General features: G+C 43.2%; 54 protein-coding genes (1 of these 54 running past the window's edge). 27 read left to right on the top strand and 27 right to left on the bottom strand.

Going from position 1 to position 57,671, the window contains the following annotated elements:
* Positions 1–201: the 5' portion of a sterol desaturase family protein gene (locus tag L3V23_RS17785; protein ID WP_042482291.1), read on the bottom strand. It extends 591 nt beyond the left edge of the window; the window shows 201 of its 792 coding nt (coding positions 1–201); its start codon is at positions 199–201; its stop codon lies beyond the left edge, outside the window.
* Positions 202–371: 170 nt separating this feature from the next.
* Between L3V23_RS17785 and L3V23_RS17780 the strand changes: the two genes are divergently transcribed.
* The gene (locus L3V23_RS17780; protein WP_102964188.1) at positions 372–1,103 is read left to right on the top strand and encodes a tRNA-uridine aminocarboxypropyltransferase; all 732 of its coding nucleotides are present in this window, start codon (positions 372–374) and stop codon (positions 1,101–1,103) included.
* 244 nt (positions 1,104–1,347) lie between these two features.
* Positions 1,348–2,259, top strand: coding sequence for an N-acetylglucosamine kinase (gene nagK / locus L3V23_RS17775; RefSeq protein ID WP_042482296.1), 912 nt, complete (start codon positions 1,348–1,350; stop codon positions 2,257–2,259).
* A gap of 66 nt (positions 2,260–2,325) precedes the next feature.
* On the opposite strand, the gene L3V23_RS17770 is transcribed toward nagK, so the two are convergent.
* The 6 genes from L3V23_RS17770 to L3V23_RS17745 are packed head-to-tail and all read right to left on the bottom strand — an operon-like array spanning position 2,326 to position 7,212.
* A complete protein-coding gene (locus tag L3V23_RS17770) occupies positions 2,326–2,604 on the bottom strand; it encodes a DUF2960 domain-containing protein (protein ID WP_042482298.1) in 279 nt (92 codons plus the stop codon).
* A 31-nt stretch (positions 2,605–2,635) separates the two neighbouring features.
* Positions 2,636–4,405, bottom strand: a complete 1,770-nt coding sequence (locus L3V23_RS17765) for a bifunctional molybdopterin-guanine dinucleotide biosynthesis adaptor protein MobB/molybdopterin molybdotransferase MoeA (RefSeq protein WP_102966552.1) — start codon at positions 4,403–4,405, stop codon at positions 2,636–2,638.
* A complete protein-coding gene (mobA, locus tag L3V23_RS17760) occupies positions 4,402–4,989 on the bottom strand; it encodes a molybdenum cofactor guanylyltransferase MobA (protein WP_102966553.1) in 588 nt (195 codons plus the stop codon). The genes L3V23_RS17765 and mobA overlap by 4 nt, the downstream gene beginning before the upstream one ends.
* Positions 4,967–5,677 (bottom strand): energy-coupling factor ABC transporter ATP-binding protein, encoded by a 711-nt coding sequence (locus L3V23_RS17755; protein ID WP_102966554.1) that lies wholly within the window; start codon positions 5,675–5,677, stop codon positions 4,967–4,969. The genes mobA and L3V23_RS17755 overlap by 23 nt, the downstream gene beginning before the upstream one ends.
* A gap of 8 nt (positions 5,678–5,685) precedes the next feature.
* Positions 5,686–6,384 (bottom strand): ABC transporter permease, encoded by a 699-nt coding sequence (locus L3V23_RS17750; RefSeq protein WP_102966555.1) that lies wholly within the window; start codon positions 6,382–6,384, stop codon positions 5,686–5,688.
* A gap of 9 nt (positions 6,385–6,393) precedes the next feature.
* Positions 6,394–7,212: a substrate-binding domain-containing protein gene (locus tag L3V23_RS17745; protein WP_258004318.1), complete on the bottom strand. Its 819-nt coding sequence runs from the start codon at positions 7,210–7,212 to the stop codon at positions 6,394–6,396.
* 282 nt (positions 7,213–7,494) lie between these two features.
* On the opposite strand from L3V23_RS17745, the gene L3V23_RS17740 reads away from it, so the two are divergent.
* Positions 7,495–8,949 carry a sigma-54 dependent transcriptional regulator gene (locus L3V23_RS17740; RefSeq protein ID WP_102964183.1) on the top strand — a complete coding sequence of 485 codons (1,455 nt, stop codon included), beginning with the start codon at positions 7,495–7,497 and terminating at the stop codon, positions 8,947–8,949.
* Positions 8,939–10,969 carry a HAMP domain-containing sensor histidine kinase gene (locus L3V23_RS17735; RefSeq protein ID WP_237292679.1) on the top strand — a complete coding sequence of 677 codons (2,031 nt, stop codon included), beginning with the start codon at positions 8,939–8,941 and terminating at the stop codon, positions 10,967–10,969. The genes L3V23_RS17740 and L3V23_RS17735 overlap by 11 nt, the downstream gene beginning before the upstream one ends.
* Positions 10,970–11,056: 87 nt before the next feature.
* On the opposite strand, the gene L3V23_RS17730 is transcribed toward L3V23_RS17735, so the two are convergent.
* From L3V23_RS17730 to fdhD, 3 genes are all read right to left on the bottom strand, one after another.
* Positions 11,057–11,956, bottom strand: a complete 900-nt coding sequence (locus L3V23_RS17730; RefSeq protein WP_042482313.1) for a mechanosensitive ion channel domain-containing protein — start codon at positions 11,954–11,956, stop codon at positions 11,057–11,059.
* 3 nt (positions 11,957–11,959) lie between these two features.
* Positions 11,960–14,308 carry an AAA family ATPase gene (locus tag L3V23_RS17725; protein WP_102966557.1) on the bottom strand — a complete coding sequence of 783 codons (2,349 nt, stop codon included), beginning with the start codon at positions 14,306–14,308 and terminating at the stop codon, positions 11,960–11,962.
* A gap of 194 nt (positions 14,309–14,502) precedes the next feature.
* The gene (fdhD, locus tag L3V23_RS17720; protein ID WP_237292677.1) at positions 14,503–15,342 is read right to left on the bottom strand and encodes a formate dehydrogenase accessory sulfurtransferase FdhD; all 840 of its coding nucleotides are present in this window, start codon (positions 15,340–15,342) and stop codon (positions 14,503–14,505) included.
* Positions 15,343–15,625: 283 nt separating this feature from the next.
* On the opposite strand from fdhD, the gene L3V23_RS17715 reads away from it, so the two are divergent.
* The 14 genes from L3V23_RS17715 to cobB all read left to right on the top strand — a co-directional run bounded on the left by L3V23_RS17715 (position 15,626) and on the right by cobB (position 33,939).
* Positions 15,626–16,060, top strand: coding sequence for a DUF3305 domain-containing protein (locus L3V23_RS17715; RefSeq protein WP_174435411.1), 435 nt, complete (start codon positions 15,626–15,628; stop codon positions 16,058–16,060).
* Positions 16,050–16,595: a DUF3306 domain-containing protein gene (locus tag L3V23_RS17710; RefSeq protein ID WP_180980328.1), complete on the top strand. Its 546-nt coding sequence runs from the start codon at positions 16,050–16,052 to the stop codon at positions 16,593–16,595. The genes L3V23_RS17715 and L3V23_RS17710 overlap by 11 nt, the downstream gene beginning before the upstream one ends.
* Positions 16,596–16,791: 196 nt before the next feature.
* Positions 16,792–18,453: a 4Fe-4S binding protein gene (locus L3V23_RS17705; protein WP_102966560.1), complete on the top strand. Its 1,662-nt coding sequence runs from the start codon at positions 16,792–16,794 to the stop codon at positions 18,451–18,453.
* Between the two features lie 9 nt (positions 18,454–18,462).
* Positions 18,463–19,077: a molecular chaperone gene (locus L3V23_RS17700; protein ID WP_102966561.1), complete on the top strand. Its 615-nt coding sequence runs from the start codon at positions 18,463–18,465 to the stop codon at positions 19,075–19,077.
* Positions 19,078–19,140: 63 nt separating this feature from the next.
* Positions 19,141–19,341, top strand: a complete 201-nt coding sequence (locus tag L3V23_RS17695; protein WP_042482330.1) for a twin-arginine translocation signal domain-containing protein — start codon at positions 19,141–19,143, stop codon at positions 19,339–19,341.
* A 10-nt stretch (positions 19,342–19,351) separates the two neighbouring features.
* Positions 19,352–22,207 (top strand): formate dehydrogenase subunit alpha, encoded by a 2,856-nt coding sequence (locus L3V23_RS17690; RefSeq protein WP_102966562.1) that lies wholly within the window; start codon positions 19,352–19,354, stop codon positions 22,205–22,207.
* 11 nt (positions 22,208–22,218) lie between these two features.
* The gene (gene fdh3B / locus L3V23_RS17685) at positions 22,219–22,827 is read left to right on the top strand and encodes a formate dehydrogenase FDH3 subunit beta (RefSeq protein ID WP_042482336.1); all 609 of its coding nucleotides are present in this window, start codon (positions 22,219–22,221) and stop codon (positions 22,825–22,827) included.
* A 6-nt stretch (positions 22,828–22,833) separates the two neighbouring features.
* Positions 22,834–23,913 (top strand): formate dehydrogenase subunit gamma, encoded by a 1,080-nt coding sequence (locus tag L3V23_RS17680; protein ID WP_102966563.1) that lies wholly within the window; start codon positions 22,834–22,836, stop codon positions 23,911–23,913.
* Between the two features lie 4 nt (positions 23,914–23,917).
* The gene (locus tag L3V23_RS17675) at positions 23,918–24,337 is read left to right on the top strand and encodes a hypothetical protein (RefSeq protein WP_102966631.1); all 420 of its coding nucleotides are present in this window, start codon (positions 23,918–23,920) and stop codon (positions 24,335–24,337) included.
* 793 nt (positions 24,338–25,130) lie between these two features.
* Complete coding sequence (locus tag L3V23_RS17670) at positions 25,131–25,547, top strand: GNAT family N-acetyltransferase (protein WP_237292676.1); 417 nt, start codon at positions 25,131–25,133, stop codon at positions 25,545–25,547.
* A 475-nt stretch (positions 25,548–26,022) separates the two neighbouring features.
* Positions 26,023–28,830 carry a hypothetical protein gene (locus L3V23_RS17665; protein WP_237292675.1) on the top strand — a complete coding sequence of 936 codons (2,808 nt, stop codon included), beginning with the start codon at positions 26,023–26,025 and terminating at the stop codon, positions 28,828–28,830.
* 23 nt (positions 28,831–28,853) lie between these two features.
* Positions 28,854–31,253: a hypothetical protein gene (locus L3V23_RS17660; RefSeq protein ID WP_237292674.1), complete on the top strand. Its 2,400-nt coding sequence runs from the start codon at positions 28,854–28,856 to the stop codon at positions 31,251–31,253.
* A 535-nt stretch (positions 31,254–31,788) separates the two neighbouring features.
* The gene (locus tag L3V23_RS17655; RefSeq protein ID WP_237292673.1) at positions 31,789–33,009 is read left to right on the top strand and encodes an ammonium transporter; all 1,221 of its coding nucleotides are present in this window, start codon (positions 31,789–31,791) and stop codon (positions 33,007–33,009) included.
* 186 nt (positions 33,010–33,195) lie between these two features.
* Complete coding sequence (gene cobB, locus L3V23_RS17650) at positions 33,196–33,939, top strand: Sir2 family NAD+-dependent deacetylase (RefSeq protein ID WP_237292672.1); 744 nt, start codon at positions 33,196–33,198, stop codon at positions 33,937–33,939.
* Between the two features lie 92 nt (positions 33,940–34,031).
* Here the strand turns inward: cobB and L3V23_RS17645 are convergent, their stop codons facing one another.
* The 5 genes from L3V23_RS17645 to potA form a co-directional block, all read right to left on the bottom strand.
* Positions 34,032–35,069, bottom strand: coding sequence for an extracellular solute-binding protein (locus tag L3V23_RS17645; protein ID WP_102966567.1), 1,038 nt, complete (start codon positions 35,067–35,069; stop codon positions 34,032–34,034).
* Positions 35,070–35,191: 122 nt separating this feature from the next.
* Positions 35,192–36,223 (bottom strand): extracellular solute-binding protein, encoded by a 1,032-nt coding sequence (locus L3V23_RS17640; protein WP_042482361.1) that lies wholly within the window; start codon positions 36,221–36,223, stop codon positions 35,192–35,194.
* Between the two features lie 104 nt (positions 36,224–36,327).
* Positions 36,328–37,098, bottom strand: a complete 771-nt coding sequence (potC, locus tag L3V23_RS17635; RefSeq protein WP_102954869.1) for a spermidine/putrescine ABC transporter permease PotC — start codon at positions 37,096–37,098, stop codon at positions 36,328–36,330.
* Entirely contained in the window at positions 37,098–37,955 is an 858-nt protein-coding gene (gene potB, locus L3V23_RS17630; protein WP_174435412.1) for a spermidine/putrescine ABC transporter permease PotB, read from the bottom strand. Before potB ends, potC begins: the two co-directional genes overlap by 1 nt.
* On the bottom strand, positions 37,939–39,054 hold the full coding sequence (gene potA, locus L3V23_RS17625; RefSeq protein ID WP_042482371.1) for a spermidine/putrescine ABC transporter ATP-binding protein PotA: 1,116 nt from the start codon (positions 39,052–39,054) through the stop codon (positions 37,939–37,941). Before potA ends, potB begins: the two co-directional genes overlap by 17 nt.
* 363 nt (positions 39,055–39,417) lie before the next feature.
* Here potA and L3V23_RS17620 point away from each other — a divergent pair, with 363 nt between their 5' ends.
* From L3V23_RS17620 to L3V23_RS17610, 3 genes are read left to right on the top strand one after another with little or no spacing between them, the layout of a single operon-like run.
* Positions 39,418–40,218, top strand: a complete 801-nt coding sequence (locus L3V23_RS17620; protein WP_042482374.1) for a hypothetical protein — start codon at positions 39,418–39,420, stop codon at positions 40,216–40,218.
* Positions 40,211–41,008 carry a glucosaminidase domain-containing protein gene (locus L3V23_RS17615; protein WP_102966568.1) on the top strand — a complete coding sequence of 266 codons (798 nt, stop codon included), beginning with the start codon at positions 40,211–40,213 and terminating at the stop codon, positions 41,006–41,008. Before L3V23_RS17620 ends, L3V23_RS17615 begins: the two co-directional genes overlap by 8 nt.
* Complete coding sequence (locus L3V23_RS17610; RefSeq protein WP_102964469.1) at positions 41,008–41,667, top strand: DUF2987 domain-containing protein; 660 nt, start codon at positions 41,008–41,010, stop codon at positions 41,665–41,667. The genes L3V23_RS17615 and L3V23_RS17610 overlap by 1 nt, the downstream gene beginning before the upstream one ends.
* 56 nt (positions 41,668–41,723) lie before the next feature.
* Here L3V23_RS17610 and ttcA read toward each other — a convergent pair whose 3' ends face one another.
* The 11 genes from ttcA to ccoN form a co-directional block, all read right to left on the bottom strand.
* Complete coding sequence (ttcA, locus tag L3V23_RS17605; protein ID WP_102954867.1) at positions 41,724–42,656, bottom strand: tRNA 2-thiocytidine(32) synthetase TtcA; 933 nt, start codon at positions 42,654–42,656, stop codon at positions 41,724–41,726.
* Positions 42,657–42,796: 140 nt separating this feature from the next.
* Positions 42,797–43,744 (bottom strand): universal stress protein UspE, encoded by a 948-nt coding sequence (gene uspE / locus L3V23_RS17600; RefSeq protein WP_042482385.1) that lies wholly within the window; start codon positions 43,742–43,744, stop codon positions 42,797–42,799.
* Between the two features lie 130 nt (positions 43,745–43,874).
* Positions 43,875–44,627 (bottom strand): FNR family transcription factor, encoded by a 753-nt coding sequence (locus tag L3V23_RS17595; RefSeq protein WP_042482392.1) that lies wholly within the window; start codon positions 44,625–44,627, stop codon positions 43,875–43,877.
* A gap of 90 nt (positions 44,628–44,717) precedes the next feature.
* Complete coding sequence (locus L3V23_RS17590; RefSeq protein ID WP_237292671.1) at positions 44,718–45,395, bottom strand: sulfite exporter TauE/SafE family protein; 678 nt, start codon at positions 45,393–45,395, stop codon at positions 44,718–44,720.
* On the bottom strand, positions 45,385–45,576 hold the full coding sequence (gene ccoS / locus L3V23_RS17585) for a cbb3-type cytochrome oxidase assembly protein CcoS (RefSeq protein ID WP_042482398.1): 192 nt from the start codon (positions 45,574–45,576) through the stop codon (positions 45,385–45,387). Before ccoS ends, L3V23_RS17590 begins: the two co-directional genes overlap by 11 nt.
* Positions 45,577–47,955, bottom strand: coding sequence for a heavy metal translocating P-type ATPase (locus L3V23_RS17580; RefSeq protein ID WP_102966569.1), 2,379 nt, complete (start codon positions 47,953–47,955; stop codon positions 45,577–45,579).
* A gap of 4 nt (positions 47,956–47,959) precedes the next feature.
* Positions 47,960–48,439 (bottom strand): FixH family protein, encoded by a 480-nt coding sequence (locus tag L3V23_RS17575; RefSeq protein WP_102966570.1) that lies wholly within the window; start codon positions 48,437–48,439, stop codon positions 47,960–47,962.
* Positions 48,440–48,538: 99 nt separating this feature from the next.
* On the bottom strand, positions 48,539–49,516 hold the full coding sequence (ccoP, locus tag L3V23_RS17570) for a cytochrome-c oxidase, cbb3-type subunit III (protein WP_042482406.1): 978 nt from the start codon (positions 49,514–49,516) through the stop codon (positions 48,539–48,541).
* 7 nt (positions 49,517–49,523) lie between these two features.
* Complete coding sequence (locus L3V23_RS17565) at positions 49,524–49,694, bottom strand: CcoQ/FixQ family Cbb3-type cytochrome c oxidase assembly chaperone (RefSeq protein ID WP_042482410.1); 171 nt, start codon at positions 49,692–49,694, stop codon at positions 49,524–49,526.
* Between the two features lie 12 nt (positions 49,695–49,706).
* Positions 49,707–50,327, bottom strand: coding sequence for a cytochrome-c oxidase, cbb3-type subunit II (gene ccoO, locus L3V23_RS17560; RefSeq protein ID WP_042482413.1), 621 nt, complete (start codon positions 50,325–50,327; stop codon positions 49,707–49,709).
* Positions 50,328–50,340: 13 nt separating this feature from the next.
* Positions 50,341–51,768, bottom strand: a complete 1,428-nt coding sequence (gene ccoN / locus L3V23_RS17555; protein WP_042482416.1) for a cytochrome-c oxidase, cbb3-type subunit I — start codon at positions 51,766–51,768, stop codon at positions 50,341–50,343.
* A gap of 260 nt (positions 51,769–52,028) precedes the next feature.
* Here ccoN and L3V23_RS17550 point away from each other — a divergent pair, with 260 nt between their 5' ends.
* The 3 genes from L3V23_RS17550 to L3V23_RS17540 all read left to right on the top strand — a co-directional run bounded on the left by L3V23_RS17550 (position 52,029) and on the right by L3V23_RS17540 (position 55,410).
* Positions 52,029–52,385, top strand: coding sequence for a hypothetical protein (locus tag L3V23_RS17550; RefSeq protein ID WP_102966571.1), 357 nt, complete (start codon positions 52,029–52,031; stop codon positions 52,383–52,385).
* A 113-nt stretch (positions 52,386–52,498) separates the two neighbouring features.
* On the top strand, positions 52,499–53,698 hold the full coding sequence (locus L3V23_RS17545; protein ID WP_102966572.1) for an FIST N-terminal domain-containing protein: 1,200 nt from the start codon (positions 52,499–52,501) through the stop codon (positions 53,696–53,698).
* Positions 53,695–55,410, top strand: coding sequence for a response regulator (locus tag L3V23_RS17540; protein ID WP_102966573.1), 1,716 nt, complete (start codon positions 53,695–53,697; stop codon positions 55,408–55,410). The genes L3V23_RS17545 and L3V23_RS17540 overlap by 4 nt, the downstream gene beginning before the upstream one ends.
* Positions 55,411–55,548: 138 nt before the next feature.
* On the opposite strand, the gene L3V23_RS17535 is transcribed toward L3V23_RS17540, so the two are convergent.
* Positions 55,549–55,917, bottom strand: coding sequence for a DUF3693 domain-containing protein (locus L3V23_RS17535; protein WP_237292670.1), 369 nt, complete (start codon positions 55,915–55,917; stop codon positions 55,549–55,551).
* Positions 55,918–56,050: 133 nt separating this feature from the next.
* Here L3V23_RS17535 and L3V23_RS17530 point away from each other — a divergent pair, with 133 nt between their 5' ends.
* The 3 genes from L3V23_RS17530 to L3V23_RS17520 form a co-directional block, all read left to right on the top strand.
* Positions 56,051–56,269, top strand: coding sequence for a hypothetical protein (locus L3V23_RS17530; RefSeq protein WP_102942168.1), 219 nt, complete (start codon positions 56,051–56,053; stop codon positions 56,267–56,269).
* Positions 56,253–57,395, top strand: a complete 1,143-nt coding sequence (locus tag L3V23_RS17525; RefSeq protein WP_237292669.1) for a replication initiation factor domain-containing protein — start codon at positions 56,253–56,255, stop codon at positions 57,393–57,395. Before L3V23_RS17530 ends, L3V23_RS17525 begins: the two co-directional genes overlap by 17 nt.
* On the top strand, positions 57,392–57,671 hold a 280-nt coding region (locus L3V23_RS17520), incomplete at its 3' end, for a DUF1293 family protein (RefSeq protein WP_237291962.1). The genes L3V23_RS17525 and L3V23_RS17520, both read left to right, overlap by 4 nt.

Here is a 57,671-nt window from a genome sequence, read left to right as displayed (position 1 = left end):
ACTAGCTGCTGAAATCGCGACGACCGGCATTAACAGGGCGATCAACACACTGTTTAAACCGACTAAACCTAAGTTATTTATCCAGCGGATCGACTTGCTCTGAGAAAGATGTTTACGAGGTGCATTTGACTCCCAAAATGCACAAATCAATAACACAAGAACAAAAAACGCTAGTCTGATGGTTTCTGGTTGGTAGGACATATCCACCTCCGTGTGATACCCATTTACGGTTTTACAATGCTTATGTAATCCAATCATCGTCTCCAGTTCAAATTGCGCTGGAGAACTCAAGTAACAGCAGTTAAACTCTGCGCCACTTTTAGTCATTCTAAGTATTCAGTACTTCAAACGTTTCAGTACTTCTACAAAATATGAGAATCCATGCTTTCCATCGTTTGTACCAATATCGGCTCGAACGATCAACAAAACCTTTTCTTGCTCGCGGCTGCAAAATTCAACGTTGCGCTTATTGTAATGTCGGTTTGACGCATTGTTTATGTCAACACCAGCCTGACATTGAGACGCAAGTAGCGGTTTTACTTATTGTTTCTCAGCAGGAAGTCTTTAAGCCAAGTAACACGGGCAGACTTATTGCCGATACAGTAAAAGAAACTTATGTCTATCAGTGGAGTCGCACAGATCCTGATTCTCAGATGTTAGATCTTTTACAGAATCCTGCTTATTTTCCTGTGCTCGTTTTTCCTGCTGAAACAGAAGAAGAACATTCAAGAGTCATGAATCAAGTTGAGAGTATTGCTTCTGGCAAAAAGCCATTGCTTATCTTTGTCGATGGCAGTTGGCGCGAAGCAAAACGAATCGTTCGAAAATCTCCTTATCTCGCTGACTTGCCATTGATCTCCATCGAGCCGCAGGTACTTTCACAATATGTGATGAGAAAGTCGGACAATGAACAGCATCTTGCCACCGCTGAAGTTGCCAGCCTCGTACTGGACAAGTTTGGTGAGCGTCTTGGCGCAGAAACTTTGCGTTTATGGTTTGAAACGTTCAAAGAAAGCTATCTGTTAGGTAAAACAAGAATTAAACCGAAAGAAGAAAAAACCGCACTGAGAGATTATTTGCTGTTTAAGCAAAATTTAGATTGAGACTCAGCACTCAATACTGCTTCACATTTGCGCAATCAGCACTTGTAGCCGGATAAATAAGTGTTTGGTCACGGATTGCATAGGGTCGGTTATGGATAATAAGCCAATATTTTTTAATCGCGAATTAATTGTGCAGATATCAGATAGATACCTTGAATTGAAATCGGATAACAGATGGTGCAATTGGTGAGTGAGTCGATTTTAATGATTTCCCTATTACCGGGATAGAGTAGGAGAGGTTTGCATGTATTACGGCTTTGATGTCGGTGGCACTAAGATTGAATTTGGTGCGTTCAACGAGAAACTTGAACGTGTTGCAACTGAACGTGTTCCGACACCAACGGAAGATTACCAACAGCTTGTTGAAACCATTGCTGGTCTTGTCGCTAAGTATGATGCTGAATTTGGTGTAGAAGGTACGATTGGTTTAGGTTTACCGGGTATGGAAGATGCTGACGATGCAACAGTGCTGACAGTAAACGTTCCATCTGCAAAAGGTAAACCACTACGTGCCGATCTAGAAGCTAAGATTGGTCGCAGTGTAAAAATTGAAAACGATGCGAACTGTTTCGCTCTTTCTGAAGCATGGGACGATGAGCTAAAAGACGAACCATCAGTGCTAGGTTTGATCCTAGGTACTGGATTCGGTGGTGGTCTTATCTATAACGGTAAGGTATTTTCTGGCCGTAACCACGTTGCGGGTGAAATCGGTCATATGCGTCTTCCTATTGATGCATGGTTCCATTTAGGCGGTGATAAAGCACCACTTCTAGAATGTGGCTGTGGCAATAAAGGCTGTATGGATAACTATCTTTCAGGACGCGGTTTTGAGCTGATTTATGCTCACAACAATGGCGAGAAAAAGAAAGCTATCGACATCATCAACGCTTATAACGAAGGTGAAGAGAAAGCAGTAAAACATGTTGATCTGTTCATGGAACTGTTAGCAATCTGCTTTGGCAACATATTCACTGCACATGATCCACATGTTGTGGTTCTTGGTGGCGGTTTATCAAACTTTGAGTTGATTTACCAAGAAGTTCCTAAACGCATTTCTAAGCATCTACTTTCTGTTGCTAAATGTCCGAAAATCATCAAAGCAAAACACGGTGATTCAGGCGGCGTACGCGGTGCCGCATTCTTGAATATCAAGTAATGCAGTAGAGAATAAAAACGAAGAAGGGCTTGATTATTCAAGCCCTTCTTTTTTACTTCTAATTGCTTACTTAACTTGAGGTTTTGGCTTTTTACCTACACCTAAGTTTTCTTTAGGTTTCATGGTGATGACACCAAAACCTAACTTTTTGAAATGGTTGTCGCGATAGTTGCGAACTGCCTTAGAGTCAGAAATAAGTTCTAGCTGCAGCTCCATTTTCAGATAGTCTGTAATGTCTATGCCTTCTGCTTCAGCAACAGCTTCGTGGATATTTCTGTGCTGTTGGTAAGAGAAAGTCAGCGTCTTCTCTTCATCTTTGTAGGTATAAATAATTGTGCGAGCCATAGCTTCTCTCGTTTGCAGCAAATTCTAAGCGCTAGATTCTGCCTTGAAGTGGGATAATTGTCACGCTTTCGCCGACTTTAACTGTGTCTACTGCCGGAGATATTTCAATTAAGCAGTTAGCTTCGCTCATCGAGCGTAAAATCCCTGAACCTTGTTTTCCTGTCGATTTCACTGTCAGCTGTCCAAGTTCATTAAAGCTGTAAATGCCACGAGTAAACTCAGTTCGCCCTTGGCGAGAACGGAGATCTTCTGTTGCGACCGCAGGAACTTTCAATGGATTCCAGTTTACTTCACCTTGCATTTTACGCAGTGCTGGCTCAACAAAATTAATGAACGAGACCATAACGGCAACCGGATTACCCGGCAAACCAAAGATAGGTGTGTTGTTAATTTTTCCAAACGCGAGAGGGCGGCCGGGACGCATGTTGATGCGCCAGAATTCTATTGTTCCCAAAGATTCTAGGGCAGACTTAATGAAATCAGCATCACCAACAGATACGCCTCCAGAGGTCAAAACAACGTCTGCCGATTGAGAAGCGTTGTTCAAAGCATTCACCATGGATTGCTCATCATCTTCGATGATTCCAAGGTCAATGGTCTCACAGCCTAGGTGGGTTAAGAGCCCCATGAGTGTGTATCGATTAGAATCAAAGATATGAGATTCACTGGCTGGTGTGCCTGGAGCCTGAACTTCGTTGCCTGTAGAAAAAATAGCCACTTTTAATTTCCGATAAACCGGAGCAAGGTTCATTCCCAAAGACGCCAACATGCCTATTTCAGGTGAAGATAAACGCTGACCGATGGAGAAAACATTTTGGCCAATGGCTAAATCTTCGCCCGCTTGGCGGACATTCTGACCTGCTTTGATTGTTGCACTGCCAAAAGTCACGGTTTCACCAGTTACGCTTGCTTGTTCACGCATGATGACAGTGTCAACGCCTTGCGGAACGGCAGCTCCAGTCATAATTTTTACTGCCTGACCATGTTCAACAACGTTAGCGTAACTGTCGCCAGCCATAATCTCTGCGACCACTTGATAGTGTTCTATGTTTAAGTCATCGCCACGTATAGCAAAACCATCCATAGCAGAGTTTCTGTAGCTCGGCACATTCACTGGCGATGTAATGTCTCTCGCCAATACTCGGTTATATGCGTTTGGCAACTCAGTAGTCTCAACATCTGTCAGCGTCTGAACGCGTTCGAGTATCGCTTGTCGTCCTTGTTCTACCGATAAAAAAGCAGGAGACAAGGTATCACAGCTACCCGAGGTCGGTTTTTCTGTGCCAAAACCTTTTGCGTAATCGACAACAAACTGCGCGATAGCATCTAAATTGTTGATGTTAAGCTGCGGGAGTTCGCTTTCAACTACTTCGTCTGCAGCAATCGCGATGATGTTTTTATCGTTTGGGTACAACCACGGTTTATTGAGTTCGTTTCTGTGTAACTCAACTTTAGGGAAGGCAATGTTTTTACAACCTTCGACCAAGATTATGTCTAGTTTTTCGCAGTCAAAACGACTAAGCAGATAATTGAATTCTGCTTCGGCATCCGGAGTTTCTGTCATCATTACATGACGATTACGTGAAGCGATGAGCATTTGGCTTGCACCAGCTTTGCGTAATCGATAGCTGTCTTTGCCTGGAATATCGACATCAAAGTCATGATGAGCATGTTTTAAAACACCTAAGCGAAGTCCAGCATTCGTTAATTTAGGAATGAGCGCTTCAAGCAATGTCGTTTTGCCTGTTCCTGAGTATGCGGCGAAGCCTAATAAAGGCAGAGAAGGGCGTTGAGGACTCATATTTGTAACGCTCCGAATTGCGCCAGTTCATCTGGCGTATTTAAATTGACAAAACACTGTGGCGAATCACTGAAGTCGATGTAGTCAGTGTGGCAGTCGTTATAAAGCAAGATTATCTTTCTGTCGCCACGCTCTAAGAATGCAGTGAGTTTTGGCAAAACACGTTTATGGTAGAGCGTAAATACAGGCTGAGAATGCTCTCCATCGTGGGCAACAATGATATCGCTTTCGTCGTTGACTGCGTGACAGAAGCGCTCAACAAGATCATCGGAAATTAACGGACTATCACAAGGGACAAAACCGACCCAATCCGTCTGCGCGTTAACTAAGCCACTGTGAATTCCCCCTAAAGGTCCGGGGAAACCAGTGAAACTGTCGCTGATGACGGTTCCATAGTGACTATATTTATCGAGATTACGATTGGCATTGATCAGAATTTGCGAAGCCTGTGGCTGCAATCGTTCAATGACATGTTCAATTAGCGGTTTGTTATTAAGCTTAATAAGCCCTTTATCATTTCCACCCATTCGAGTCGCTTGCCCACCGGCAAGAATGACCCAACTAGTTTGAGAGGGAAGTAACATTGGTTCTCTCTTTTTCTGGTTTTACTATGTGTAGCAATGGTGTTTCGATCAGTGTGCAATCATTAATCCACCACTGTTTTTTGCATATTGCGGTTAATGCGTTGGCTTGATGGCTCGTGATGACAAGACTTGAACCTCTGGCCAACAAATCTTTTGCCATTATAACCAGTCTGTCGATAGATTCCTGATCAAGTGATGCACTCGGTTCGTCCATGAGCAAAATAGAAGGGTTAAGAATCCAAGCGCGTGCCATTGCCACACGCTGCTTCTCACCGCCAGACAAAACCGAGATATGTTCATCTGCCAGTGTTTCTAAACCAACCATTCGCAAAGCACTTATTACGGTAGAACGTTTTTCTTTTGCACTCAGTGCCGAAAATTTAATTCCGTACAGTACGTTTTGATACACGGTAGCATCAAACAGGTACGGGGTTTGATGCAGATAGATAACTTGATGACGGGCGGACGAATGAACAACTCGCTGCCACCAAGGCAAAGAGTTTGAAACACTTCCAGTGGAAGGTTGCTGCAAACCCGCCAAAATTTTAAGTAAGGTTGTCTTTCCAACACCATTATCGCCTTTTAGATAAATAGCATCGTTTGGCCCGATAGACAGATGATCGATGTGGAACAGCACTCGATCTTTAAAGCGCATTGATAACTTTTGAGCGTTAAGTGTTATTGTCATTCTTATCCTTACGTTCTCAAAAAGCCTTTTCCACGCATTGCGGAAAGTGCAAAGTTCAAGGCCAGTGCTAAGCATAGTAGCACCATTCCTAATGCAACTCCTTGAGCAAAAGCGCCTTTATGGCTCTCCATAGCAATGGCGGTAGGGATGTTTCGCGTTAAGCCCATAATATTTCCGCCAACCATCATAGAACAGCCCACCTCGGTCACGATTCTTGAAAAGCTTGCGATCACGGCCGCTAATAACGGAAAACGTGTTTCCCAGATAATGGTCGCTGCAATCCGTGGTGTCGAAGCGCCAAGAGTCATAGCGGTTTCAACAGAACGTCGATCACTGGATTGCAAAGTGCCGTGCATCATAGACACCAGAATAGGGAAGCAAATCAGCATCTGACCTAAGATCATTGCCTTTTGGGTGAAAAGTAATGACCAGTTTCCCAATGGCCCAGAGCGTGAAAGTAACATATACAACAACAGGCCAATCACGACAGTTGGAACTGCTTGAAGTGTGTTTATCACTGACAGCAGAAGCCATTTGCCGCGAAAGTTGCTATAGGCAAGCAAAAACGAAAAAAGCATCGCTGGAATTAACACCACACAAATAGCTGATAATGAAACGCTAAAGGAGACCGCAACGATCTCCCAGAGTTCAGCGTCAAAATTAATCAGTAATCTCAGTGCGTCTTGGGTAGTTTGCCAAAGGCTCATACACGACCGTTATTTGTCTGCGTTTGCAACAAAAAGTTGTTGTCCGTTAAGGGTAAAGCTGTTGATTTTCTGTTGTCCTTCTTCAGAAACTAGCCAATCACTAAACGCTTTTGCTGCTTGATAATTGGTAGCAGGGTAACGCTCTGGATTGATAAGAATCACTTGGTATGGGTTAAACAGTTTGTCATCGCCTTCAAAAACAATTTTAAGGTCCAGTTTATTCTGATAGGCCAACCACGTACCACGGTCAGTCAGTGTATAGGCTTGCAGCTCAGAAGCCATGTTGAGCGTTGGCCCCATGCCTTGTCCTACAGACTTATAACCACCAAAATTTGGTTCAATTTTAGCTTGAGCCCAGATGCCCAATTCTTTCTTGTGTGTGCCGGAATCGTCACCACGAGAAATGAATGTCACACCGTCTTTGGCAATATGGCTAAAAGCATCAAGGACATTTTTCTGTTGCGCGATTTTAGCGGGATCGCTGTTTGGACCAACTAAAACAAAATCGTTGTACATCAGTTTGCGAGGCAGTACACCGAATCCTTTATCAACGAAGTCTGCTTCTGCTTTAGGTGCGTGTGTCATAACCAAATCAACATCACCGTTTTCACCCATTTTTAGTGCTTTACCTGTACCTGTCGCGATGACATCCACTTTATAGCCGGCTTCTTTTTCAAAAATTGGCAGTAAGTAGTCTAACAATCCTGAATGGTAGGTACTGGTCGTGGTGGCTAAACGAATGCGTTGTGTATCATCCGCACTGGATGCTGAATAGCTGACTAAAACCAATGACGTTGCTGCAAGAGCAAGAGAAATCTTATTATTCATTATGAAATCCATTTTAATTTTATTCATTGTGGGCTGAGCTAGATCGAGCGCCAATTTATGTCTAAACGATGAGTGAATCTGACTTATAGCAGAACAGACATAGCAAACTGGATGCCACATTTAAAACTAGGCTTTTTGTATGGGAATTAGACAATATCATGATTAATCTTACAAAATTAGGCGATAGCGCACATTTGTAGGGACAAAATGTCTCAACATGGGCACATCAGTAGTATGGTTATGTGAGTCGTTCTGTCCTAATGAATTATCGTTGAGAAACTCATGAGCAATACAATAGATTCAAAGCAAGCTCCTTTATATCAGGCGTTTTCGGTTCTTGTTGTCGATGACGAAATGGGTATGCAGGCCATTTTGAAGAAAGCCTTAAGCAAATGGTTTTCTAAAGTGGATTGTGCGAGCTCTATTGAAGAAGCGGAATTACTGCGTACCGCCAATCATTACGATTTAATCATTCTCGATATCAATTTACCTGGCCGATCTGGCATTGAATGGGAAGAAGCCTTCACCGACGAGTATCATAAAGCCGAAGTGATCTTTATGACGGGCTATGCCGACTTAGAGACAGCAATCAGAGCGCTAAAACTCGGTGCCTCAGACTTCATTCTTAAGCCATTTAACCTAGAACAGATGATGCAGGCTGTTAAACGCTGTATGGATAAATGCTTAAGTGCCCGCATGCAATATGCGTTGAAGCATGACTTTGAGCGCCATACCACAAGTCAGATTATCGGCCAGTCAGAGAAAACGAAACAACTCAAACAGCTAATCTTGCAGTTTGCCCCTTCAAGAGCTTCGGTATTGATTGAAGGTGAATCGGGAACTGGTAAGGAGTTGGTAGCGCGTGGTATTCACGAGGCCAGTGGCCGAAAAGGCCCATTTGTTCCGGTTAACTGCGGCGCAATTGCTCCTGAGTTGTTGGAAAGTGAATTGTTTGGACACACTTCAGGCGCATTTACTGGCGCGAAAAAAAGCCGTGAAGGTCTGTTCCGTGTGGCTAATGGCGGCACTCTATTTCTCGATGAAATTGGTGAGATGCCACTCACCATGCAATCTTCTTTGTTGCGAGTATTAGAGCAACGAGCCATTCGCCCAGTAGGTTCTGAGAAAGAGATAAACGTTGATGTTCGAATCGTTGCTGCGACAAACCGCAATCTGCAAAAAGAAGTCGAACATGGTCGTTTCCGAAGCGATCTCTATTACCGTCTAAACGTGCTCAAAATTGATGTCACACCTTTACGTGATCGAAAAAGTGACTTAAGAGAGTTGGTACCATTCTTTACGCAAAAACTGTGTAAAGAACTGGCAGTGCCTGTTCCGAAGTGGGCGCATGAAGATGTCAGTGCGATGAACGATTATGATTGGCCGGGCAATATCCGAGAACTAAAGAACCTTATAGAACGCTGCATCTTGCTGGGTAAGCCGCCCGCTCATTATTGGCGTGAGATGAATGGTATAGCACATCCAACGAATGTGTCAGTGACGGTGTCACATGTCGCAGGCGTACCTGAGTACATTGAAAACAAAAAGCGAGATAAGGCAACGGGTTATCCTAATGCTTGGACACTTAAAGATGTAGAGCGTGCGCATATTGAACAACTGGTTGATTTCCATGAAGGAAATAAATCAGCTGCTGCGAGAGATCTGGGTGTGGCAAGAAAAACGTTAGAGCGTAAGTACAAAGAGTGGGAAAGCGAAGGTACTGAAAATGTGGAATGATTTTCCGCTATGGCGTAAATGGAAACATCGCTTTCAGACCATGGTTCGCTACCGTCTTTTGATTCTGACGTCCGTTCCCATAGGCTTTACCTTACTTGCGTTGATTGCAATTTCAGTCTATTGGTCTCTTCATTACACATGGCAGAGTACACTTGTTGATGTTGCCGAAAGACTTGGCGTTGCCAATAAATCAATTTCAATCCAACAACAGAATCAGGTGAATCGGATTCAGGCGCTAGCGGATTCTTATGAGTTTCGAGTGCGTTTGAACGGTCAGTCCATCAGTTCTGTAGACGTTTGGGTGAAAAACCAAAAACAGCGCTATCAACTCGATTTCCTGACTTTCCACCCCATTAACTCAACAGAAAATGAGGCTCACTATACTGAGCTGAGCCAAAATAAAACGTCTTTTGATGTGCTTAGTGGCGAAGAACTACACGAGCTAGAACCGAGCTTAGCGCAACGCGCAAAAGTCAAAGAGTTGAGCGGCGAAGCGGTTGAGAGCAGAGGTTTGGTCAGCCGTACAGTAGTGACGGTATATGACAGCAACAATAAAGCGATTGGCTTTCTGGATGGTGGTGAGTTACTGAATAACAGTAGCGGATTAATCGACGAAAATCGCGATATTGTTTATCCGTATACACACGATAAGTTAAGGCCAGTCGGTACCGTCACTTTGTTCTTGGATGATTTACGCGTCAGTACCAACGTGCCGCTCAATAGCGATGAAAGAGAAGGGCGAGCCATCGGTACCCGAGTATCTAACGAAGTGAAACAAGCCGTTCTTGGTCGTGGTGAAGACTGGATTGATCGAGCGTATGTGTACGATGCTTGGTATATCACTGCTTATCAACCGATTCGAAATCAGAATAACCAAGTAATCGGTATGCTCTATACCGGCTATTTGATGTGGCCGTTTGTCAAAACTTACCTTACCAACATCTTTGAAATCGCGGTGACAACGTTAGTACTGTTGGCATTTTCAGGTCTGTTTGTCTATCGCGGGTCACGTGATCTTTTCCGACCGATTGAGCGTATACATCGTGTAGTGAAGCTTGTTCAATTGGGTAAGAACCAACGCATCGGTCCGCTTGGCTTAGATGAAAAACACGAGTTAGCACAATTGGCGAAGCAGTTTGACAACATGCTGGATCTGCTCCAACAACGAAATGATGAAATTCAGAACGCGGCTAACGAACTGGAAGAAAAGGTTCACTCTAGAACGACGAAGCTGAGAGAAAAAACCGAACAGCTTGAACACCATATCGAATTACTGCATACCACGCGGGATAAACTGATTGTGCACGAAAAGCTGGCGGCTCTCGGTGAACTGACAGCGGGGATAGCCCACGAGATCAATAACCCAACCGCGGTGATCTTGGGTAACACGGAGCTTATTCAATTTGAATTAGGCGAAGAAGGCGCTCGCATTGAAGAAGAGATTCAGGCGATTTTGGAACAGGTGGATAGAATCCGAAATATTACTCGCAGTTTGCTTCAATATAGCCGACAAGGCGGCGTGCAAGATGAAATTACCTGGCAGCATGTAAACCCAATCATTGAAGAAAGTATCACACTGGTGAAAACTGGCGCCAAAAAGCGAGATATTGAGTTTGTTGTCGATCTTAACGCTCATAAATCCGTCGAAGTTAATCGCCATCTGCTGTTGCAGATTCTAGTTAACTTACAGATGAATGCTATCCATGCCATGAATGGTAAAGGCAAACTGACAATACAGAGCAAAGACTGGTTTGAAGAAGATCGCTGTTGCGGAGCCATTATTACAATTGAAGACGAAGGGTGCGGTATTAAGCCAGAAAATCTCAAACGTATATTTGATCCTTTCTATACCACTAAACGTGATGGTACGGGGTTAGGATTATCGGTATCTCAAAGTATGCTCAGCCAAACTGGCGGCGAGATCAGAGTCCACTCTGAAGTCGGCAAGGGCAGTGTATTCAGTGTTTTCCTGCCAGTTAAGGCAGAAACAGACCTGATTATCGCTAAATCAGTCTCTTAATTTCGATAACGCAAAAAAGCAAAATGCCTCGATACCGAGGCATTTTGTTATCAGTCTAAAACTACCGTTTCAAACAGTAGCGAAGGTCTATTGTGCGTGAATCGCAATCTTCGGTGGTTTAATTCCGTGTTGTTTGAACTCATCCATGACCCGCAAAGTAATGTCTGTCTCAAACAGCTTCTCATACGCTGTATCCACCACATAAGCTTTACAGGTTAGCTGAACCGCCAAATAGTTATCCGTAATAGTCTGCTTAACCAATACAGTGACAGGTTTGGGTAAATGAATGTAACGACTGGAAGAGGCGGCTTCTTGGATAAGATTTCTCGCTAAAACGATGTCTTCATCCATACCGATATAAAATGGAATCACCACCTGCATATCTAGAGCTCCATAGTTACCACTGACAGCCACTTCGTTTAAGAACTTGTTATTTGGGATGGTAATAATGTCGTCTGAGAGAGTACGCATACGGACAGAACGTAAGCCAATGGTGATGATGTCGCCATAATGCCCCTCAAATGTGACGCGGTCACCAACTTGAAACGGGCGGTCAATCATAACCGTCATTCCAGCGATAAACGATGCTGCCAAGTCTTTTAAAGCAAAGCCCACAGACACCGCTAACGTACCGCCGATTAAAGCTAAAATATGGTCATTGATCCTGAAGCTGAGGACAAACACCACCACACCAGCCCCCATGTAAATAAAGAACTGGAGAAACGACTGGAGCTTTTGCAGCAACATGCGATATTGCGCAAACTGACTGCCAATCGTCTCAACTAATGAGCTCATGAACTTCAGTAACAGCCAAGTGGCAGCAATGATCAGAATAGAGAATAGCACGCCGCTCCATCGGACTAAGCTGGCGATCTGTTGAAAGCTCTCCGCGTTGACGGACTCTTCACTCGCATAACTTGGCAATGCGAGGCAGAGTAAAACTAAAACAATAAAACGTGAAAACATGTGAGTAGTACTTTTCTTCATTGTTTATTTCACCAGTAAATGTTGGCGATCGAGAACATTGGTAATTGTGCGATACCAGTGATCAGAAACACGCGCTTTATCTTCTGCCCATTCCAAATATCCGCGACTTTGGAAATAACGCACGATACCAATGACTTCAGCAATACTTAGCTGAGTGCACTTAGACAACTCTTCACTAGAAGCTACCTCAAGCTGCACAATAGAACGTAGAACTGCCAACATAGGTTTCGGCATCTGTTCGAGATCTTGCGAGTCAGGAACATGGAACAAATTGACATTAACCACTCCCGTTTCTTTATTGCGGTTCAAAGAGCGGCGGAAGAATCGCAACGCAACCGTAGGGTTACCGTCGGAATAGTGCCAAAGAATACGGTAAAAGCCTTGTTTTGCGCGTTCGTCATCACTGGAATCATCTTGATCCCATTGACGGGGTACCACAAGCCCTTCAAAACTGACAGGCGATTCTATCTCTCGGTTAATCCGGCTATCAAGCAGGTTTACCATCTGTTTCTCATTCCAGCGAGGAAGAACCGTAACCCAGTCAAACAACAGTCGTTCGCCACGTGCTCTATCGACGAAGCGCCAGTTCGATTTCTCGATGGCCATAATCACACGGTGATTTTTCTTAGAGCGACGAAGTAGGTTGGTGAGTTTCATTAAACTGTTTAGTCCACCGACCATAGGTTTTACCAAACGTTGAGCGTTATCTATGGCAATCAGATAGGTTTGTTCACTCTTACGCAAATGGGAAAGAATTTGAATCTCGGATGACTCCGCTTCTAAACCTAAGCTTAACGCCAGCAGTTCAAGCAGTTCTGCGTAGCCTGAATACGGGCAGTTCAGGTACAAAGGTTCAGCGTTCTTTACCTTATGCAGCAAGGTATAAAGTAAAGTTGTGGTGCCAATACCACGTTCACCCGTAACAACGCAGATTGCCGGACTGTCGGTCAGCAGGTAGCGGGATAACTGCTTTATTTCGTCAGCGGCATAATCTATCAGTTCGCTATCCATAGACCCCGGTAGAATGTACTCAAAGGCTTCATCACCTTTGATACGGACGTGGTTATGGTCAGATGAAATACTTTCATTCTGTTTAGCCACTTCGATTCTAAACAGATAAGCAAGTGCCTGACTGAAGAAAGTGTAGTTTGAAAGCGCTGCAATAAGTCGGTATTGCAACGTATGCATTAACAGCCACGCTAGGGTAATAGTAGTCGCGAACACTCTGACGGCGAACGCATCTTTCTTACTGATGGTCCAGTTGACCCAAAGCGGTCTGTCTGAAGCTTTTTCCGCATACGCGAAAATTCGTTCACGCCATAGGTTTAGCACCGACACGATCATGACAAAGAACCAGGCATACATGGTATTGAGAATCCAGTAATAGATGGTTCCTTTACCCAATGTGCGCATAGAAAGTTGTAGAATCACACCCGTAATGATCACCGTCCAAACAATGCGACGAATAGTGCTGAGTCTTAGCGCCATTAGCGCCTTATTCGAGGTATGACTGGTTCTGTAGGTAAATTCCAGAATCAAGCTGACGGCGATAGAGCCGCCCCAGATCCACCAAATGAAAATTTCGAGATAGACGAGGTGCTGCAAACTCTTAATTTCCGCAAGTACTTGCAGTGAGAAAGTTATCGCAATCAGCCACGCTATAGCTTTGTTTGCCTTGCTGGCATACCAGACAATACGCGCCCAAAGCGAAGGTTCTGATTTATCTTTTAAATAGGTGTTACGAAACAGTTCAATGAGTCGCTTGCTGTGTCTTAGCCACCACACCAATAAAAAGTAGATAAACAGCACCTTACACACAGACCAAATAAAAGGTACAGGGGAGATTAGCAAATCATCAATAAGAGATTGAAAACTGCGTATCTGGAAATAAAACAGGTATTCGGCGCTCAGTTGAGCCACTTTCCATTCCTGTTTGAACTGAAGAACGCCAGTAGGGCCAAATCCGGTAACTTCTGCTCTGGTGTGTTCATCCGCCAAACGAAGTAATTGCTGCTTTGAATGGGTTAAACTCACCTGAGTGAGATAGCTTTGCTCCAAATTAAACCAATTGAAGTCATCATCTTGATTGCGATAGGCAACTAAAGCCTGTGAGAAATCATTAATGTTATTCGATTGAAGAGAGAGTGTTGAATGCAACAGTCTAGAGACCTCAAGATATTCATTTTGTGTCATGAACAAAGAGTCTGGCAGTTTTTTAATCTGCTGCTCGATCTCTAAAGCACTGTTGTTCGCTGTTGGCGTTGTGTTGATATTATTCACATCCCATTCGGCATGGGCTGCTTGTCCACTCACTAGCCAAAACATCAAAAAAAGACGTAACAAATTTTGCATATGCGTTATCGTTAAAGTAAGCCATTGATTTCATAAAACAGTGTAGATCGTATATCCGGTTTTAGATACAGATATCCAGACTAAAAAATGCAATCAAAATAACGCAGTATCAAATCTGATACGCCCTTGTATGTAAGGTTGTATAAAGAGTTTTTACTTTTTTGGATGAGTCATTTGTTGAGTAATTGAATCCATTATTCGGATTCATCGGCCAAATGACCTTTAACGTCAAATTCTATTTTCTCAACGCCACTGTAGACCTGAAAACGACGTCCTTTCGCTCGCGCAATAGTGGTAATGCCAAACTGATGAGCAAGCTCTAATCCCATTTGTGTCACCCCAGAACGAGATAACAGAACAGGTATGCCCATTTGAGCCACTTTGATGACCATCTCTGAGGTTAATCTACCGGTGGTGTAGAAGATCTTGTCATCACCGCTTTCACCTTGAAGCCACATTTCACCCGCCAAAGTATCAACAGCGTTATGGCGACCAACATCTTCGACAAAAGAAAGCACAGAGTTACCTTGGCAAACAGCACAGCCATGAACAGCTCCTGCCGCCTTGTAAGTATCATTGTGATGGGTGAGAGCTTCGAGCGCGTCGTAAATTTCAGACTGTTTAATTTCAGTTTGAGGAACTTTGTAACCTTCCAATTGCTTCATGACGTTGCCGTACATAGTTCCCTGACCACAGCCAGAAGTCACGGTCTTTTTCTTTAATGCGGGTTCTAAATGTTCTAGCGATTCTTTGGTGACAATGGCTGCGCTATTGGTTTCCCAGTCAATAATAACTGACTCAAGCGCTTCAGGATCGTTAAGAAAACTTTGGTTCTTCAGATAGCCTAAAACAAGGGCTTCAGGGCGGGATCCTAATGTCATCAAGGTGACTATCTCTTTCCAGTTAAGCATGACCGTTAACGGGCGCTCACAAGCGATAGATTTAGTTAAGCGTTCACCATATTCGTCAAAAACTTCAACTTCGATAGTTTGAAATGGGTTTTCACTGGTTTTTATGATTTTAGGTTGTGCCACGTGAGATTCCTGATGGAGTGATCGGAGAACAACGAAACAGCAAGTTTCATTCCATTGCTTTGTTAATTGCGTCGATTAGGACATTTTCATCATTTAACCGCAAATTAATGCGACATTTAACCCATGACATTCGCAAATTTCCAACTAGGCTTGAGTCAATGGCTCAATATTTGCTTTGTGTCACCTTAAATAACACTAACAACATATACCAAAACAATAATTGATTAGGTTTCTTATGTCAGAAAAACAAATACAAGCTCAGCCTCTTGTAGCAAAACAAACGATGGCAAAAACCGAAAACAGTTGGCCGATTAGCTGTCGCTTAAAAGAACATGAGATTACTGCCGGAATGTGGGTAACAACCCAATGGCAGTTACTTGGCTTTGATCTAACCGTAGACGAGAACTCACAGCATGTTGCGACGCTAGAGTTATATCGAGACGAGCGTACAGACTATCGCTTTAACCTCAGCTCCAAAAGTCCAAAATTGTTTTTGATTTTAGAACAGCCAGAAGATGGCGAAACACCAAAAATCATCCGCTTAATCGCCTCGCAAAGTGTCGCTGGTCAGTATATGGATGGAGAGTATTTGGTGTTGTCGAATGACATGCCATTGCCTGTGCAAGCTTGGATGGAAGCTTTTATCGGCCGACACGGTGAACTGTTAGAAGTGCGTGGTAAGAAGCGTAAAGGCGCGGGGAGGTCTAGTGGTCAATGATTCATTCTTAACGCGCTGGTCAAAACGCAAGCTTGAGGGAGAGAAAGACGCTCAGGTAGAAGATGCGAAGGTAGGATTGGAGGCTGATTCAATTAACTCTGATGCTGCCATTGACCTAACAAGCGAAGACAGAACAGACGAAAACCTATCTTCAGATGTTGAAGCGTTACAAGAGGGTGGCGAGCCTCAATCACTCGCATCCTTACTGACTTCGGAAGCCGATAAAGACATTAAAAAAGCCGCACTACGTAAGCTATTTTTCGGCGGCGAGTTTAGTGAAGTGTGCAGAATGAACGACTACGCTCAGGACTTCAGTGCTCTCAAACCTCTGTCACCGGAAATTGCGAAAACATTGCGAGGATGGTTGAAAGAGTCGACCGAAAACCCTGAGCAACAGGAAGAGTTTGAGTCTGAACAACTAGAACTGCTTGCGCAGCATAGTAAGGTGGAAGAGGGTGAGCAAACTGAAGAAACAGCATTAGAGACCCACACTGAACTCTCTGATTTAGAAGGTGAGACAAAAAATACCATATAAATCATAGGTACATTTTGACTAAACGGTAAGTTAGCAGTTGGGACAAATTGTCCCACAAGATAATAATGCCCTTAATTAGCTTAGTGTTATCCTTGTATCTTGTTGTAAATATTGAAAAGTTTTCTTGGAACGCTATTTGCTAATGTAGGTTCATATCCAGATAAAAAGTGTGTGGATAAACACTGGAAGCGAGCAAATGCTAAAACAATACTTACAACAATCGACTTCGCAAAATGGAATCGCGCGGTACTCTGCCATTGAAAATACCGTCGAATTATCTAACCTCATTCCTCCCACGGTGAGTTATGAGTCCTCTGGCGATACTCTGATTATTGGGCCTACCAGCCTGATTGAGCGTATCGCAGAACAATTACCTCAAGTTCAATCTGTCTCTTTGCTCTCCATAGATGGGGAGAAGGGCAAAGAAGCCAATATCTACTTTGCGGATAGCGTTCAAATTAGTGGATACCTCGGCAGTTTTGATGTGCTGGTACAAAACCATGGTGTCACAACCAGCCTGTCAAAAGTCGCTATAGGAAAAGATTCGTTCGATATCATCCTTGATATGTCTCTGAATGGCGTCATGACGGAAGAAGTTCCTGTTCCGGGGTATTTCCCTGTAGGGCGGGGCTATCCAAAACTGGCTGATGCACTTGAACAAATCCCAAATTTGGTCGGCACTTTTGATAAACCTAAATATTTCCGACTTGATACCGATTTATGCGCGCACAGTTCACGCGGTGTAAAAGGTTGCGAACGCTGTGTGGATGCCTGTCCTGCGGGCGCGTTATCAAGCGAAGGTTCAGACAAAACAGGTCATAGAATTGAGATTAACCCTTATCTGTGTCAAGGCGTCGGAACTTGTGCCACAGCTTGTCCTACCGAAGCTATTCATTACGCATTACCCACACCTAAAGAGACACAAAAGTTTATCGAACGTTTGCTTAAAAACTATTTTCAAGCGGGCGGTGAAAAACCTGTCGTTCTGATTTGTAGCTCAGAACATGAGACGTATAACCTGATGGCGTTAAAGGCTCTGCCCGAAAACGTTATTCCAGTGACGGTTGATGAATTGCCTTCTATCGGTATTGATACTTGGTTTGCCGCATTAACCAATGGAGCGACTCAAGTTCTTTTTGCTGCCAGTCGCCGAATGCCTAAAACCATTCAACGTATTCTGGAACAAGAAGTCGCAACCGCTCAAACATTGCTTTCTCAGTTAGGCCTAGCGAAAGAGACAATAAACATCCTCTACTTAGAGTCGCTTCGCGAAGGGGCTCCGAGCCTAATCACCGATGATCTTCAATTACGTTTAGGTGAGCTAGAAGGGAACAAGCGTGCCCGTCTATTTACCTCGCTTGATGCACTTGCTGAACAATTCAACATCGAGAAAGTGGCGCAGCCATTAGAAGCCTCTTCAGTTTACGGCGCGATAGAGTGTTCAACCAAAGACTGTACTTTATGTATGGGATGCGTTGCTGTGTGTCCAACAAGAGCACTTCATCATGAAGGTGATATTCCGGGGATTAAGTTTGTTGAACAGGACTGCGTTCAATGTGGCTTATGCATCAAAGCTTGTCCTGAAAATGCTCTAACAAGTGTTAAGCAAATGAACTGGGATAAAGCAGCTCGTCAATCTGCGATCACGCTACATCAGGAAGAACCAGCGAAATGTCTACGCTGCCATAAGCCATTCGCACCTCAATCTATGATCACTATGTTGCAGAATAAGTTACAAGGTCACTCACACTTTGCTACTGCTGAAGCTTTGAACCGTATTGCTATGTGTGAAGACTGCCGTGTGATTGATGTATTTGAGTCGATGGCTAACGACCCAGAACAACAGTTGAGATATTAGGAGTAGCAAATGGAACAGGCACAATCAATGCGTTCAGATATCTATCTGTTATTGGCGACACTATTTCGCCAAGCACCTAGCAAAGAACTGCTCGATTTTCTCTCTGAGTTAGAGTTTGAAGACAACGGTACGCCTATGGCGCAGGCTTGGTCTGAAATCGTTCATGCGTCTAAGAATACTAATGTTGAGCAACTGGAAGATGAGTACCAAGAACTGTTCATCGGTATCGGTCGCGGTGAAGTCGTACCTTTTGCATCTTGGCATTTAACTGGTTCGCTCATGGAAAAACCGTTGGCGGAAATTCGCACACATTTAAGTAAGCTAGGTTTAGAGCGAAGTGAAAATGTGAAAGAGCCTGAAGATCATATTTCAGCGCTTTGCGAAACCATGGCGTATTTGTGCGAACAGCCGGAACCCGTTCAACAATCATTTTTCAATCGTCATTTAGCGCCTTGGTATGAACGTCTTGCTGTTCAAATTACCGAAGCGCAACACACCCGTTATTACCATGCAGTTGCCACGTTAATGCGTGCATTTTTGTCGTTAGAAAATGTGTCATTTACCGAGGCGAAGGTAAGTAAACGTAATACTCACAAAATAGAAGTAAAGAACCTCACTGAATAAGCGCGTAAAGCGCTTTCAGACTTACCTTGTTGGCAACAATAGGGACGAGATAAGGAAGCAATGATGAAAAAACAACAACAAGACATCGATAAAAGCAGACGTGACCTGCTCAAAGGACTTGGAACTGCCGCGGTTGCTGGCGCTGTAGGCGCAACAGTTTCTCAGAGTGTCAGTGCGCAAGAACCGTCTTTGAATGTACCTACAACTAAAAAAGAAGGTTATCACGAGACACAACACATTCGTGATTACTACGACACGCTATAGGAGCTCGCAGATGAGACTAACTAAACGTTCTGATAACGTAACAAAAGAAAAGAATCAGCTCGGAATTAGCCGTCGTGCCTTCATGAAAAACAGCTCTTTAGCTGCTGGTGGTGCGGTTGTCGGTGCAAGTCTGTTTGCTCCGGGAATGATCAAAAAGGCGCAAGCGGAAGAAGTTGATCATAATTCCAAAACTGAAGTGAAGCGCACTATATGTTCTCACTGTTCTGTGGGTTGTGGTATCTACGCTGAGGTTCAAAATGGCGTTTGGACAGGTCAGGAACCAGCATTTGACCACCCATTTAACGCTGGTGGACACTGTGCAAAAGGTGCAGCTCTTCGTGAACACGGCCATGGTGAGCGTCGTCTGAAATACCCGATGAAACTCGAAAACGGTAAATGGAAAAAGATCTCATGGGATCAAGCCATTAACGAAATCGGCGACAATGTTCTGAAAATTCGTGAAGAGTCAGGCCCTGATTCTGTTTACTGGCTTGGCAGTGCGAAACACAGCAACGAACAAGCGTATCTGTTCAGAAAAATGGCTTCGCTATGGGGTACCAATAACGTTGACCACCAAGCGCGTATTTGTCACTCGACAACTGTAGCCGGTGTAGCAAACACTTGGGGCTATGGGGCAATGACCAACTCTTTTAACGATATGCATAACAGCAAATCGATTCTGTTCATTGGCTCTAACCCTGCTGAAGCTCACCCAGTGGCGATGCAACATATCTTAATCGCAAAAGAGAAGAACAACTGTAAGATTGTTGTTGCTGACCCACGACGTACCCGCACTGCGGCAAAAGCGGATCATTTCGTCGCTCTGCGCCCAGGTACTGACGTGGCATTTATCTGGGGTTTGCTATGGCACATATTTAATAACCAGTGGGAAGATAAAGAATTCATTCGTCAGCGTGTATTCGGTATGGATGAAATTCGCGCTGAAGTGGCGAAATGGAACCCTAAAGAGGTTGAGCGTGTTACAGGTGTGAGCGAAGAAGACGTTTATCACACGGCGAAATTACTATCAGAAAACCGTCCCGGTTGTGTGGTCTGGTGTATGGGTGGTACTCAGCACACCACAGGTAACAACAACACTCGCGCATACTGTGTACTTGAATTGGCTCTTGGAAACCTAGGCAAATCTGGTGGCGGTGCAAATATCTTCCGTGGTCACGATAACGTTCAAGGTGCAACCGACCTAGGCGTACTTTCTCATACTCTTCCGGGTTACTACGGCTTACTTGATGGTTCTTGGAAGCATTGGGCTCGCGTGTGGGATGTCGATTTCGAGTGGATTAAAAATCGATTCGACCAGAAAGAGTATCGAGGTCACAAGCCAATGAATAATATGGGTATTCCTGTATCGCGTTGGATTGATGGCGTGCTCGAAGACAAATCTAATATCGAGCAGAACGACAACATTCGCGCCATGTTCTACTGGGGGCATGCTGTAAACTCGCAAACTCGTGGCGTTGAAATGAGAAAAGCGATGAAGAAATTGGACATGATGGTCATTGTCGACCCATATCCAACGGTCGCGGCTGTAATGAACGACCGTACAGATGGTGTTTATCTTCTTCCTGCAACCACTCAGTTCGAAACTCACGGTAGTGTGACGGCATCTAACCGATCTATTCAATGGCGTGACCAAGTCATTGAACCATTGTTTGATTCGAAACCAGACCACGAAATTATGTATTTGCTTTCAAGCAAACTGGGGTTCGCAGATCAGCTGTTCAAGCACATTAAAGTCGAAAACAACCAGCCAGTCATCGAGGACATCACTCGTGAATTTAATAAAGGGATGTGGACGGTTGGCTATACTGGACAAAGTCCGGAACGCTTGAAAGCGCATCAACAAAACTGGCACACATTCCACAAAACAACACTTTCAGCAGAGGGTGGACCAGTAAACGGTGAAACCTATGGCTTGCCTTGGCCATGTTGGGGCACACCAGAGATGAAACACCCGGGGACTCATATTCTTTATGACACGTCCAAAACTGTTGCAGAAGGTGGCGGTAATTTCCGTGCTCGTTACGGTGTCGAGTTCGAAGGTAAGAACCTACTTGCTGAAGATAGCTTCTCAAAAGGAAGTGAGATCGAAGACGGATACCCAGAGTTTAGCGCGAAGCTACTGCAACATCTTGGTTGGTGGGATGATCTTACCCCTGAAGAGAAAGCAGAAGCGGAAGGTAAAAACTGGAAAACTGATCTGTCTGGCGGTATTCAGCGTGTGGCAATCAAGCATGGCTGTATTCCATTTGGTAACGCGAAAGCTCGTACCATTGTATGGGAGTTCCCAGACCGTGTGCCGCTACACCGTGAGCCTTTATACACACCACGCAGAGATTTGATTGCGGATTATCCGACTTGGGATGATGCAGAGTCTATCTATCGTCTGCCAACCCTTTATAAATCCATTCAGGATCAGGATAAATCGAAAGAATACCCAATCATTCTGACTTCTGGTCGTTTGGTTGAGTACGAAGGTGGCGGCGATGAGACACGTTCAAACCCATGGCTAGCAGAGCTTCAACAAGAGATGTTTGTTGAGGTCAACCCTAAAGATGCCAACGATTTAGGCTTCAAAGATGGCGATATGGTATGGGTTGAAGGCGCGGAGAAAGGGCGCATTCACGTTAAAGCTATGGTTACTCGTCGTGTACGTCCGGGAATGGCATTCATTCCGTTCCACTTCGGTGGGAAGTTCCAAGGTGAAGACCTAAGAGGCCGGTACCCAGAAGGTACACAGCCATATGTTGTTGGCGAGTCAGCGAACATCGCAACCACTTACGGTTACGATCCAACGACTCAGATGCAAGAAACGAAAGTCACACTATGTAACATCCGTAAAGCGTAAGGAGCACCGCGATGGCTAGAATGAAATTCCTATGTGACACCAAGCGCTGCATCGAATGCAACGGTTGTGTGACTGCATGCAAAAACGAAAACGACGACGCATTAGAGTGGGGTATCCAACGCCGACGCGTTGTAACACTTAACGATGGTGAGCCGGGTGAAAACTCGATCTCTGTTGCGTGTATGCACTGTACCGATGCGCCTTGTATGGCAGTTTGCCCAGCAGACTGTTTCGTACACACGGAAGACGGTATTGTTCTGCACAACAAAGATCTTTGTATCGGTTGTGGCTACTGTCTGTTCGCTTGCCCATTTGGTGCACCACAATTTCCTAAGCAAACTGCATTTGGAGAGCGTGGAAAAATGGACAAATGTACTTTCTGTGCAGGTGGTCCTGAAACGGAAGTGGGTTCTGAAGAAGAACGTAAAAAGTACGGTGCGAACCGCATTGCTGAAGGCAAACTTCCAATGTGTGCTTCACTGTGTTCAACCAAAGCGCTTATGGCGGGTGATGCAGAGACAGTTTCAGATATCTTCCGTCAACGTGTTGTTGAGCGTGGCGCAAAAGGTGCTGGCTGGACTAATGGTGAAGATCTTTCCTATGACGCAACAAGGAGCTAGTAGCCTATGCGAAATTTAATTGTTCGCGCTGCTGGTCGAGTGCTGCCTTTACTGGCAGCACTGCTGTGCTTGGCTTTTCCGCCTGCGTTTGCAGAAGAAGGTGGCAAAGACGTAAATGGCAAGGCAGATGTTGCGCAGAGTGAGATGAGCCAACTTGCTGGTGCTGATTACTGGCGACAAGTCCGTCAAGGTGTGTCTGGATATACCACCTCTCAGTCTCCTGAGCATGGTGTTCTGATCAGTAAACCGGGCGAAACGTGGTTTATTTTGAAAGAAAAATGGATGTCTCCAGCGGGTGCTGTCGCGATTTTCGGCAGTATTGCTTTGGTTATTCTGGCGTACGTAATTGTTGGCCCAATTATGTTGAGCAAACCAAGAACGGGGAGAAAGTTAAATCGCTGGTCGCGACTAGATAGGGCACTGCATTGGTCTATGGCGTTTACTTTCCTAACGTTAGCGTTCAGTGGTTTGATGCTGGTTTACGGTAAGCATTTTTTGAAACCGTACATCCCAACTGACTTATGGGGTTATATCGTTTTCGCCGCAAAACAGTATCACAACTATGTAGGGCCTCTGTTCTTTGTGCTGCTGGTGTTTATCCTGCTCAAGTGGTGGCGTAAATCGCTGTTCACTAAAGTGGATGTTCAATGGGCAATGAAACTGGGGGGAATGGTCGGTAAGCATAAAGGTACACATCCATCAGCTGGGTTCTCTAATGCTGGTGAAAAAGCAGTTTACTGGCTGTTGATTGTGTTTGGTGCCTTCGCCGCAGTGAGTGGTTTGTTCCTTGATTTCCCTATCTTTGGTCAAACTCGTCGCGATATGGAGATGTCTAACCTTGTCCACATGTTCTCGGCACTGATTTTAATCTGTGGCTTCGTGTTCCATATCTATATTGGTTTGTTTGGTATGGAAGGCGCGTTAGAAGGCATGGTGACGGGTAAAGTTGATGAAACTTGGGCTAAAGAGCATCACGATTTATGGTATGAGGAAATGAAAGCCAAAGGAGAAATTGAAGAAGCGGATGCCGTTTCGAACAATACTCAATCTCCACCAATGGGGGAGCCAATGCATGACAAGCGCTAATACTATGCAAGCTTCGGATAACAAGTCAGTGTGGTTCGTTTATATCGCTAATTTGTTAACTCCGTTTACCTGTCTAATCTCTGGCGTTATCGGCATTATTTATGCCGGATATCGCCTGGATAAAAACGAGGATGGGGAAGTCGCAAATTCTCACTACTATGGTTTGATCCGCAGCTTCTTCCTCTTTTTGACTTTCTTTGTGGTACTGATTGTCACTGTTGCCACTACCAACGGGCTGATCATGGGCGTTAACCGTTACTGGTACGCACATTCATGGTTAACGACCTTAGGTGGCGCAATTCCCTATGTCGGAGCATTAATTGCTCTGTTTGCCATTTCACTTTGGTTTGTGCGAATGGTTAAAGGGATGCAGCAGTTGAGAAACAATATTCCTCATGCGCCCTCTAAGGGGCCAAACTTATAAAACTGATTGGAAATTCTCACAGAGAGTCAGAATGACATGAGTGAATTATCAAACGGTTAATTAGGTAAATCAGAATGGGCGAAAATAGTTTTTCTCACTCAAATCAGAATGAACATTTTCGCACCATTCATACCGTGTACGATGGTATCGCTTAGGACAATTTACTTCTGGTAAATACTTAGGGGATACCCTTCGTGATTTCATGTATACAGAGCATTGCCAGTACCAATCACCGTAAACACGGTTTTGCCGCTTTTCTTTTTACGATGTTCTTCGTTTTCATTTTATTTGACTATTGTTTGACCATATTTAAGTAATGGATTAGCGTCACGACAGGCTTCAAGCAGATATAGGTGTTAAATGAAATATTATGGAAGTTGTTTGTGTGGTTCCGTTTCTTTTGAAATTAACGGTGTAATTGAACAAGTAATACATTGCCATTGTGATATGTGCAAAAAATCTCATGGAGCAGCGTTTGCATCATTTGGTGTTGTTGCTCAGGATGCTTTTCAATGAATTGGACAAGAAGCCATAGGTATTTTTAATTCATCGCCTGATACTCAACGGACGTTTTGCAAGAAATGTGGCTCTCCTCTTCAGTGGCATAAATCTGGTGATAGTTTTGGTGAAGGTAAAATTTCGTTCAGTCTAGGATTACTTGATACACCGTTTACTCCAAACGAAGAATTAAACTTCTTCAAGGAACAGAAAGCTAAATGGTATCTTGCCCATGAGTAAACATTTCCTAATGTTAGTAATCTAATCACATGATAAACGGGACAGTAGTTAAAAAATGGACAGTGACATATCAATACTTCTTGAAGCACCTAGCGCTGAGGAATTCGTGACGCTTAGAGAAACCGCGAACTGGAAAAGCCCTAGTCTAGTGCTTGTTAATCAGAGCATTCAAAGTAGCTTGTTCCACGTGACTATACGCACTGGAAAGGATCTTATAGCCATGGCTCGAATAGTTGGTGATGGAGTGATGTATTTCTACATCCAAGACGTTGTTGTCTCACCAAACCATAGACAAAAAGGTCTAGGTAGTATTTTGATGCAGGAGATAGAACGGTATCTAGAACAAAATGCTCCTTCTAATGCTACTGTTGGACTGCTCGCTGCTACTGGTAAGGAAAGCTTCTATGAACGATATGGTTATGTTATTCGGCCTACGGAAGCTCTAGGGCACGGGATGTGTAAATTCACATAAGGCCATTGCACATTAGAGGTAAATACAAACTCATATTTGCCCCAAAGTGAGCCAGCCTCGGATTTGGGACACACTTCTTTTGTCATTATTTGACCTATTTTTTCTAATGCTAATTGAGATGTGTATAAAATACCCCACTTCGTCGTATTTTCTCTTTCTCTATTTTGGCTACGTTTGTGATACCATCGTAAAAACATATAGTTATACTATAAGTTGGCATTCTCCGATGCACATCAATGGATCGCCGATCAGAGCGAATGGGCAGTAAATGAAGACAGGTTGGGGAGTGAATGAGGTGGTCAGTTTTACGAGCGCTGTACGTAGCTGTTTAGGTTGGGTCGTGGCGAGACTCCTCCTTACTAGTTGACTGAGGCGCAGAACATCGGGCATTGCATCCATCAATGCTATGTAAATTTAAAGCGTCAGTTCTGCTGCTCGGACTGGCTAAAAACAAAATGACTGGATTGATACGGATATGACTGATAAAACGCAGACAAATAACCAAGATACAAACGAAATTATTATTGACTTGTTCGCCCCTAATCTTCCGGGAAGCACCAAGGAAGGTGATTTAATCCAGAAAGCCTTGCGTGATCAGTTGGTTACAAGCATTCGAAGTTCGATTGCCCTTCCGATATCCAACAATTCGTCTGAGGTTGCCCGATTTATTGATGAGTCAGGCCGTAATGTGTTCTTTGTGGATGGTACTCGCGGTGCTGGTAAGACTACATTTATTAACAGTGTGGTCGAACGGCTGAACGAAGACAAACGTGATGCGGACACTAGTATCGAGTGTCTTCCGACTATCGACCCCACGAAACTGCCACGTCATGAACCTATTTTGGTCACTGTTACAGCTCGCCTGAACAAGGTGGTGTCCAGTAAGTTAAAAGGGAGTTGGTCATCGAATCACCACCAAAAGCAAAAGGAACAATGGCAGAGTCATCTTGAGCAGCTCCAGCGTGGTTTACATCTGCTGACAGACAAGGAGTACAAGCCGGAATATTTCAGTGATGCTTTGAAGTTGGACGCCCAGCTCGATTACTCCATCGGTGGGCAAGATCTATCTGAAATCTTTGATAAGCTGGTTGAGTGTGCGTGTGAAATTCTAGGCTGCTCGGCCATTTTGATCTCGTTTGATGATATCGATACTCAGTTTGATACGGGGTGGGATGTACTTGAATCTATTCGCAGATTCTTTAATAGCCAAAAATTGGTAGTGGTGGCTACGGGTGACCTACGCCTTTATTCTCAGTTGATTCGTGGAAAGCAATACGAAAATTACAGCAAAACTTTGCTCGATCAGGAAAAAGAAAGCGCGCGCTTAGCTGAGAGGGGATATATGGTGGAGCACCTTGAACAGCAATATTTATTGAAATTGTTTCCTGTACGAAAACGTATACAGTTGAAAACAATATTGCAACTGGTTGGCGAAAAGGGAAAGCAGCGTGAACAAAATATCAAGGTTAAGACTGAGCTTGGCATGAGCGATAAGGATGCTATCGACGTTCGTGATGCTATTGAAAGTGCCGTCAGGGAAGGGCTGAACCTTCGAGACGGTTCCGATGCAGATATGTATGTGAATGAACTATTGAAACAGCCGGTTCGTTTATTAATGCAAGTGTTACAAGACTTTTATACCAAAAAAAATCATCCCAAATCTAATAATGAAGGCGGGAAAGAAGGTAATGATAAAAATGGTGAGTCATCAATTCCACATTTACTTAGAAACTCATTATATGGAGCGATGCTTAGTAGCATTTATCGTGCGGGTTTGAACTATGAACAGCATCGTTTTGGTATGGATTCACTCTGCAAGGATATATTTACCTATGTGAGGCGGGATCGTGATTTTAATACCGGTTTTTATTTACGACCTCAGTCCGAAAGTGAGGCATTAAGAAACTGTTCCATTTACTTAGCATCTCAGGTAAGTGAAAACTGTCAGGGAAGTCTGTCAAAATTTCTACAGATGCTTTTGGTTGGCTGTGGTTCAGTCAGTATATTCAATCAATTTGTGACCGGGCTGGTGCAGGCTGAGAACGATAATGGAAAATCAGAACAGCTTATCAGTGAATATTTAGCCTATATGTCTGTGGGCAGAAATGAAAGTGCCTCCCATTGGGCGAATCGATGTTGTGCTGTGATCGCAAACACCTCCAATGATGCCAAGGCGGGGGTTTTTCTTGGTATGGTGCAGCTAAACCGTCAGAAACGCTCAAATATACCCGACGATTTTAACGCATTTGATATCGATGCCGAGAAGGGCTTGGCAAAAGCTGCAATCGCGACTTCGTTGAGTTCAGTTGCTTCAAGTAATCTGATGGATTTCAGTAGTGTTTTTAATCTGATTGGGGCTATCGCAGATATCTCTGCAGGCCATCGTGAAAAGACCGCTATTGCTAAGGCGTTTAATAAAGCTATAGCACAACCAACATGTATCGTTCCTCCATGGAGCGACACTGCTGCTCGTGCGGAAATGAAAAAACCTGATAATGGGGAAGTTGAAGAATCCCATCAGGAAGCTGACAGTAACTTCTCTGATGTAATTGATAAAATTTCAACATGGCTTGATAAAGTCGAACAAGTTGAGGCTGATATTCGTCCATCTTCACTATTAATTGGAAAAGTATGGACTCGTCTATATTTTAACCTGAACAACATAGCTGATGAGCATAAAAAAAGACTTTCTAGCGATTCGAATTCTGGGCAAAAAGCCAGCCAATCAAATGCTGCGAAAATTATGCGCTTTAATGTCCTAGCTTTTCTGCATGCAACATTGGTTGAAGAAAGCTTATATCATTCGGTTAGTAATAAGGAATATCTTGGTGAAGGGCTAAGGCTAAATCCGGTCACTTCGGTTGACGAGTTTGAGAAAAAAATAAGAGAAATGAATATTGGGTTGAATGATGGGGGCAAAACATGGAAAGAGACTCATCCGTTGTTTTTCTTATTGATTAGCTGCCCAATTCTTCATCCATTCATCTTTCCTGTTGGAGGGGTTAATAGTTCGCAAAGATCCTATGCAAAAGAGGAAAGTTTTCGCAAACTAATTTCGGATATAATCAAGTCTGATACACCTCAATATGATTTTTTGTCGAAGAATGAATTCGATGATTTGTTCAAGAACGGTACTCCAAATAAAAACATTAAACCAGAAACTTCACTTAAAACAATAATGTCACTGAATTCTGCCACAATAGCAGGTGCAAAATACCCTGATCCTAAGTCAGTTGAGGAAAGTGATACTCCTTCTTCGGATAACAAAGATGTCGAAGAATAATTACCCCCGAATAAGGATTAGATATGGAACGCTTTCTTCTTAATTCAACAGCATTGTTGCATCGCTTGAGTACTGCCTCATTGGACGAGGTATCACTTGATCATAGGGTGGAAGCATCCGTGTTTCTTGCTCAATACGAGCAGACGCGTAATTTGCCCGATCATGTGGCGAAATCGGCCTGGTCTTCCTTGATGCAGGAACTCAAACAGCAAAATATGAAACTCGGCCCTATTGCTGCTTTACGTTTGATCGATGAAAAATATGTTAAAAATGAGAAAGATGGTCCCAGAATTGACCTTGCTATGTTCTCGGAATGGCAAACTCTAATGAGCCGTGTGTCGTGCTTGCCAATTATGGCGTGTCATCAGGTATTTAATCTAGGGCCTGCCAGTCAGGAATATAGCTTTCGTTGGCCTTTGTACCCTTATCACCCAACGGTTGAGGACTACATTACCCGTGAATGTCTGCACGAAACTCACCAACATCTGAATGGCAGTACCAGCGCAGAAGAGTGTTGGCTGGATGCACTCAAGCGCCCAGCCATGACCGTCAAAGATTTTGAGAAGGGCTGGGCTTCTCAAGAGATGAAACAACTCTGTGCTCAGATTGATCCCTTACTCGCACCTAAAACCTTCAAAGACCGTTTGCAGGTTGCCAACAATATTCGCGAAATTCTTTGTCGGATAGCTCTGGGCGCAGAGTTGCCAGAGTGGATGGCGTCAGTACAGCACCCGAAACAGTTGGCGGACAGTACCATTCAGCATCAGGGCAAGGAGTACGGGGTTGCGACGGTTTGGCCAACGGATGACAAATATAGCCAGGAGTCTGAATTTTACTGGCTAACCGGGTTGTTGGAAAAATGGCGGTATGGGGCGCCCGAAGGACTGGAACGATTGCTTTGGATTTACCTGCTGATTCAAAATCAGTATCTGACCTTGTTGGTTCAGCGAGACGATTTTTTCGGCTTTGATCAGTTCCAGAAATACACCATGACGGAGCTGAGAGAAGAAACAGAGAAATCTTATTTGTCTCGCTTCAAAGATGCACATGGTGCTGGCATTTATTCTCAGGTGCGTTATCTGGAAGGCCGTTTTGCCCCAAAGAGCGACCCTAGCAAAATGCAAAAATTACTATTTAGCATTATGCGTGGGTACTGGGAATACGTTAAAGGTCACATGAACGTCGACTGGGAGCATTCCCAGCCATTGAATATCACTCAGGTGCTCGATAATCTTGAACTGGTTAAGCCTGCCACTATATGTGCCGAGCTGGCATTGGTGCCGCATTTCATCAAGAAAAAGCCCAAAAAGGATGAAGTTTATCCCTATTCGGTGCTGTTCAAGGATTTGAAAAATCAGGCTGCTATTCTGATGGATATCCTGAATCATGAACCTCGCCTGACACGCTGGATTCGAGGAGTGGATGCCGCTGCTAATGAGATGCATGCGCCACCAGAGTTGTTTGCCCCCTTGTTCCGGGTACTAGCTAAATCAGGTATCGCTCATTTTACCTATCATGTTGGCGAAGACTTTCCTCATTTGATCAGTGGTATTCGATCCATTGATGATGCCTTGAGGTTTTTGCCTTTGCGTAATGGTGACCGTCTTGGTCACTGCACTGCGATTGGCATAACGCCTAACATATGGAAACGCTCTTTGCCATTGTCTTTGTCAATGACCAAAGAAACACGATTGCTTGATTTGGTGTTTATCTGGCGGGAACTTCGAAGTCATCCTGAACTACTGCGCTACGCCAGCGGTGCAGCGATTGAAGCGGTTCATCTGGCCCATGAGGTGTTTTCTCTGGAAGAAGAAATCTCGATTACTACCCTTGATAAGGTGTTTGAGTTGCGGGGTATGTTGGCTGAATCGGAAGGCATACTGGGTGAGTTGGATGGGCCACTAAAGCCTAAATCTCTCTGGTTGGAAGAGTACGAGAGTTCTAAAGAGTTAGCTAATAAGGCTGGTATGAAAAGGCCAATGAAGTTGTATCACCAATGGCTGGCAGATGATAACGTGCGAAAGCAGCGTGCTGAATACGTTGCTGTTCCTCTGGAATATTTGTCGGATGAAGCGTTAGTTTCATTGCAACAGACTGTGATGGCTAAAATGGCAGACCGAAACATTGCAATTGAGTGCCCACCGACCAGCAATACCCGTATCAGCCAGTATCGAGATGTCAGCGAGCATCATATTTTTCGCTGGATGGGCTTGCCGGGTGAGGTGGTTGAAGGTGATGTCCCCATGTCTATTTGTCTGGGATCTGATGATCCGGGGATCTTCGCAGCGGATTTGAAATCCGAGTTTTATCATCTGTTCGTGGTGTTAACTCGAAAGTTTGGTTTGTCGCCAGCGGGGGCTTTGAGGAAGGTTGCGGAGGTGAACGAGAATGGGCGAATTTTTCGCTTTCACGATGTCATTTAGTGTGTATACACCGAGGGTTTTGTAATTGTTAAAAACCTGCTTGACTCATTTATAGATTTAAATGTTAATCCATACAAATTTTAATCCGAAACTCACAAACTAAAGTTAGAAAGCTAGCTAGCTTTTGTCCAAAACCTTGTTCCACATACCCTATGTAAAAGCCCGAATGTACCATCAGATTTATGATGGTTTAGCGCCAATAGAGGCTAGCTATAAAATTCTCACTGAACCACCGGCGCCCCAGTTTCGGGTAATTTTTGTACAACAATAGTGCGCACTAAATTGGTTCACACGTACCAATATGGTGCTATTTATTGGCAAAAATCCTATTTTTTATCATTCGAACATTCCTGCTTTTAAAGCCAATACCATTAATAATCAACTAGTTAATGTCTTTATTATTCCAGCAGCTCCAAACTGGAATACATCTTGCTCATGCAGGGCACAAACATAATAAATTCACCAATGTTGTGAATTGCAAAACATTTGGCACCTAGTTGGTGCGCTTTTTTATTCTGCATGGAGTGTAACGAGAATGACTCAAACCGAAAGTCAGGTTTATGGAGCTGTACAAGCCCTGACCCAAAGTTCAGATACTTTATTTTTGCTGCTTGGCGCCATTATGGTGTTTTTAATGCATTCAGGGTTCGCATTTTTGGAAGTAGGGACGGTTCGTAAGAAAAACCAAGTTAACGCATTAGTAAAAATTCTAGCGGACTTTGGTGTATCAACTATCGCTTATTTCTTTATTGGTTACTGGATTGCCTATGGTGCGAACTTCTTTTCTGACGCTGAAACATTGGCTCAAGGCAATGGTTACGAGTTAGTTAAGTTCTTCTTCCTACTGACGTTTGCCGCCGCTATCCCAGCAATTGTTTCGGGTGGTATTGCGGAACGTGCGCGTTTTTATCCGGTTCTCATTGCTACGTTTTTCACTGTTGGTCTGGTTTATCCTTTCTTTGAAGGGATCATCTGGAACGGCAATTATGGAATTCAAGAAGCATTCGAAAATCGTTTTGGCGCAGGTTTCCATGATTTTGCCGGTTCCGTTGTGGTACACAGCGTTGGCGGTTGGATTGCACTAGTCGCCGTATACTTCCTAGGGATGCGTAAAGGTCGTATTCGCGCAGGTAAACATACCAACTTTGCACCTTCAAACATTCCATTCTTGGCGCTAGGCGCTTGGATTCTGTGTGTTGGCTGGTTTGGCTTTAACGTCATGTCTGCACAAGCTATAGCAGGCATTAGCGGCCTTGTGGCTATGAACTCGTTGATGGCGATGGTTGGCGGTATCCTAGCTTCGCTTGTAGTTGGCAAAAACGACCCAGGCTTCATTCATAACGGACCTTTAGCTGGGCTTGTCGCCGTGTGTGCGGGTTCTGATATCATGCACCCGCTAGGTGCGTTAGTAACAGGTGTTGTTGCTGGTGCGCTATTCGTATGGCTATTCACACAACTTCAAAACAAAACCAAGATTGATGACGTGCTAGGTGTTTGGCCGTTACATGGTGTGTGTGGTGCCTGGGGTGGGATTGCAGCAGGTATCTTCGGTCAAACCGCTCTAGGTGGCTTAGGTGGTGTTAGCATTGCGGTTCAAGTTATGGGGACTGTGTTAGGTATCGTTGTTGCTCTTGTTGGTGCATTCGTGGTTTATGGAGCGCTTAACGCTCTGACAGGGCTACGTCTATCCGAAGAAGACGAGTTTATCGGTGCTGACTTAGCTGTACACAAAATTTCTTCAGTCAACGAAGAATAACATCTCGCTCTTTTTCTAATATTTGAGCGTTAAACGAGAGCAGGCCAATGGTCTGCTCTCGGCTTTTCTGAATCACATATCAAGCAATAAGTACTAAAATTAAGACTATTGTCTAACGGCGAAAACTACAGTTGAGTTTGCTTCAGTGCTAATCTAGCCAAAAGCTATTCAGAATAAGGATGTTGTATGAAATTTCCGTATCGCAATGTTGTTGTGCTAACAGGCGCTGGAATCTCTGCGGAATCGGGTATTCAGACCTTTCGAGCTCAAGATGGACTTTGGGAAAATCATCGAATCGAAGATGTTGCTACACCGGAAGGTTTTGCTAAAAACCCAGATTTAGTTCAGGACTTTTATAACCAACGTCGCCGCAAATTACAGTCTGATGCCATTAAACCCAATGCGGCACATATTGCTTTGGGTCAGCTTGAAAAAGAGCTGGATGGAAAAGTCACTATCATTACTCAGAACATCGACAACTTGCATGAGCGTGGCGGAAGCCAAAACATCATTCATATGCATGGCGAACTGCTTAAAGCCCGTTGTAGTGTCTCTAATCAAACCATAGAACAAACAGGTGACTTGTTGACTGGTGACCTGTGCCACTGTTGTCAAATACCTGCGCAGATGCGTCCACATATCGTTTGGTTTGGTGAAATGCCTCTGCGAATGGGTGACATCTACTCAGCATTAGAAGAAGCAGATTTGTTTATTTCAATTGGCACCTCTGGCGTGGTTTATCCAGCAGCCGGTTTTGTTCACGATGCCAAAATGCATGGAGCACACACAATTGAGATAAATTTGGAGCCTAGTGCGGTAGAGAGTGAGTTTGCCGAAAAACGTTATGGAAAGGCGAGTATTGAAGTTCCGCGCTTAGTTGAAGAAATTCTTGAACTTCAGCAGCCAGATTTCAAATTCGGTAATCACTAGCGAGGTTACTCTCAAGTTTCCTTGTTCACACAAATTATTACGATAAACAAAAAGCGGCTAAAAGCCGCTTTTTCAATTCATTATTTGTTCGATTACTTATCGACTTTAAGTTTCTGGAAGTATTCTTCGTACAGAACGCTGGCGTCACCAACTTCGTCTTGCCATTCACCGCTGTCCATAATGGCTTGCGGAGGGAAGATGCTTGGATCGTTCGCAAACTCTTCTGGAAGTAACTTATACGCTGCTTTAACTGGTGTTGGGTAACCAATTTCTACTGCAATTTTCGCTGCGTTCTCTGGGCGAAGTAGGAAGTCGATCATTTTATGAGCCGCTTCGATGTTCGCTGCACCAGCAGGGATAGCTAAGCTGTCCATCCAGAAGATCGCGCCTTTCTCTGGCCAAATAATATCGATGTTTGCGCCTTCTTCACGAGCCATATATGCAGAACCGTTCCACAGCATGCCTAGCGATACTTCACCCGCTAAATAAGGGTTCGCAGGGAAGTCTGAGTTAAAAACCAACACATTTGGCATTAGCTTTTTCAGTTCCTCATAAGCTGCTTCAATTTCTTTCGGGTCGGTAGTATTTGGTGAGTATCCTAGCTTAACAAGAGCGATGTGGAAGACTTCTCGAGAGTCGTCCATCATCATCAGTTGTCCTTCCCATTTAGCGTCCCATAAATCACCCCAGTTATGGATGTTTGATTTATCCAGCATATCCGTGTTGATACCGATACCTGTCGCGCCCCAAATGTAAGGGATTGAGTAGCTGTTATTTGGATCAAAAGGTTTATTTAAATAGTTAGAATCCAAACCTGCAAAATTAGATAGCTTCGACTTATCAATCTCAAGAAGCATGCCTTCCTTACGCATTTTCGAAACGAAATACGTTGAAGGGACAACTAAGTCGTAACCCGTACCTTGTGTTTTTAGCTTAGCGTACATACTCTCGTTCGATTCGTATGTAGAGTAGATGACTTTAATACCTGTTTCCTTGGTAAAGTCTTCTAGAACTTCGCTTGGAATATATTCTGACCAGTTATAGAAATAGAGTTCTTGGTCATTAGCCATTGCATTGGTAGTGAATAGAGTCGCGGCAAAAAGAGCGCCAGCATACAGTTTACTTTTCATTACTTTTCCATGTTTTGTGCAAGAGCCTACCTAGGCAAACGCGTGATCAAATAGGAAAAACAGTATAACAGCTCGAAAAAAAATAGGCAGCCAAAGCTGCCTATTTAATTCTTTTTATTGGGTTATTGACCCGCTTTAAGCTTCATGAAGTAGTCTTCGTACTTCACTGTTTTGTCGCCAACAGCTGCTTGCCATTCCACACGGTCAAGATCTTCTTGAGAAGGGAATAGTGGAGCTACGTCTTTGAATTTTTCGTTAGACTGAGCAACAGCAGTTAGGTAACCAGTATCGTTAGAGATTTGCTCTGCTATTTCTGGACGTAGTAAGAAGTCGATCATCTTATGTGCTGCATCGATGTTCTTTGCACCAGATGCGATAGCAAAGTTGTCAACCCAACCGATACCACCTTCTTTAGGGAATACAAGTTTAAGAGGTAGACCTTCTTTTTGTGCAGCAGCTGCAGAACCGTTCCAAAGCATGCCTAGACCAACTTCACCAGCTAGGTAAGGGTCAGCAGGGTTGTCTGAGTTAAATACCAATACGTTTGGCATTAGTTTTTGTAGCTCAGCGTATGCTTCGTCGATTTGTTTTTCGTCAGTGGTGTTACCTGAGTAGCCTAGTTTACGCAATGCGATGTGGAATACTTCACGAGTATCATCCATCAGCATTAGTTGGCCTTTAAGTTCAGGTTTCCACAAATCACCCCAGCTTTGGAAGTCGTTTGGATCATACATGTCTGTATTTACCGCAAGACCAGTGATAGCTACAACGTGTGGAATAGAGTAGTCGTTATTTGGATCGAAAGGCTTGTTTAGATAGTTAGTATCCAAATTCTTGAAGTTTGATAGCTTAGATTTATCAATCTTCTGAATCATGCCTTCGTCGCGCATCTTAGACACGAAGTAAGTAGAAGGAACAACTAGGTCATAACCTTCGTTGTGAGTCTTTAGCTTCGCATATAGAGTTTCATTCGACTCGTAAGTTGAATAGATTACTTTGATACCAGTTTCCGCAGTAAACTGCTCTAGGATACCACTGTTAATGTATGGTCCCCAGTTCATGAATACCAGTTCTTTATCCTCTGCTACTGCTTGCGCAGATAACAGTGAAAGCGCACATGCACTACCAGCTAATAAAGTAGCCCATTTTTTCATTGACGTTAGCTCCAAACCAAACGTTGCCCCAAGGGCATTTTAAAGGACAACGGAATAACATCTGCTATTCCGTTTCGAATTTCAGTTAGTCAATTAACTGAAAATTATTTCACTTTCTCTTTTGCCAGTAACTGTGAAGTTACGACCAGCACCAGCGACACCACCAACATAACGGTCGCAAGTGCATTCACTTCAGGCGATATACCAACTTTAACCATTGAATAGATCTTCAATGGCAGAATCTCGTATGTCGGTCCTGTAACGAACGAACTGATAATTACGTCATCAAGAGACAAGGTAAAGCTTAATAGCCAACCGGCTGCAACAGCAGGTTTAGCAAGAGGTAAAATGATTTTCTTCAAAATTACCCATTCGCTCGCACCCAAATCTTTTGCTGCTTCTAGCATTTTTACATCGAAGCCATTCAAACGACTGAATACAGTCACAACAACAAACGGCAGACAGAATGTAATATGAGCAATCAGTAGCGTCATAAAGCCTAGCTTCGCACCTAACACTAAGAATAGTGCAAGAAGCGAAATTGCCATAACGATGTCAGGAGACATCATTACAACAAACAGCATACCGTTAACCATGTTTTTACCACGGAACTGGTAACGGAATAGGGCTACAGCCGTCAAACTACCAATGATAGTGGCTGCCGTCGCTGAAAAAACAGCAACGCTAATAGAGTGCCATGCCGCTTGCATTAAGCTGTCATTATTCATTAATGCGTGGTACCACTTGGTGGTAAAACCACCCCATTTAATGCCGAATTTGTTCGCATTGAATGAGTTTGCAATTAACACAATGATTGGTAGGTACAAAAATAGGTACACCAAGCTCATAAAGCTAAATCTAACAACTCTTCCCATTAGTCTAGCTCCACTTTCTTATTCAACAATTTACCAGCACGGTAGTATGCATAAAGCATGAATGCCATCGCGATGGTCAATGCAATACTTGTAGCGGCACCAAACGGCCAGTCACGAGCATTCAACACTTGGCTCTTAATTACGTTACCAATCAGCAAGTTTTTCGCACCACCAAGTAAGTCTGAAATGTAGAACATTCCAAGAGCAGGAAGAAGAACAAGCAAACAACCACCAATAATGCCAGGCATAGTCAGAGGCAAAATAACTTTGGTTAACGTTTGGAATTTATTTGCACCAAGGTCACGAGCCGCTTCGATGTAAGTGTCATCCAGTTTTTCAATCGCTGAATAAAGCGGAAGAATCATAAACGGCAATAAGATGTACACCAAACCAATCATCACTGCGGTTTCTGTATACATAATACGTAACGGAGCATCAATAAGGCCAATGTCTAACAATGCTTTGTTCAAAATCCCTTGGGTACCAAGAACAATCTTCAATCCGTATGTACGAATTAACGAGTTAGTCCAAAATGGAACAATCACCAGAAACAGCATAATCGGACGCCATTTTTCAGGCATCTTCGCAACGATGTAAGCGAACGGGTAACCGATAATCAAACACAAAATGGTTGCTACTATCGCCATATAGAAAGAATGAAGCATTACTTTCGCGTACAGCGGGTCGAGCAATCTTAAGTAGTTATCAAAGGTAAACGTCAACTCAATCAGATTCGCTTCGTCACGAGTCAGAAAACTCGTAATGATAATCATCAGGTTAGGGATTAGAACAAACAGAACTAACCAGCCAACAATTAAACTGATGATTGAAGTCTGAAGATTAAGCTTCTTGCTCATCATTGAGGACTACCTCCCAGCTTTCTACCCAAGTGATAGTAACTTTTTGGCCAATTGAGTGGTCAACGTCAGGATCATCTTCGTTAAAGAATTCACTAACCATAACACTCATGCCTGAATCCAATTGAACAACGGATTCTAAAGTCATGCCTTTGTAGGTGCGATCTGTCACGTGACCAACGATACCTTTGGTCTCTGACTCTTTGATCTCTTCAATGCGTAAATCTTCTGGGCGAAGAAGAACTTGAAGTTTATCGCCAGCATTGACCGGTTTGTCGTAATAAACCACAGATTCAACGCCTTCGATATCAACAAGAATACGTTTCTCATCAAGACGCTTAATGGTTTCAGCCGCAAACACGTTGATTTCGCCAATGAAACGAGCAACAAATAGATTCTTAGGATCTTCGTAAATTTCACGCGGAGAGCCATCTTGTTCAATATTGCCGTCACGCATAACGATAATGCGGTCAGACATCGACAAGGCTTCTTCTTGGTCGTGAGTGACAAAGATAAAGGTGATGCCAAGTTGACGTTGTAGATGCTTAAGCTCACTTTGCATCTGCTTACGTAACTTGTAATCAAGAGCTGAAAGAGATTCATCCAACAGAAGTACTTTAGGTTTATTAACAACAGCACGTGCAATAGCGATACGTTGTTGTTGACCACCTGAAAGTTGGTGCGGCTTGCGTTGCGCCATTTGATCCAGACGAACCATACGCAATGCTTCCATTACTCGCGGTTCGATGTCATTCGCCGGCACTTTTTGCATACGCAGACCAAATGCGACGTTTTCAAAAACCGTCATATGAGGGAATAGAGCGTAACTTTGGAATACGGTATTGACGTGTCGCTGTTCAGCAGGAACTTGAGTAACGTCTTGACTATCCAGTAGAATCTGACCGCTATCAGCAGATTCAAAACCTGCTATCATTCTTAAAACGGTAGTTTTACCACACCCTGACGGGCCAAGAATGGTTAGGAATTCACCATGATTAACATCTAGCTGCAAGTTTCCGATGATCTGTTTGCCATCAAAACTTTTACTGATACCAGATAGTTTTACAACTGGTTTTCCTACTGAATTTGGTTTGTTCAACGTCTGTCTTTCTCCACCCTGATCCGCAGATAAGTTAACTAGAAGTTGTAAACTATCTACTTGTTGGACCTGTTAAATAAATACAAATTAGTGGCGCATGATAATCACGAAAAAGGCGATCTCAAAGCGTTTTCTCATCTTGAAACACAAAAAGTTTTGTAGTTAAAAGCAAACTTTCATTAACATCGCACACTGCGATAACTACCAATGCTTTCAATTGGTTAATTATCAACCATATTAATAAGAAAGCAAGATGCGATTCGAGTTTCGATTTTAGACTCGGGTGCATTTCAGTATAATGAATCAAAATTTTATGTTGTCATATTCCAAACCCAAATATGACTCGCCAACCTAGGGCATTTTATGAGCAAGGATATAGAGAGAGATTTCAACGTAGGTGGTACTGTAGAGCAAGCGCTATCAGGCCAATACCAACTGAAAGTTGGTGAGGTTCTGAAGGAGTCTTGGGATACAACACTAAAGCATTTTGTCTCTTTTTCCCCAGCAATCGTAGTAATGGTTGCCATACAAATTGCAATATTTTTCATTGCACTAAAGCTTCAACTTGGTGATCCTTCTGCGATTATTACCGCGATAGAGCAAGGTTCTGATTTTCCAGAGGGGATGATTGAGGCCATTTTCATCGCCAATTTCAGCTACGAAGTTGTCAGTGCGCCAATTTTCGCTGGTGTAAGCCTTATGGCAATGAGCCATGCTGCTGGCCTGAAAACGAAAACACGACACATCAGTAAAGGTTTGCAATTTACTATCCCAGTAATCCTAGCAACACTCGTGGGTTTAGTACTGCAAGGCATTGCAGGGATGATTTTTCCTTTACTGTCTATGTATCTTTCCATCGCATTTAGCAACTCTATCTTACTCATTTGCGAGAAGAGAGTGCCACCAATGCAATCGCTGTTTCTGTCACTGCGTGCAGCAAACAAGAAGCTTTTGCCTCTAGCGTCGCTTTACTTAATCGTGATGATTATGTTTGTTACAGCGGCTCTTATGTACGGAATAGGTTTGATTTTTGTTGTTCCGTTTTTCTTCCATTTAAAAGGAATTGTCTACCGCAACATGTTTGGGGTGCGTTTAAAGATCATCACTACCAATAAAGATAATGATGACAATCAGGATAATAACTCTCAGGTATTTAATGCATAAGTTTTTTCAAGTTGCCGCTTTGGGCGGAATCATCGCAGTTGCTGGCTATGGCTATTACAATTTTGAAAGCCAAAAGAGCGCGACTGAATCTGTTGTTAGCAAAGGTAAAGCTGTATCAAAGGCACCAGATTTCACTGCTTATACCGATGTGAATGAGAAGAAACATGCGTTCTTCTCATATCTAAAACCGGGAATTGCCTTAGAAAACCTACGAATTGAAAAAGAAAGAGAAAGGCTGGTTCGTCTCAAAGAAAATCTTGAATCAGGCTTAATGTCTGACTCCGACATCGACGATGCGAAACGGCTCTCTCATCTGTATCAAGTTGAAATGCAGGGAGATGTTGTAACATCTGATTGGATAGACAACATGCTGCATCGTGTCGATGTGATTCCAGAAGCTTTGGTATTAACGCAAGCCGCAAATGAATCTGCTTGGGGTACATCGCGATTTGCTCGCACGGCAAAAAACTATTTTGGCCAATGGTGTTATAGCAAAGGTTGCGGTGTGGTTCCGTTACAACGTAGCGAAGGGATGACTCATGAAGTGGCAAAATTTAAGTCTGTTCAAGAATCTATCCACCGTTACTTTATGAATGTAAATAGAAACCAAGCTTACTTTGATTTGCGCGAAATCCGTTTTCAACTTAGAGAAGACGGCGCAGATCTATTGAGTATGAACAGTGCAATGGAAATGAGTAATGGCTTATTGAAGTATTCTGAACGAGGTGAAGACTACATTCAGGATTTACAGGCCATGATGCGTCATAACGAACAATTTTGGACAAATTAATGAAAGGAATTACAGCGTTAGCCTTAGGGCTAATTTGTGCGGGCTTTTCTATCAATGCTGCGGCTCAAGAATACATGTTCACCTACAGCAAACTGTATTCGTCTCTTAAAAACAACGACAAACCTGAATATCCAGATGTGAAGGTCGGTGTGTTTTTCGTCAATGCCGATACCAAAAAGCTGTGCACAATAGAAAAAGCTTGGATGGAAAAGGAAAAACACTACGAACTGGTTCCGAGCAGCGAAATCCATGAGCTTCTGCTTCCTGTTGATGGAAATCTTAAACAAGCGAATCCACTAGTATTTGTTGATACTCCACAGGATACTCGTTGCGACTTTTCACTTGTCGTGATGACAAAAGCCGCTTTATCAGGACAAGTTCCGTATGGTGACATCGAGAAATTGCTTCCGCAGATGCAAGAAATTCTTGAATCGTTAGGCGGCATGTTCTCTAGCTGGTTTACACCTGAAGTTTCTGGTGTGACATTGGAGTTTGCCAACAACTTGAATGGCTTTATCCAGTTAAGTAATGGATCAGATGTTGAAATAGTGAATGGTAAAGCTCAGGTTTCTTTAGAGCAAATTGGAAAAGATGGTTGGATGAAACTCCCCGAAGAAACCACCCGAGTTCTTCCATATTTACCCACTGCGAAAAAATGACATAAAAAAGGCTGCGATTAATGCAGCCTTTCTCTTAAGGATTCATCTGTCGGGAATCAGACGTTAGTCACGTCTAGTTTCAAGCTTGGATCAAATTCCATTACGCTATCTTCGTCTTGAATTGGCATTGCCGGAATATCTTCCTTATCAAAACCAATATCGCCACCATTGATCACACCTGACTCACTGTTAATAGATTTAAAATCAAACAGCTCGAAGTCGGCCAAGTGACTAGGGACTACATTTTGCATAGCGCGGAACATAGACTCGATTCGACCTGGGAATTGCTTATCCCAAGTATTCAGCATTTGCTTAATATTCTGGCGCTGTAGGTTTGGCTGTGAGCCACACAGGTTGCACGGAATAATAGGGTAGTCACGCATGCTTGCGTACTTAATGATGTCTTTCTCTCGGCAATAAGCCAGAGGACGAATTACCACATGTTCACCGTTGTCAGAAACAAGCTTAGGTGGCATACCTTTCATTTTTCCGCCATAGAACATGTTGAGGAACAAAGTCTCAAGAATGTCGTCTCTATGGTGCCCAAGTGCAATTTTAGTCGCACCCAACTCTTTAGCCGTACGGTACAAAATACCACGGCGTAAACGAGAGCAAAGCGAACAGGTTGTTTTACCTTCAGGGATCTTATCCTGCACGATTGAGTAGGTATCTTCTTCTACAATTTTATACTCAACGCCAAGCTGCTCTAAATACGCTGGCAGAATGTGCTCTGGGAATCCCGGCTGCTTCTGATCAAGGTTTACTGCTACCAACTCAAAAGAGACAGGTGCGCTCTTTTGTAAGCTCATTAAGATTTCAAGCATAGTAAAGCTGTCTTTGCCGCCAGATAGACAGACCATGATACGGTCGCCATCTTCAATCATGTTGAAATCAGCGATTGCTTGGCCTGTATTACGACGAATACGCTTTTGCAATTTGTTGAAATTGTATTGTTGAGCTTTGGTTAGCTCTTGAGTTTGCTCAGTCATCAGGTTGCAGTCTTTAATCTTAGAAACAAAATGAAGTGCGTATGATACGGATAAATGAACGATATGCCAGAGTTAAGCGTTCAAGCATAAAAAAAAGTCCCTAGACTTTCGTTTAGGGACTTATGAGATGTTACTGATAGTTAAGAAGCAACGGTCGGGTCAAGAGGGCTAACATAGCCTTTAGGTTTTAGTGCCATTACATCACAGTTAATTTTATCAATCACTTGCTCAGCCGTATTACCAATAAACACCGCAGACAGACCTGTTCGACCAGTAGTGCCTAAGATAACCATCGCGGCATTGAGCTTCTCAGCCGCTTGAGGGATGACATCTTCAGGCAAACCTTGCTGCACGAGAGTATGTTCTTCATCGATACCATGTTTCTGACGTAACGCTTTCATGGCTGTTAAATGATGTCCACGTACCGCATCGGTATAAGTTGTCGGGTCAAACTCAGGCAATTCGATTGTGATATTTGCTGGTGTGACCGGATAAGCGTTAACCAAATATGAGTTTGTTCCTAAACGTTCAGAAAGATTTAAAAGCTGTTCGACCATTCTGTCATTAAGATCTAAGTGAGTTTCTACTTCAGAACCGACATGAACAGAGGCGATAATATTCGCATTTTCAGGCCAATCTGAATTCTTGACCAACAAGACTGGAATAGGGCACTTACGAAGCAAATGCCAATCAGTAGGAGTGAAGATCACTGATTCCAACACGTCATGCTTACGAGTGCTTTTGATTAAAATATCGTGTTCACCAGCAAATACTTCACCGATGATCGCTTCATAAGGACGATTATGCCAAACGACTTTAACATCAAAAACAATGGATTCTTTGATGTAAGGTTCTGCAACTTTCTTCATCCACTGTTCGCGTTGATGAATGACACCACGCCTCATAGCATCACGTTCCTCTCCGGATAACATGGATGTCATGTCATAGGAGAAGTCATAGATAGATAAGAAGAACGTAATATGACTTGTTGAGCGACTTTTCTTAGCTAACTGAATAGCTCGGGCTAAAGCGGGTTGTTCATCATGATTTATATCAGCTACAACCAAGATCTTGTTGTAAATACTCATAATAAACTCCTTTATCGTTTCGGAGATTTCTTACTTAAGAGTAGCTTAGAAGTTGCGAGAGGTTTAACAAAAAAAGAGGGATTATAGAAGAAGTATGACGCAGCTCATTGTTGAGCTACGTCATTGATGTTTATTTACTTTCTTTGGAGACGCCAGCCAACTCCATCAAAGCATCATGATCGATAATTGTGATGTATTTGCCTTTTACACTCAGGATTTCTGATTTTTGGAAACGGCCAAGTAGGCGACTAATGGTTTCAACTGTTAGACCTAAGTAGTTACCGATGTCACCACGAGTCATGGTTAAACGGAACTCTCTCGGGCTAAAACCACGTTGAGAAAAACGAGTAGAAAGGTTAAACAAGAACGCAGCTAGACGCTCTTCAGCATTTTTCTTAGATAGCAGAAGAATCATCTCTTGGTCGCCCTTAATTTCGTTACTCATTAAGCGCATAATTTGTTGGCGAAGCTTAGGCATTTTGCCTGAAAGGTCATCTAGGATCTCATAAGGAATTTCACAAACCATAGAGGTCTCAAGTGCTTGAGCAAAACTAGGGTGTGCATCGCCCGTAATTGCATCAAAGCCAACTAAATCACCTGCAAGATGGAAAGCAGTAATCTGTTCGTCACCTTGTTCTGTAATGGTGTAGCTCTTGATTGTTCCTGAACGGATTGCATACAAAGACTTCAGTTCGTCACCAGCTTTGAACAATTCCTGACCTTTTTGAATTGGCTTTTTACGCTCAATAATTTGGTCAAGTTGATCCAATTCAGACTCGTTAAGAGTGAATGGAATACATAGTTGGCTAATACTACAGTCTTGGCAGTGAATAGCACATCCACCAGATTGAATTCGCTTCGCAGCAGGCTTTTCCGAAATCATAACGACCTTTCACTAATTGATTTACATCAATATTTTAGCATCCCTTCACACTAAAGGATAGTTAAAAAAATCATTTTGCTAATCAATCATCTAGCTAAGATTAACTAGCATGTTTATTGCGTTGTAACCGGTATATATGCCGTAACAAATAATTGAAATTGCAGCAATTGTCCTAAAAATAGACGACTGCTGTAACTGCTTAATTTGTGTTGCTCCAAATCCAACGAGCAACATAGAAGGCAATGTTCCAAGGCCGAATGCACCCATAATCAAGGCGCCCTCAATAGTACTACCGGAAACAGCCGCCCACGTTAGCGCAGAGTAGACTAAACCGCAAGGTAGCCACCCCCAGATAATTCCAAAAGGGAGAGCATGCCAGCTTTTTTTTAGTGGAAGTAGTTTTCGCCCGAGAGGAGAAATGTATTTCCATATGCCCGTGCCCAGCTTTTCTAGCTTGAGTAACCCAAACCACCAACGACCGACATACAACCCAAGAATTATCATCATCATCGCGGACAAAATTCTTAGCCAGATTAGCGAATGATTGAGAGTCGATATTTGAGTTAAGGTTGTGGCTAACCCACCGATCAGTGCGCCAAAAACACAGTAACTGAATATACGCCCAACATTATAAAATACGATTGGAAGAGTCGATTTATTGGTGCCTTGGCCAATGCTTAGCAGGGCACCTAAACCACCGCACATTCCGACACAATGTCCTGTACCTAATAAACCGACAACAAAGGCTCCAACGAAATCAGCGTTCATCTTTTTTTTCGTTATCAGAATGATTCTTTGGCGTTAAATGCTCATCCTCGTCAAACAAGATGTTATGACCTTGGCGCTCTAGATCTTCGAACTGATCACTTTTTACCGCCCACAAAAATATGGCAACTGCTACGGCTACAATGACGATCGCGATGGGAATTAAAATATACAAGCTTTCCATTTAGTTGTTCTGTTCCTTCAGTAATCGAAGAGAGTTAGATACTACTATAATCGAGCTCGCAGACATACCTACAACCGCGACATAAGGGGCAACAAACCCTGCGACAGCCAAGGGCAAAATCACCAAGTTATACCCCAAAGCCCAAGCAAGATTCTGTCTGATAATGCTACGAGTTTTTAAAGCGAGTTCTCGAGCGTCCAGAAGACGATCTAACTTGTCTCCGAGTAACACCATATCAGCAGAAGCTTTGGCAACATCAGTGCCACCGCCCATGGCAACAGATAGATGAGCCCCCGCAAGCGTTGGGGCATCGTTAATACCATCACCAACCATTAATGTAATGTCTTGCGGATCCAGCGAGCGTAAGTAATTGAGTTTATCTTCAGGTTTGGCTTGTGCGATTACATTATCCACACCGAGTTCACTCGCAACAGTTTCAGCATTAACTTGAGAATCGCCCGTCAATAGCGTGATTCGAATACCTGCTTGGTGAAACTTCTCAATGAAGCTTTTTGCTTCAGAACGAATGGGGTCTTGATAAAAGAAAGTCGCAACGTGTTTAGCATCAATAGACATATACACGGCGTTTCGCTCGTTAATTATGTCTTTACTCTCCAGAACATAATCCGCATTACCGATGCAAACTCTGTATTCCTCAAACGAACCTTCTATTCCCGAACCAATAATGTTTTTGACGTCTGACGAAACAAAGTCAGCGTTTAGGTAAGGTTTAAATGCTCGTGCAATAGGGTGATTAGCGTATTGTTCAAGCCCTGCAGCAATCGCTAAACATTGTTCTTTGGTCCACTCTTGTGAATGTAGTTTTACCTCACTGATTTCGATGTTGCCATGAGTGAGTGTGCCCGTTTTATCCAAAACGAGATGATTAACATTACACAGTGTTTCAAATACATGGTTTTTACGAAGCAAAATGCCATAGCTACCAAGGCGAGAGGTTGCACAGGTTATCGCAGTTGGTGTTGCCAATGAAAGAGCACAAGGGCAGGTAGCAACGAGCACAGATAACATAATCCAGAAGGCATCGTCTGGGCGCGAGCTATGCCAGAACAACCATGTTCCCAAAGCAATGACCAAAATGATGGCAACAAAGTATCTCGCCACAACATCTGCAATCTCAGCAATTTTCGGCTTCGATGATTGAGCGTCGTCTTGGAGGCGAACAATGTTTGAAATTACCGAATCTGCTTTTGTTGCCGTTACTTCAAGGTCAAATGATTCATCGCCGTTCAGTGTCCCAGCATATACAGCGTCGCCAATGTTTTTAACAACAGGTAGCGATTCGCCAGTCAACATGGATTCATCAACATGAATACGGCTTGAAACAACCGCGCCGTCAGCGGGAACATGCTCTCCGGGTAATACGCGAATTTTCTCTCCAATTTGCAGAGTCTTAACTGGCGTTTGAGAGCCATCAACACGTGTGGCAATTGCTGGAATTAATTTTAATAGGTTTCCACTGGCCGCAGCCGCTTTTCGTCTCGCTCGCATTTCCAGAAAACGTCCCACCAGTAGGAAGAAGGTGAACATGGAAATAGACTCAAAGAAGACTTCGCCTTTTTGAGTAACAGTTGCAAACAAGCTTGCGACATAAGCAAAGATCAAGGCGATAGATACGGGAACATCCATTCCCAAAGTGCGACCTTTAATACTTCGCCATGCGTTGACATAGAAGGGAAATGCGGAATATAGGAGCACAGGAGTAGCAAACAACAAGCTCACCCAGCGGAAGTAGTTTTTAAATTCACTATCTAGATCAGCAAACGCTTCCAAGTACAAAGCAACCGCAAGCATCATAACTTGCATTGTTGCTAGACCAGCAATACCCAGACGATATAGATATTGCTTCATTGATTGGTGATATTGAGCTTCGTGCTTATCAGCTTCAAAAGGCGCAGCTTTGTAACCTAGGTTATGAATGCGAGAAAGTATATCACTGAGTTTTGCAGAAGACTTATCCCAACTGAGCAGAGCTCTATTTGTTGTGGTATTGACACGAATTCCTATTACGCCAGGCTCTTTAACCAGCTGCTTTTCTATCAACCAGGCACACGCTGCACAGGATACCCCCTCTAGTGACAATGTCACTTCTGAGTGTGAATCCACATTTCTGACGAATTCAGCCTGAACGTCAGAGTTATCGTAATGGATCAATGCTTTTAGCTGTTCCGGAACTAACTCAACTTTATCCGCAGTTGTTGTTCGAAACTGGTAATAGGATACGAGTCCATTATCAACAATGGTTTCTGCCACGGTTTTACAACCGGGGCAGCACATATCGCGCTCTTCATTGAGAATGGTGACTTTGAAATCGGTGTTCTCTGGTACATCTTCACCGCAGTGGTAACACGCTTTGCTCATATCACTAGTTCATCAGTTGAGTCGGTGAAGCAGAAGGGAATGTAACTCGGCCTTGAACCAGCCATTCACCATTGTGTGGCGTTAACTCGATGAACCAAGGGCCTTGCATCTCATCATCGCGAGTAATTTTGTAATTGCCTTTTGCATCAGCAGTAATCAGCTGTGAGAAGTCTCTATCGGCAAGGGTTCTGTGAGCAAACATCGCCTGAATAGCTGGATAGTGATCCAGTTTGCCTTTGTTAAACTGGATAATAATGTCATTGCCTTGAGAGCTAACAGCAGCATTCAGACCAAGATCTTTAGCTACGTGTATCTTAGACAAATCTACATTAATGCCTTTTCCTTTTTTATAGTAATCCTCAGTAACCAATGAAACTGAGTTATTCGAAAACACGATAACCGTAACGATTGTCCATACAACAACAGTAAGTGGAAGGATAATCAGGAACCACGGCCAAAATTGTTTATACCAAGGCTTTACCATAAAAAAGTTCTCTACAACAAAAAAGAAGGGATTAAACTTAGAAGGCTTAAATTTAAGAAAAAAGCAGCCCCTAAGAAAGGGGCTGTTATTAGATTTTTACTATTTATCTGAATTGCTTAGGCTCCAGACATAAGCAGAAACGAGCTGCACCTTGTCTTCACCTAGAATGTCAATCCATGCAGGCATTACACCTGAACGGCCGTACATCACTGTTTCAGTTACCGCAGCACGTGAATCGCCGAACAACCAATCTTGGTCAGTCAGGTCAGGCGCACCAACAGCAGGGTTACCTTTACCATCTGTACCGTGACAAGCTGCACAAACTACGAAGCGCGCTTTACCTGCTTCAGCTTCACGAGCATTTACAGAACGACCACTTAGGCTAAGTGCATAACTCACTACTTCAGCTACACCTTGCTCACCCAATGCATCTTTCCATGCCGGCATCTGACCGATACGACCATGACGAATCGTTGTCACGATTGCATCAGGCTCACCACCATAAAGCCACGCGTTATCAGTTAGGTTAGGGAAACCTTTCTGACCACGAGCATCAGAGCCGTGACACTGAGAACAGTTTTGTAGGAACAAACGTTGTCCAACTTTCAATGCATCAGAATCTGCTGCAATTTCAGGGACAGGACGCAGTTCCGAACCACCATCTTTGTACGCTAAACGCTTGAAAGCTTCACCGAAGTACGCATCGGCATCATCAAGTTCCTTCGCGTATTGAACAAGAGTTTTCGTTTCTTGAGCATTAGCAATAGAAGCTTTTGATTCTTCCAATGTACGTACTTTTTGGTCTGAACTTTGCCAGCCTAAAACACCTTTAAAATTCCCCAAACCTGGGTAAAGCGTTAAATAGACAGCAGCAAAGATGAACGTACTAACAAATAGATAGGTCCACCACTTAGGCAGCGGGTTATTTATCTCGCGAATACCATCGTACTCGTGGCCCATGTCAGCGCCTTCTTCAACACCCATTTTGTCTTTAAGACACCAAACGAGAAGAATTGCGCATCCAAGTAGGGTACCAACCGTAATTACGATGATCCAAAGACTCCAAAATGTCGTCATTACTCAGTCACTCCTTGTTCTTATTAGAGGGTGTTTCTTTTTGCTCGTCTGCAAAGATCAAGTTTGCGGCTTCGTCAAAACGCGCTTTACGCTTTTTGCCAAACGCCCACCAAACAACACCGATGAAGCAGACAAACAACGTTATGGTCCAAATACTGTGAATAGTACCGATATCCATAATTACCTCTGTTTATTTCATTGCGTGACCAATAGACTGAAGGTAAGCAATGATGGCATCCATCTCTGTTTTTCCTTCAACATCTTTCGCCGCATTCGCTATTTGTTCATCCGTATATGGTACGCCGAACTGATTGCGGAAAACCTCAAGTTTCTTCTGAGTATTTTTCCCATCCAGTACGTTTTCAGCTAACCAAGGGAAAGCTGGCATATTCGATTCTGGAACTAGTTCACGAGGGTTTAGCAAGTGAACACGATGCCATTCATCAGAATAACGACCACCAACACGAGCAAGGTCAGGACCAGTACGCTTAGAACCCCATAAGAATGGATGTTCCCAAACACTTTCACCTGCTACAGAGTAGTGCCCATAACGTTCTGTTTCAGAACGGAAAGGACGAACCATTTGGCTATGACACACGTTACAGCCTTCACGGATGTAAATGTCACGACCTTCCATCTGCAATGCAGTGTATGGTTTCAGGTTTTCTACTGGCTCAGTAGTTTGCTTTTGGAAAATCAACGGAGTGATTTCAACTAAAGCACCCCAACTGATGGCGAATACAATCATAATTGCCAACAAACCGACGTTACGTTCGATAATGCCATGGCGATTATTAGAATCTGAACTCATTCTTTAAATCTCCTTACGCTGGTTGTTGGATAGCTTTTAGGCTGTGATTCGGAGCAGAAATCGTCTTATATGTGTTGTATGCCATTAGGAACATACCAGATAAGAAAATAAAACCACCGATGAAACGTACGGTATAGAATGGGTACGAAGCCTGTACAGACTCTACAAAGCTGTAAGTTAACGTACCGTCAGAGTTAACTGCACGCCACATCAAACCTTGCATGACACCCGAAATCCACATCGCCACGATGTACAGAACAGTACCGATTGTTGCTAACCAGAAGTGAGCATTAATCAAGCTAACTGAATACATACGTTCTTGGTTAAACAGGCGAGGGATCAAGTGATATACAGAACCAATCGATACCATTGCAACCCAACCCAATGCACCAGAGTGAACGTGACCAATCGTCCAGTCAGTGTAGTGAGAAAGTGCGTTTACTGTCTTAATCGACATCATTGGGCCTTCAAAGGTAGACATACCGTAGAAAGACAGAGATACGATTAGGAAACGTAGGATAGGGTCGTAACGTAGCTTATGCCATGCACCAGACAACGTCATGATACCGTTGATCATACCACCCCAAGAAGGAGCGAATAGAACCAAAGACATCACCATGCCCAAAGACTGAGTCCAGTCAGGAAGAGCGGTGTAGTGTAAGTGGTGCGGACCTGCCCAGATATAAAGTGAAATCAATGCCCAGAAGTGAACAATCGATAAACGGTAAGAGTAAACTGGACGTTCTGCTTGCTTAGGTACGAAGTAGTACATCATACCTAGGAAACCAGCTGTTAGTAGGAAACCTACCGCGTTGTGACCATACCACCATTGAACCATAGCATCGACAGCACCTGAATAAATCGAATATGACTTAGTCATTGATACTGGGATTGCCATGCTGTTTACAATATGCAGAACAGCAACAGTAATAATGAAGGCCCCAAAGAACCAGTTTGCTACATATATATGAGACGTTTTACGTTTCACAAGTGTTCCAAAGAACACCACTGCGTAAGAAACCCATACTACTGCGATAGCAATATCGATAGGCCATTCTAACTCAGCATATTCTTTACCAGAGGTAAAACCTAATGGTAGAGAAATTGCTGCGGATAAAATGATTGCTTGCCATCCCCAAAAGGTAAATGCAACAAGCGGCCCACCAAATAGACGAGTCTGACAGGTACGCTGTACAACATAATAAGAGGTTGCGAACAGGGCACTTGTACCAAACGCGAATATCACCGCATTAGTATGCAACGGACGGAGACGACTATACGTCAGCCACGGCGTATCAAAGTTTAGCTGTGGCCAAACTAATTGAGCGGCAATCAAAACACCTACACCCATTCCGACAATACCCCAGAGAATAGTCACTAAGGTAAATTGACGAACGACTGTATAGTTATAGTTTTGTTCAAGCTGCTTTTCTTGGCTCATTTTGCATGCTTCCAATGTCTAATTAACTACACTTTTCTTCCAACACGACAAATGTCGCAATGCCACCCAAATCCACAACAAAATTAAAGTTTTATCAAAACGTTAATAGCTATTGCTGACTTTACGAAAAAGTGGCATTTTCAAGCGGAAAAGTATACTGCAATTAACAATTCAATGACAGTGTAGTAACCTTACCCTTTATCAGGTTTTGCCCTTTTATTTCAAAACTTTGAACTTTGTTACACGAGGAACCCACTCTAATGGCAGCTGAAAAGCTTACAAAACACAGGCTTGCTCAAATTCTCATCACTTTAACCTTGCTTGTTATCGCTTTCTTTTGGAGAACGATCACATATACAGAGGTAAGCACGGTGACTTGCAAGCCTCAGCCAAATTGTTTTGTATTTGTAAATAATGAAAAAATAACTGTTACAAAAAATGATAAGCAAACAGGGTTGTTGAATGTTTATCCAATTCCCCAAGATTGGAAAATTACTTACGAAGGAGAGGTGACAAGAAACGCTCAAGTTGTTGCGCTTTTGCCTAAAAGTAACAAAGTTAATACAGTTGATTATTTTATTATTAATAACTCAGTAAAAATTGAGGTTGAAAACTAGTTTACATCGTTCAATTTATAAGACTTATGTGACATAGAGAGGAGAGCGCCATACATATCTAAATTATTATGGGGTATAAATTAATTCGGACTGTATACATAAGTAACTCGTAAATGCGACTTAAAACAGCTATTTCAAATAATCCAGATGCTAATGACGCCATCAAAGAGATCCGGTCTTCCATCAATCTGACCGGTATCAGTGCAATAGTTTGTTACTACACCGAAACCTATAGTAACCAAAACCTTTCCAGCTTTTTTTCTTGTTACTTTCCAGATATTCCGATTATCGGTTGCTCTTCCTGTAATGGTTTAATGACAGACAAGGGGATACACAGTGGGACCGTTATTGGTGTTATGGCAATTTACGATGATTCAAAGAGCAGCGCCTACGGTACAGCTTATGTCAGCCTTAAAGATTGTATTCAGTACGACGAAATAGTTGGTTCAGCCGTTAATGAAGCTCTTTTAAAAGCAAACAGAGTCGGTGAAGTTCCAGACTTTATCGTCCTCCATTCAACTCCAGGTAACGAAGAACGAATTATAGAAGCGATTGACGCACAGTTCGGAACTCAGGTACCAATTATAGGTGGAACCGCTGCCGACAATAATATCGTCGGAAACTGGTCAGTGTCCAATGAACATAATGATTCATCTGAAGCTTTGACTATTCTTGTCGGTTTTCTTTCCATACCTGTTGCCACAAGTTTGAGTGTTGGATATTCGCCTACAGAGTACTCAGGTAGAGTGACTAATGCCTGTGGACGTTACATTTATGCTATCGATAAAATGCCAGCTAAACAGGTCTATCAACAATGGTTGAGTGAGTGGTCTGGATTATCGATTCTAGACGAATACTTATTTGATTATATCTCTGAATTTCCTATCGGAAATGTCGTTGGTCATATAGACAATCAACCATATTTTAAATTGTCACATCCAATTCGTATTACTGACGAAGATGCTTTAGAAATGTTTTCCGAAAGCAAAGTAGGAGAGACCATAACCTTAATGACTGGCTCAAAAGCACATCTAATAGAAAGAGCATCAAGATTTGTAAAAGATGCCAATATAAAGAACTACAATGAAACAGAGATGGTTGGTGGCATCATCATTTTTTGCGCTGGTTCTATGCTGCATCTAGGGAAACAAATGAGAGAAGTGTATGAAAAAATCATCTCTCAAATGAATGGTTGTCCTTTCATCTGTCCTTTCACCTTTGGTGAACAAGGGAAACTTGTCGGCGGAGAAAATGCCCACGGCAATTTAATGATTTCATCTGCAATCTTTTACGAGTCAGAGCACTATCTATGAAGCAGCAATATATTGAACATTTCAACGAAACGTTGCTTGAGTTAGAACGTAGCAGAGAGCGGGAACGCCTAATAACCGAAGAGAACCAAGTCATCCTAGCGGCTTTGTCTGCACTTAGCCGAGCGGATAACAAATATCAAATCTTCGATGAATTAAAGAAAGTGCTCAGTCGATACATTAAGTTCAATGACTTCATCGTAATATCCAAAGGCAAGGACAACGCAAGCTACTCCACATTTCTTACGTCCAATATTGCGTTCACAGGAAAGAACTGGTTAAACGGGACCAAATTTCAGCGCGTACTTGATGGCGAATCCATCATACTTTTTGAACCTATCAAGCTTGATGAGTTTAAATACCTCAATAGCTTCCTCAAAAATCAGATTGAATCAGCCCTAATCACCGGAATTAGAACTCAAACATCAGATTCAGTACTGTTGCTGCTCGGGAAGAAAAAAGGCCAGTTCAGCCTAGATATGAAAACAACGCTACTTCGATTTAGGCCGCTTCTAGAGCGAGCAATTAGCGATATTGAATACAAAGAAGAGTTACAAAGACTTGTTGATATAAAGACCAAAGAACTCGTTGTAGCACAACAACTTGCAGAGCAGGCGAACAAGTCTAAATCTCAATTTTTAGCCATGATGAGTCATGAGTTAAGGACACCATTGAATGCTGTGTTAGGTTTAATTGATGTTTTAAGAGATACATCTAACATTCATCAACTGGATCTGTTGGAACAAATGGAGCATTCGGCGGAACTACTTCTTGTGATAATCAACGATGTACTGGATCTGAGCCGTATTGAATCTGGTCACTTTAAGCTACAGTGTCACAAAGTAAATCTATACCATAAACTAAATCATGCCTTGGAATATCACCGTCAGCTTGCAGAAGATAAAGGCATTACATTTTGCGTTGATGTAAAACTTTGTCCTACAACTGAGTATCTAGTCGATCCCGTTCGTTTAACTCAAATACTGTTTAATGTTGTTGGTAACGCCGTTAAATTCACTGAGAAAGGCATGGTCACAGTGTCACTTTATGATCTCGGTGGAAAATTGAATATACAGGTTAACGACACGGGCATAGGAATAGAAAGCGACAGAGTTGAACAACTGTTCTCACCATTTATACAAGCGGATAGCTCGCATACTCGAAATTATGGCGGCACAGGACTAGGGTTAACCATAACTAAACATCTTGTGGAACTGATGAAAGGAACAATTTCAGTTAGCAGCACATTACACAAAGGAAGTTGCTTTGAAATAACGATTCCTCTGAAAGATAGTTGCATGGATGTATCCAAGGGCACAATTACCAACGCAGCAATTAAGAAGAACCAAGAGAAAACTTATAACATTTTGGTAGTTGAAGACACGAAAACCAATCAGATAGTAATACAATTAATGCTGAGCCGCCTAGGTTACAACGTGACATTAGCCGATAACGGTAAACAAGCAGTAGAGCTCATCAAAAACGACGAACAATTCGATCTAATCTTTATGGATATTTCAATGCCAGTGATGGATGGAATTGAAGCAACCAAACAAATTCGCGCTAAGAGTCTTAGTGTCCCGATCATTGCACTAACAGCACACACAATGGATGACGATAAAGACGAATGCCTAAAAGCCGGCATGAATGACTTTATGCTTAAACCGATGCGTATCAATGAAATCTCATCAGTTATAGAAAGGTTTACAGCCTAATAACTACATTTTTAATCACAGATGATAAATGTAGTTATTAGGTATTTTATGGTAAATACCAATTATGTTAAAACGCACAAGGAATAGAGCAGTTATCCGTGCAATACAGGTATGCTATTCGAACCTAGAAAACCACATTTAACATAATACATATAATGCGCACTCATTAATAGATTGTTGAATCACACCATATCCCATAACAATCGCTCCGTAACCCATTGATAATCTTTGCAATCCTTGCTTATTGAACTTTTTTGCAATGCGTTCCCACATGGCTTTTATTGTCACATTTTCGTTGCGATCAGCGTGTATTCCCAGCAATGCCAACTCAGGAGGAATTCCTGCATTTTCTGCGAGAAAAACTGCTTCTGAATCAGATATATAGCGCGAACCTTTGCGCATTTCACAGATTCTAGACGGATGAACATTCAAATCATGGGCAATTTGCTTGTCTTGTATGTAGTTTTGCGCCTTTTTATAGGCATCTAACAGCTGACCTTGATACATCGATAGACTCCTTTTTTACCGATATTAGCTTAAATCTTGCGCAATTTCGCATCTAGTAATTGCGGAAATGTGCAATTAGTATTGCGAAAAATCGCTATTAAATTTGTCACGATTATAGGCTGGTATTCGATAAATGCTCAAGCTCACCACCAAGATTTACTATGACTTACTGCCCGACTATTCGGTTTCCGTACTTGTGTACGGTTCGACCGAATGGGACGTTTTTCGCAGTATGAATCATCTGTGTGCTTGGGCTGACGCCGAAATCCCGCATTACGAGTTGGTCGACATCACCAACACCACCGCGCAACAGCGCATGAACTTAGGGGTTTTCGATGGCTGTCAGTATTGATTACCTCTGTTTCACCATGAAAGTGAAAGACTTGCGCCACTGTGCACGTGCCACTTACATGGACACACATCAGCATGACCCTGATGTGAAGAAAAAGTCACGCCGTAACACTTTGATGATGAATCCCATAGCGCGCTTTTTCCCACAAGAGCCTGTCTTCAATACCGATTTCCGTGCGCACAGTGCTGACGACATTGAGGCTTACCGCAATTTCTTCCGCATTCAGTATCAAGAGTATTTAGACCGTTGTTTGAAATTGTTCGTTACTCATGTGCTTGGTTTAACCATGAACGCGCCGCGTGGATTTGGTTTTCAGTTCTACACCGAGTCGATGAAACTCACGACCGCAGACGGTGAAGATTTTTGCGGCTTCGTTGGTATTGGTGGCAACCAAGACACGGTGCATTTTCAAATCAACGGCACTGGCTGCAAGCACGTGTTTGCCAAACTGCAAGCGTGGGAACTGCACGGCTGGTTATCTAATGTGTTAGGCGTTCAACAATTGGCGCGTTTGGATTTGGCGTATGACGATTATCACGGCTTGTTTGATTGTGATTACGCTTTAAAAGCCGCTTATGAGGATGCGTTTAGAACCGCTTCACGTGGCATTTCACCGACCGTTAACGAGAACCACAAATACCGCTTTGGTGAGCATGGCGCGAAGCATTACAGCCAAGAAATGGTGACTGTTGGCTCTCGAACCTCACGCATTTACTGGCGTATCTACAACAAGGCGCTGGAGCAGAATCTGGCGCAGAACGGCATGGTCTGGTATCGCACCGAGTGTGAACTGAAAAAATGGGACATCGATGCCCTATTAAATCCTGATGGCGCGTTCGCCGCACTCAATACCTTTAGTGCGTCTATAAGTAGCGCTCCTGCCTTTAATACCAAGCCTCGCCCTGAAAAGCGTGTGGCTTGTGATGTGTTAACGGCGGCGTATTGGATGCGCCGCCAGTACGGAAAAATCCTCAATTCGCTGATTGAAGAGTTCGACGGCGATATTCCCAAGGTCATTGGATTACTGCAACGGGACGGGCGCAAGTTCAGCTTCCCCGATACCTATACGGCGTTAATCCAGTCCATTACAAACCGGTCAGTCGACCCATTGGAGTGTAAATCATGAGTAAAGGTGTATTTGTGTTAGGCGTGGACATCATTTGGAACAGTTTTCGTGGTGATGGTGCGCAACTCAATATCTCGCGTCCACTGCGTGAAATCAACGTGGAGAAGTTCAAACGCCGCACATTAGGCGAATCGGGCGATGTGAATCCGCAGTTTGACCACCCTATTCAGCTTGATTACCAGTACGCGCTCAAGCTGGAGAAAACCGGCGCGTTAGTGCCTCGCCGTGAGTACGAATTGAAAATGGAAATCAACCCGAACGATCCGTTGTCGGGCG

The organism is Vibrio sp. A1-b2 (assembly GCF_021726015.1).
GTDB lineage: Bacteria > Pseudomonadota > Gammaproteobacteria > Enterobacterales > Vibrionaceae > Vibrio > Vibrio diazotrophicus.
The sequence above is the reverse complement of the archived record's forward strand: the minus strand, read 5'-3'. Positions and strand labels throughout refer to the sequence as shown.

Excerpts from the sequence above, each read along its gene's own strand:
- mobA (WP_102966553.1), bottom strand. The coding sequence starts at position 4,989 with ATGTTACTTCCCTCTCAAACTAGTTGGGTCATTCTTGCCGGTGGGCAA.
- ccoS (WP_042482398.1), bottom strand. The coding sequence starts at position 45,576 with ATGGAAAGCTTGTATATTTTAATTCCCATCGCGATCGTCATTGTAGCC.
- L3V23_RS17755 (WP_102966554.1), bottom strand. The coding sequence starts at position 5,677 with ATGACAATAACACTTAACGCTCAAAAGTTATCAATGCGCTTTAAAGAT.
- L3V23_RS17675 (WP_102966631.1), top strand. The coding sequence starts at position 23,918 with ATGCAAGCTTCGGATAACAAGTCAGTGTGGTTCGTTTATATCGCTAAT.
- potB (WP_174435412.1), bottom strand. The coding sequence starts at position 37,955 with ATGAGCAAGAAGCTTAATCTTCAGACTTCAATCATCAGTTTAATTGTT.
- L3V23_RS17640 (WP_042482361.1), bottom strand. The coding sequence starts at position 36,223 with ATGAAAAAATGGGCTACTTTATTAGCTGGTAGTGCATGTGCGCTTTCA.
- L3V23_RS17750 (WP_102966555.1), bottom strand. The coding sequence starts at position 6,384 with ATGAGCCTTTGGCAAACTACCCAAGACGCACTGAGATTACTGATTAAT.
- L3V23_RS17765 (WP_102966552.1), bottom strand. The coding sequence starts at position 4,405 with ATGAGTCCTCAACGCCCTTCTCTGCCTTTATTAGGCTTCGCCGCATAC.
- L3V23_RS17680 (WP_102966563.1), top strand. The coding sequence starts at position 22,834 with ATGCGAAATTTAATTGTTCGCGCTGCTGGTCGAGTGCTGCCTTTACTG.
- L3V23_RS17575 (WP_102966570.1), bottom strand. The coding sequence starts at position 48,439 with ATGGTAAAGCCTTGGTATAAACAATTTTGGCCGTGGTTCCTGATTATC.
- ccoN (WP_042482416.1), bottom strand. The coding sequence starts at position 51,768 with ATGAGCCAAGAAAAGCAGCTTGAACAAAACTATAACTATACAGTCGTT.
- L3V23_RS17665 (WP_237292675.1), top strand. The coding sequence starts at position 26,023 with ATGACTGATAAAACGCAGACAAATAACCAAGATACAAACGAAATTATT.
- L3V23_RS17715 (WP_174435411.1), top strand. The coding sequence starts at position 15,626 with ATGGCAAAAACCGAAAACAGTTGGCCGATTAGCTGTCGCTTAAAAGAA.
- L3V23_RS17540 (WP_102966573.1), top strand. The coding sequence starts at position 53,695 with ATGAAGCAGCAATATATTGAACATTTCAACGAAACGTTGCTTGAGTTA.
- L3V23_RS17590 (WP_237292671.1), bottom strand. The coding sequence starts at position 45,395 with ATGAACGCTGATTTCGTTGGAGCCTTTGTTGTCGGTTTATTAGGTACA.
- L3V23_RS17610 (WP_102964469.1), top strand. The coding sequence starts at position 41,008 with ATGAAAGGAATTACAGCGTTAGCCTTAGGGCTAATTTGTGCGGGCTTT.
- L3V23_RS17615 (WP_102966568.1), top strand. The coding sequence starts at position 40,211 with ATGCATAAGTTTTTTCAAGTTGCCGCTTTGGGCGGAATCATCGCAGTT.
- L3V23_RS17770 (WP_042482298.1), bottom strand. The coding sequence starts at position 2,604 with ATGGCTCGCACAATTATTTATACCTACAAAGATGAAGAGAAGACGCTG.
- cobB (WP_237292672.1), top strand. The coding sequence starts at position 33,196 with ATGAAATTTCCGTATCGCAATGTTGTTGTGCTAACAGGCGCTGGAATC.
- potC (WP_102954869.1), bottom strand. The coding sequence starts at position 37,098 with ATGGGAAGAGTTGTTAGATTTAGCTTTATGAGCTTGGTGTACCTATTT.
- L3V23_RS17740 (WP_102964183.1), top strand. The coding sequence starts at position 7,495 with ATGAGCAATACAATAGATTCAAAGCAAGCTCCTTTATATCAGGCGTTT.
- L3V23_RS17525 (WP_237292669.1), top strand. The coding sequence starts at position 56,253 with ATGGCTGTCAGTATTGATTACCTCTGTTTCACCATGAAAGTGAAAGAC.
- L3V23_RS17660 (WP_237292674.1), top strand. The coding sequence starts at position 28,854 with ATGGAACGCTTTCTTCTTAATTCAACAGCATTGTTGCATCGCTTGAGT.
- L3V23_RS17730 (WP_042482313.1), bottom strand. The coding sequence starts at position 11,956 with ATGAAGAAAAGTACTACTCACATGTTTTCACGTTTTATTGTTTTAGTT.
- L3V23_RS17595 (WP_042482392.1), bottom strand. The coding sequence starts at position 44,627 with ATGATTTCGGAAAAGCCTGCTGCGAAGCGAATTCAATCTGGTGGATGT.
- L3V23_RS17780 (WP_102964188.1), top strand. The coding sequence starts at position 372 with ATGAGAATCCATGCTTTCCATCGTTTGTACCAATATCGGCTCGAACGA.
- L3V23_RS17670 (WP_237292676.1), top strand. The coding sequence starts at position 25,131 with ATGGACAGTGACATATCAATACTTCTTGAAGCACCTAGCGCTGAGGAA.
- L3V23_RS17565 (WP_042482410.1), bottom strand. The coding sequence starts at position 49,694 with ATGGATATCGGTACTATTCACAGTATTTGGACCATAACGTTGTTTGTC.
- L3V23_RS17690 (WP_102966562.1), top strand. The coding sequence starts at position 19,352 with ATGAGACTAACTAAACGTTCTGATAACGTAACAAAAGAAAAGAATCAG.
- uspE (WP_042482385.1), bottom strand. The coding sequence starts at position 43,744 with ATGAGTATTTACAACAAGATCTTGGTTGTAGCTGATATAAATCATGAT.
- L3V23_RS17645 (WP_102966567.1), bottom strand. The coding sequence starts at position 35,069 with ATGAAAAGTAAACTGTATGCTGGCGCTCTTTTTGCCGCGACTCTATTC.
- L3V23_RS17745 (WP_258004318.1), bottom strand. The coding sequence starts at position 7,212 with ATGAATAATAAGATTTCTCTTGCTCTTGCAGCAACGTCATTGGTTTTA.
- L3V23_RS17700 (WP_102966561.1), top strand. The coding sequence starts at position 18,463 with ATGGAACAGGCACAATCAATGCGTTCAGATATCTATCTGTTATTGGCG.
- L3V23_RS17725 (WP_102966557.1), bottom strand. The coding sequence starts at position 14,308 with ATGCAAAATTTGTTACGTCTTTTTTTGATGTTTTGGCTAGTGAGTGGA.
- L3V23_RS17695 (WP_042482330.1), top strand. The coding sequence starts at position 19,141 with ATGAAAAAACAACAACAAGACATCGATAAAAGCAGACGTGACCTGCTC.
- L3V23_RS17620 (WP_042482374.1), top strand. The coding sequence starts at position 39,418 with ATGAGCAAGGATATAGAGAGAGATTTCAACGTAGGTGGTACTGTAGAG.
- L3V23_RS17735 (WP_237292679.1), top strand. The coding sequence starts at position 8,939 with ATGTGGAATGATTTTCCGCTATGGCGTAAATGGAAACATCGCTTTCAG.
- fdh3B (WP_042482336.1), top strand. The coding sequence starts at position 22,219 with ATGGCTAGAATGAAATTCCTATGTGACACCAAGCGCTGCATCGAATGC.
- L3V23_RS17655 (WP_237292673.1), top strand. The coding sequence starts at position 31,789 with ATGACTCAAACCGAAAGTCAGGTTTATGGAGCTGTACAAGCCCTGACC.
- L3V23_RS17550 (WP_102966571.1), top strand. The coding sequence starts at position 52,029 with ATGGCAGCTGAAAAGCTTACAAAACACAGGCTTGCTCAAATTCTCATC.
- ttcA (WP_102954867.1), bottom strand. The coding sequence starts at position 42,656 with ATGACTGAGCAAACTCAAGAGCTAACCAAAGCTCAACAATACAATTTC.
- L3V23_RS17545 (WP_102966572.1), top strand. The coding sequence starts at position 52,499 with ATGCGACTTAAAACAGCTATTTCAAATAATCCAGATGCTAATGACGCC.
- L3V23_RS17530 (WP_102942168.1), top strand. The coding sequence starts at position 56,051 with ATGCTCAAGCTCACCACCAAGATTTACTATGACTTACTGCCCGACTAT.
- L3V23_RS17705 (WP_102966560.1), top strand. The coding sequence starts at position 16,792 with ATGCTAAAACAATACTTACAACAATCGACTTCGCAAAATGGAATCGCG.
- ccoP (WP_042482406.1), bottom strand. The coding sequence starts at position 49,516 with ATGACGACATTTTGGAGTCTTTGGATCATCGTAATTACGGTTGGTACC.
- L3V23_RS17535 (WP_237292670.1), bottom strand. The coding sequence starts at position 55,917 with ATGTATCAAGGTCAGCTGTTAGATGCCTATAAAAAGGCGCAAAACTAC.
- ccoO (WP_042482413.1), bottom strand. The coding sequence starts at position 50,327 with ATGAGTTCAGATTCTAATAATCGCCATGGCATTATCGAACGTAACGTC.
- L3V23_RS17580 (WP_102966569.1), bottom strand. The coding sequence starts at position 47,955 with ATGAGCAAAGCGTGTTACCACTGCGGTGAAGATGTACCAGAGAACACC.
- nagK (WP_042482296.1), top strand. The coding sequence starts at position 1,348 with ATGTATTACGGCTTTGATGTCGGTGGCACTAAGATTGAATTTGGTGCG.